This window comes from Candidatus Protochlamydia naegleriophila, from assembly GCF_001499655.1.
In the GTDB taxonomy this organism is placed as follows: domain Bacteria; phylum Chlamydiota; class Chlamydiia; order Chlamydiales; family Parachlamydiaceae; genus Protochlamydia; species Protochlamydia naegleriophila.
The window spans coordinates 1,326,443-1,384,113 of sequence record NZ_LN879502.1 but is presented as its reverse complement, the minus strand read 5'-3'; the positions used below and the strand labels follow the sequence as shown (position 1 = coordinate 1,384,113).

The 57,671-nt window shown below is 42.4% G+C and carries 55 protein-coding genes and 1 CRISPR repeat array; of the genes, 23 read left to right on the top strand and 32 right to left on the bottom strand.

The window, feature by feature from the left end:
- Positions 1 to 247 precede the first annotated feature (247 nt).
- From PNK_RS05715 to PNK_RS05695, 5 genes are all read left to right on the top strand, one after another.
- Entirely contained in the window at positions 248 to 1,294 is a 1,047-nt protein-coding gene (locus PNK_RS05715; protein ID WP_059060853.1) for a chemotaxis protein CheB, read from the top strand.
- Positions 1,295 to 1,317: 23 nt separating this feature from the next.
- Positions 1,318 to 2,385: a chemotaxis protein CheB gene (locus tag PNK_RS05710; protein ID WP_059060851.1), complete on the top strand. Its 1,068-nt coding sequence runs from the start codon at positions 1,318 to 1,320 to the stop codon at positions 2,383 to 2,385.
- Between the two features lie 233 nt (positions 2,386 to 2,618).
- A complete protein-coding gene (locus tag PNK_RS05705; protein WP_079992822.1) occupies positions 2,619 to 3,059 on the top strand; it encodes a host attachment protein in 441 nt (146 codons plus the stop codon).
- Between the two features lie 95 nt (positions 3,060 to 3,154).
- Complete coding sequence (locus PNK_RS05700) at positions 3,155 to 4,672, top strand: hypothetical protein (RefSeq protein WP_032125569.1); 1,518 nt, start codon at positions 3,155 to 3,157, stop codon at positions 4,670 to 4,672.
- Positions 4,673 to 4,677: 5 nt separating this feature from the next.
- Positions 4,678 to 5,535 carry a DUF2156 domain-containing protein gene (locus PNK_RS05695; RefSeq protein WP_158021716.1) on the top strand — a complete coding sequence of 286 codons (858 nt, stop codon included), beginning with the start codon at positions 4,678 to 4,680 and terminating at the stop codon, positions 5,533 to 5,535.
- Positions 5,536 to 5,652: 117 nt separating this feature from the next.
- Here PNK_RS05695 and PNK_RS05690 read toward each other — a convergent pair whose 3' ends face one another.
- From PNK_RS05690 to PNK_RS05680, 3 genes are all read right to left on the bottom strand, one after another.
- A complete protein-coding gene (locus PNK_RS05690; protein ID WP_059060847.1) occupies positions 5,653 to 6,105 on the bottom strand; it encodes a hypothetical protein in 453 nt (150 codons plus the stop codon).
- Positions 6,106 to 6,194: 89 nt separating this feature from the next.
- Positions 6,195 to 6,632 carry a hypothetical protein gene (locus PNK_RS05685; protein WP_059060845.1) on the bottom strand — a complete coding sequence of 146 codons (438 nt, stop codon included), beginning with the start codon at positions 6,630 to 6,632 and terminating at the stop codon, positions 6,195 to 6,197.
- Positions 6,633 to 6,657: 25 nt separating this feature from the next.
- Positions 6,658 to 7,776: a hypothetical protein gene (locus PNK_RS05680; protein WP_059060843.1), complete on the bottom strand. Its 1,119-nt coding sequence runs from the start codon at positions 7,774 to 7,776 to the stop codon at positions 6,658 to 6,660.
- A 337-nt stretch (positions 7,777 to 8,113) separates the two neighbouring features.
- On the opposite strand from PNK_RS05680, the gene PNK_RS05675 reads away from it, so the two are divergent.
- From PNK_RS05675 to PNK_RS05650, 6 genes are all read left to right on the top strand, one after another.
- Positions 8,114 to 9,475 carry a coiled-coil domain-containing protein gene (locus tag PNK_RS05675; protein ID WP_059060841.1) on the top strand — a complete coding sequence of 454 codons (1,362 nt, stop codon included), beginning with the start codon at positions 8,114 to 8,116 and terminating at the stop codon, positions 9,473 to 9,475.
- A gap of 15 nt (positions 9,476 to 9,490) precedes the next feature.
- Entirely contained in the window at positions 9,491 to 10,897 is a 1,407-nt protein-coding gene (locus tag PNK_RS05670; RefSeq protein ID WP_059060839.1) for a hypothetical protein, read from the top strand.
- 861 nt (positions 10,898 to 11,758) lie between these two features.
- Positions 11,759 to 13,651, top strand: a complete 1,893-nt coding sequence (gene speA / locus PNK_RS05665) for a biosynthetic arginine decarboxylase (protein ID WP_059060838.1) — start codon at positions 11,759 to 11,761, stop codon at positions 13,649 to 13,651.
- A gap of 14 nt (positions 13,652 to 13,665) precedes the next feature.
- A complete protein-coding gene (locus PNK_RS05660; RefSeq protein ID WP_059060836.1) occupies positions 13,666 to 14,631 on the top strand; it encodes a deoxyhypusine synthase family protein in 966 nt (321 codons plus the stop codon).
- Positions 14,632 to 14,701: 70 nt separating this feature from the next.
- A complete protein-coding gene (locus tag PNK_RS05655) occupies positions 14,702 to 15,580 on the top strand; it encodes a carbon-nitrogen hydrolase (RefSeq protein ID WP_059060834.1) in 879 nt (292 codons plus the stop codon).
- A complete protein-coding gene (locus PNK_RS05650; protein ID WP_059060832.1) occupies positions 15,577 to 16,614 on the top strand; it encodes an agmatine deiminase family protein in 1,038 nt (345 codons plus the stop codon). The genes PNK_RS05655 and PNK_RS05650 overlap by 4 nt, the downstream gene beginning before the upstream one ends.
- Before the next feature lie 40 nt (positions 16,615 to 16,654).
- Here the strand turns inward: PNK_RS05650 and PNK_RS05645 are convergent, their stop codons facing one another.
- Both PNK_RS05645 and PNK_RS05640 read right to left on the bottom strand, forming a co-directional pair.
- Entirely contained in the window at positions 16,655 to 17,953 is a 1,299-nt protein-coding gene (locus PNK_RS05645; RefSeq protein WP_032125559.1) for an APC family permease, read from the bottom strand.
- Positions 17,950 to 18,702 carry a gamma-glutamyl-gamma-aminobutyrate hydrolase family protein gene (locus PNK_RS05640; protein ID WP_032125558.1) on the bottom strand — a complete coding sequence of 251 codons (753 nt, stop codon included), beginning with the start codon at positions 18,700 to 18,702 and terminating at the stop codon, positions 17,950 to 17,952. The genes PNK_RS05645 and PNK_RS05640 overlap by 4 nt, the downstream gene beginning before the upstream one ends.
- 417 nt (positions 18,703 to 19,119) lie before the next feature.
- Here PNK_RS05640 and PNK_RS05635 point away from each other — a divergent pair, with 417 nt between their 5' ends.
- Complete coding sequence (locus PNK_RS05635; protein ID WP_032125557.1) at positions 19,120 to 19,725, top strand: GNAT family N-acetyltransferase; 606 nt, start codon at positions 19,120 to 19,122, stop codon at positions 19,723 to 19,725.
- On the top strand, positions 19,712 to 20,188 hold the full coding sequence (locus PNK_RS05630) for a YkgJ family cysteine cluster protein (RefSeq protein ID WP_059060830.1): 477 nt from the start codon (positions 19,712 to 19,714) through the stop codon (positions 20,186 to 20,188). The genes PNK_RS05635 and PNK_RS05630 overlap by 14 nt, the downstream gene beginning before the upstream one ends.
- Positions 20,189 to 20,340: 152 nt before the next feature.
- Here the strand turns inward: PNK_RS05630 and PNK_RS05625 are convergent, their stop codons facing one another.
- From PNK_RS05625 to PNK_RS05550, 17 genes are all read right to left on the bottom strand, one after another.
- Positions 20,341 to 20,931 carry an ATP-binding cassette domain-containing protein gene (locus PNK_RS05625; RefSeq protein ID WP_059060829.1) on the bottom strand — a complete coding sequence of 197 codons (591 nt, stop codon included), beginning with the start codon at positions 20,929 to 20,931 and terminating at the stop codon, positions 20,341 to 20,343.
- Positions 20,915 to 21,052 carry a hypothetical protein gene (locus PNK_RS13365; protein WP_158021715.1) on the bottom strand — a complete coding sequence of 46 codons (138 nt, stop codon included), beginning with the start codon at positions 21,050 to 21,052 and terminating at the stop codon, positions 20,915 to 20,917. The genes PNK_RS05625 and PNK_RS13365 overlap by 17 nt, the downstream gene beginning before the upstream one ends.
- The gene (locus PNK_RS05620) at positions 21,049 to 21,909 is read right to left on the bottom strand and encodes an ABC transporter permease (RefSeq protein WP_059060827.1); all 861 of its coding nucleotides are present in this window, start codon (positions 21,907 to 21,909) and stop codon (positions 21,049 to 21,051) included. The genes PNK_RS13365 and PNK_RS05620 overlap by 4 nt, the downstream gene beginning before the upstream one ends.
- Positions 21,906 to 22,904: an ABC transporter substrate-binding protein gene (locus tag PNK_RS05615; protein WP_059060825.1), complete on the bottom strand. Its 999-nt coding sequence runs from the start codon at positions 22,902 to 22,904 to the stop codon at positions 21,906 to 21,908. Before PNK_RS05615 ends, PNK_RS05620 begins: the two co-directional genes overlap by 4 nt.
- 376 nt (positions 22,905 to 23,280) lie before the next feature.
- The gene (locus PNK_RS05610; RefSeq protein WP_032125553.1) at positions 23,281 to 23,946 is read right to left on the bottom strand and encodes a carbonic anhydrase; all 666 of its coding nucleotides are present in this window, start codon (positions 23,944 to 23,946) and stop codon (positions 23,281 to 23,283) included.
- 198 nt (positions 23,947 to 24,144) lie between these two features.
- A CRISPR array of direct repeats spans positions 24,145 to 24,660; the repeat unit is 28 nt; unit sequence GGTCTATCCCCGCATACACGGGGGAAAC.
- Between the two features lie 21 nt (positions 24,661 to 24,681).
- A complete protein-coding gene (gene cas2e, locus PNK_RS05605; RefSeq protein WP_032125552.1) occupies positions 24,682 to 24,966 on the bottom strand; it encodes a type I-E CRISPR-associated endoribonuclease Cas2e in 285 nt (94 codons plus the stop codon).
- A complete protein-coding gene (gene cas1e, locus PNK_RS05600; RefSeq protein ID WP_032125551.1) occupies positions 24,963 to 25,838 on the bottom strand; it encodes a type I-E CRISPR-associated endonuclease Cas1e in 876 nt (291 codons plus the stop codon). The genes cas2e and cas1e overlap by 4 nt, the downstream gene beginning before the upstream one ends.
- A complete protein-coding gene (gene cas6e / locus PNK_RS05595) occupies positions 25,838 to 26,563 on the bottom strand; it encodes a type I-E CRISPR-associated protein Cas6/Cse3/CasE (RefSeq protein ID WP_231909308.1) in 726 nt (241 codons plus the stop codon). The genes cas1e and cas6e overlap by 1 nt, the downstream gene beginning before the upstream one ends.
- 14 nt (positions 26,564 to 26,577) lie before the next feature.
- A complete protein-coding gene (cas5e, locus tag PNK_RS05590) occupies positions 26,578 to 27,315 on the bottom strand; it encodes a type I-E CRISPR-associated protein Cas5/CasD (protein WP_269446529.1) in 738 nt (245 codons plus the stop codon).
- A complete protein-coding gene (gene cas7e / locus PNK_RS05585) occupies positions 27,315 to 28,487 on the bottom strand; it encodes a type I-E CRISPR-associated protein Cas7/Cse4/CasC (RefSeq protein WP_032125550.1) in 1,173 nt (390 codons plus the stop codon). Before cas7e ends, cas5e begins: the two co-directional genes overlap by 1 nt.
- Before the next feature lie 19 nt (positions 28,488 to 28,506).
- Positions 28,507 to 29,019, bottom strand: coding sequence for a type I-E CRISPR-associated protein Cse2/CasB (gene casB / locus PNK_RS05580; protein ID WP_051981965.1), 513 nt, complete (start codon positions 29,017 to 29,019; stop codon positions 28,507 to 28,509).
- Positions 29,009 to 30,511, bottom strand: a complete 1,503-nt coding sequence (locus tag PNK_RS05575) for a hypothetical protein (RefSeq protein ID WP_059060822.1) — start codon at positions 30,509 to 30,511, stop codon at positions 29,009 to 29,011. The genes casB and PNK_RS05575 overlap by 11 nt, the downstream gene beginning before the upstream one ends.
- A complete protein-coding gene (locus PNK_RS05570; protein WP_059060820.1) occupies positions 30,504 to 33,173 on the bottom strand; it encodes a CRISPR-associated helicase/endonuclease Cas3 in 2,670 nt (889 codons plus the stop codon). Before PNK_RS05570 ends, PNK_RS05575 begins: the two co-directional genes overlap by 8 nt.
- A gap of 218 nt (positions 33,174 to 33,391) precedes the next feature.
- Positions 33,392 to 34,414: a phosphatidylglycerol lysyltransferase domain-containing protein gene (locus PNK_RS05565; RefSeq protein ID WP_059060818.1), complete on the bottom strand. Its 1,023-nt coding sequence runs from the start codon at positions 34,412 to 34,414 to the stop codon at positions 33,392 to 33,394.
- 118 nt (positions 34,415 to 34,532) lie between these two features.
- Positions 34,533 to 35,591: a class I fructose-bisphosphate aldolase gene (locus PNK_RS05560; protein ID WP_059060816.1), complete on the bottom strand. Its 1,059-nt coding sequence runs from the start codon at positions 35,589 to 35,591 to the stop codon at positions 34,533 to 34,535.
- Between the two features lie 65 nt (positions 35,592 to 35,656).
- Positions 35,657 to 36,280, bottom strand: coding sequence for an HAD-IA family hydrolase (locus PNK_RS05555; protein WP_059060813.1), 624 nt, complete (start codon positions 36,278 to 36,280; stop codon positions 35,657 to 35,659).
- Positions 36,261 to 37,274: an ROK family protein gene (locus tag PNK_RS05550; RefSeq protein WP_059060811.1), complete on the bottom strand. Its 1,014-nt coding sequence runs from the start codon at positions 37,272 to 37,274 to the stop codon at positions 36,261 to 36,263. Before PNK_RS05550 ends, PNK_RS05555 begins: the two co-directional genes overlap by 20 nt.
- 160 nt (positions 37,275 to 37,434) lie before the next feature.
- On the opposite strand from PNK_RS05550, the gene PNK_RS05545 reads away from it, so the two are divergent.
- The 3 genes from PNK_RS05545 (at position 37,435) to PNK_RS05535 (ending at position 41,186) form a co-directional block, all read left to right on the top strand.
- Entirely contained in the window at positions 37,435 to 38,970 is a 1,536-nt protein-coding gene (locus PNK_RS05545) for a serine hydrolase (protein WP_059060809.1), read from the top strand.
- Positions 38,971 to 39,413: 443 nt separating this feature from the next.
- Positions 39,414 to 40,253: an MC/SLC25 family protein gene (locus PNK_RS05540; protein ID WP_059060806.1), complete on the top strand. Its 840-nt coding sequence runs from the start codon at positions 39,414 to 39,416 to the stop codon at positions 40,251 to 40,253.
- Between the two features lie 9 nt (positions 40,254 to 40,262).
- The gene (locus tag PNK_RS05535; RefSeq protein ID WP_059060805.1) at positions 40,263 to 41,186 is read left to right on the top strand and encodes an ABC transporter substrate-binding protein; all 924 of its coding nucleotides are present in this window, start codon (positions 40,263 to 40,265) and stop codon (positions 41,184 to 41,186) included.
- Between the two features lie 64 nt (positions 41,187 to 41,250).
- Here PNK_RS05535 and PNK_RS05530 read toward each other — a convergent pair whose 3' ends face one another.
- From PNK_RS05530 to PNK_RS05520, 3 genes are read right to left on the bottom strand one after another with little or no spacing between them, the layout of a single operon-like run.
- Positions 41,251 to 41,727, bottom strand: coding sequence for a hypothetical protein (locus PNK_RS05530; protein ID WP_059060803.1), 477 nt, complete (start codon positions 41,725 to 41,727; stop codon positions 41,251 to 41,253).
- A gap of 59 nt (positions 41,728 to 41,786) precedes the next feature.
- The gene (locus PNK_RS05525) at positions 41,787 to 42,170 is read right to left on the bottom strand and encodes an F-box protein (protein ID WP_059060802.1); all 384 of its coding nucleotides are present in this window, start codon (positions 42,168 to 42,170) and stop codon (positions 41,787 to 41,789) included.
- Positions 42,171 to 42,175: 5 nt separating this feature from the next.
- Positions 42,176 to 42,856 (bottom strand): 2-phosphosulfolactate phosphatase, encoded by a 681-nt coding sequence (locus PNK_RS05520; RefSeq protein WP_051981960.1) that lies wholly within the window; start codon positions 42,854 to 42,856, stop codon positions 42,176 to 42,178.
- Between the two features lie 95 nt (positions 42,857 to 42,951).
- On the opposite strand from PNK_RS05520, the gene PNK_RS05515 reads away from it, so the two are divergent.
- Positions 42,952 to 43,668, top strand: coding sequence for an SDR family NAD(P)-dependent oxidoreductase (locus PNK_RS05515; RefSeq protein WP_059060799.1), 717 nt, complete (start codon positions 42,952 to 42,954; stop codon positions 43,666 to 43,668).
- A gap of 93 nt (positions 43,669 to 43,761) precedes the next feature.
- On the opposite strand, the gene PNK_RS05510 is transcribed toward PNK_RS05515, so the two are convergent.
- On the bottom strand, positions 43,762 to 44,649 hold the full coding sequence (locus PNK_RS05510; RefSeq protein ID WP_032125542.1) for a class I SAM-dependent methyltransferase: 888 nt from the start codon (positions 44,647 to 44,649) through the stop codon (positions 43,762 to 43,764).
- A gap of 410 nt (positions 44,650 to 45,059) precedes the next feature.
- Between PNK_RS05510 and PNK_RS05505 the strand changes: the two genes are divergently transcribed.
- The 3 genes from PNK_RS05505 to PNK_RS05495 all read left to right on the top strand — a co-directional run bounded on the left by PNK_RS05505 (position 45,060) and on the right by PNK_RS05495 (position 47,188).
- On the top strand, positions 45,060 to 45,596 hold the full coding sequence (locus PNK_RS05505) for an HdeD family acid-resistance protein (protein WP_051981959.1): 537 nt from the start codon (positions 45,060 to 45,062) through the stop codon (positions 45,594 to 45,596).
- A 265-nt stretch (positions 45,597 to 45,861) separates the two neighbouring features.
- The gene (locus tag PNK_RS05500) at positions 45,862 to 46,302 is read left to right on the top strand and encodes an NUDIX domain-containing protein (protein ID WP_051981958.1); all 441 of its coding nucleotides are present in this window, start codon (positions 45,862 to 45,864) and stop codon (positions 46,300 to 46,302) included.
- A 61-nt stretch (positions 46,303 to 46,363) separates the two neighbouring features.
- Positions 46,364 to 47,188: a metallophosphoesterase family protein gene (locus PNK_RS05495; RefSeq protein ID WP_059060796.1), complete on the top strand. Its 825-nt coding sequence runs from the start codon at positions 46,364 to 46,366 to the stop codon at positions 47,186 to 47,188.
- 19 nt (positions 47,189 to 47,207) lie between these two features.
- On the opposite strand, the gene PNK_RS05490 is transcribed toward PNK_RS05495, so the two are convergent.
- From PNK_RS05490 to PNK_RS05480, 3 genes are all read right to left on the bottom strand, one after another.
- Positions 47,208 to 48,251 (bottom strand): hypothetical protein, encoded by a 1,044-nt coding sequence (locus PNK_RS05490; protein ID WP_059060795.1) that lies wholly within the window; start codon positions 48,249 to 48,251, stop codon positions 47,208 to 47,210.
- Between the two features lie 380 nt (positions 48,252 to 48,631).
- Positions 48,632 to 49,303: a peroxiredoxin gene (locus PNK_RS05485; RefSeq protein WP_032125538.1), complete on the bottom strand. Its 672-nt coding sequence runs from the start codon at positions 49,301 to 49,303 to the stop codon at positions 48,632 to 48,634.
- Between the two features lie 91 nt (positions 49,304 to 49,394).
- A complete protein-coding gene (locus PNK_RS05480) occupies positions 49,395 to 50,810 on the bottom strand; it encodes an MBL fold metallo-hydrolase (protein WP_059060793.1) in 1,416 nt (471 codons plus the stop codon).
- A gap of 269 nt (positions 50,811 to 51,079) precedes the next feature.
- On the opposite strand from PNK_RS05480, the gene PNK_RS05475 reads away from it, so the two are divergent.
- Positions 51,080 to 51,667 (top strand): lipocalin family protein, encoded by a 588-nt coding sequence (locus PNK_RS05475; RefSeq protein WP_051981957.1) that lies wholly within the window; start codon positions 51,080 to 51,082, stop codon positions 51,665 to 51,667.
- 78 nt (positions 51,668 to 51,745) lie between these two features.
- On the opposite strand, the gene PNK_RS05470 is transcribed toward PNK_RS05475, so the two are convergent.
- Together PNK_RS05470 and PNK_RS05465 are read right to left on the bottom strand one after the other, a co-directional pair.
- On the bottom strand, positions 51,746 to 52,468 hold the full coding sequence (locus tag PNK_RS05470; protein WP_059060791.1) for a DUF8085 domain-containing protein: 723 nt from the start codon (positions 52,466 to 52,468) through the stop codon (positions 51,746 to 51,748).
- 348 nt (positions 52,469 to 52,816) lie between these two features.
- The gene (locus tag PNK_RS05465; RefSeq protein ID WP_158021712.1) at positions 52,817 to 53,602 is read right to left on the bottom strand and encodes a hypothetical protein; all 786 of its coding nucleotides are present in this window, start codon (positions 53,600 to 53,602) and stop codon (positions 52,817 to 52,819) included.
- A gap of 366 nt (positions 53,603 to 53,968) precedes the next feature.
- Here PNK_RS05465 and PNK_RS05460 point away from each other — a divergent pair, with 366 nt between their 5' ends.
- Both PNK_RS05460 and PNK_RS05455 read left to right on the top strand, forming a co-directional pair.
- Complete coding sequence (locus PNK_RS05460) at positions 53,969 to 54,409, top strand: hypothetical protein (RefSeq protein WP_059060787.1); 441 nt, start codon at positions 53,969 to 53,971, stop codon at positions 54,407 to 54,409.
- A gap of 300 nt (positions 54,410 to 54,709) precedes the next feature.
- Positions 54,710 to 56,125: a CBS domain-containing protein gene (locus tag PNK_RS05455; RefSeq protein WP_059060785.1), complete on the top strand. Its 1,416-nt coding sequence runs from the start codon at positions 54,710 to 54,712 to the stop codon at positions 56,123 to 56,125.
- A gap of 263 nt (positions 56,126 to 56,388) precedes the next feature.
- On the opposite strand, the gene PNK_RS13020 is transcribed toward PNK_RS05455, so the two are convergent.
- Positions 56,389 to 56,952, bottom strand: a complete 564-nt coding sequence (locus PNK_RS13020) for a hypothetical protein (RefSeq protein WP_079992820.1) — start codon at positions 56,950 to 56,952, stop codon at positions 56,389 to 56,391.
- Positions 56,953 to 57,671 lie beyond the last annotated feature (719 nt).

Here is a 57,671-nt window from a genome sequence, read left to right as displayed (position 1 = left end):
TCTTAGTAGTGAAAACTCACTAGCTGTTTGAAGCCTATGAGAACGAACTTAAAAAATTTTATTGTATAAAAAAATTGTTATAAAAAAACTCATGCTCTATAACCGTAGTATCAAGCAATAGCAAGCTTGCTAAATAAGCTCCTAAGCGATTCAACCCAAGCCTTATTGTTTAGACAAGTCAACTTACTTACTATAATCCCATTCTAAAACGAGTATTTTTGCACCAGAACTAAAAGGAACCGAATCTATGAACCCCATCCAAGTCTTAATTGTTGACGATTCAGCTGTTTCAAGAGAATTACTGACCCACATCATTGAATCGGACTCTGGTTTAAAGGTCGTTGGAAAGGTTGAAAATGGAGAAGAAGCGTTAAAATTCATTAGTGAAAACAAGCCCCATATCGTCATGATGGATATTGTCATGCCTAAAATGGATGGATATGAAGCCACGAGACGAATCATGGAAAGCTTTCCTCTTCCCATTATCATCGTAAGCGGTATTTACAATGCTAAAGAAGTCAAGCAAGGATACCGCGCATTAAGCGCTGGAGCATTGGCCATTTTAAGCAAGCCGGCTGGATTGCGCGATCCCAAATATCAAGAAATCGCACAGTCACTGATTCAAGCCATTAAAGTCCTTTCGAATGTCAAAATCAAACCCCGTCCACTCTCAGTTTTTCACAGCCCCACGCAAACACAGCCTGCACCCATTTTTGCCAAAGGCACTCTATCTGTCGACGCCATAGCAATTGGCGCCTCAGTTGGGGCCACTCAAAGTCTTTCTACTATTCTCTCTCCTCTCCCCCAAGACTTTCCTGTTCCTATTTTAATTACCCAACAGTTCGGGAGCGGATTCATGGAAGGATTGGTGGATTGGCTTGCCTCTTCATGCGCTTTAAAGACCAAGCTAGCAACCGATGGAGAAGTCTTGGCGCCCAGCACTATTTACGTTTGCCCTGATAAACATCATTTGGAAGTGGGCCCTGGAAAAACCTTAAAACTCACGCCTGCGGCATCCAACCAACCTGCACCCTCCATAGACCTGTTCTTCCGCTCGATTGCAGATCAAATGGGGGCAAAAAGCATTGCCATTCTCCTGGCTGGACATGGAAATGACGGCATCGATGGATTGCTGGCGATCAAGCAAAAAGGCGGCCTGGCCCTAGTACAAGACGAAGAAAGCAGCCTGCTTGCTGAAAAGTCTCATCAGGCCATTGAAGCCGGAGCTGCAAGTCAGGTTGTCTCCTTAAATGAAATAGCCACTACTTTAGAATCTTTAGTCAAATTAAAATAGCAGTTTAAACAGATGAGTCATCGATGATCCCTTATCCTATTGAAGTGTTGATCGTCGATGACTCTCCCTCTTCTCAAGAACTTCTTTCTTTTATCATCAAATCAGACCCCGAACTTGCGCTCCAGGCTTGCGTCAAGAATGAAAAAATGGGCTTAGACTGTTTAAAACGGCTTGCCCCTGCTGTCATTGTCATCAATAGCGCTTTGGCAGCGAGAGATCGCTTTAAGGCGATTCATTATTACATGCAAACTAAGCCCACATCAATCATTGCAATTTGCGACAATCTTTTAGAAAAGACGCTCGCCAGCAATTTTCAAGCCATTTGTGCAGGTGCCATAGACGTCCTGGAAAAACCCGCCAGCTTTAAAGATCCTCACTATGCAGTTCATGCACAGGCGATTATACAAGCCATTAAAATGGCCGCTCAGGTAAAATGGCCGTCTCAACACCATGAAACATCTTTTTCGACTTTGGCTGCAGCCGCGCAGCAAGAAGCTATTGAAGAGTTCGTGAAGCTTCCTAAAATCGAGGCAATTGCTATTGGAGCATCTCTTGGAGGGCCGCAAGCCCTAGGAGCCATTTTATCCCTCATCCCCAAAAACTTTCCGATTCCTTTTTTTGTTGTTCAGCACATCTCTGCAGGCTTTACCAAAGGGCTTGTTGATTGGCTTCAAGGGATGACTTCACTCCAAGTCCAATTGACAAAAGACCGGACATTTGCCAAGCCCGGCTCTGTCTATGTTGCCCCGGAGCACTTTCACATGGAAATTCGCAAAGGTGGCCTTATTCGCCTCGTTGATTCTTTACCAGAAAAAGGCATTCGCCCCTCAGTGGGCCATCTCTTTCGCTCCATAGCCCACACCTATGGATCTAAAGGAATTGGAATTATTTTAACCGGCATGGGTAAGGATGGCGGTGAAGACCTATTGAAAATGAAGCAAACGGGAGCTTTAACCATCGCACAAGATCCTCTGACAAGTCTTCTTTTTGGAATGCCAAAAGAAGCCATTGCCATCAAGGCGGCTAAACACGTGATGTCTTTGCAGCAGATTGCAGCACTGTTAAAATTAATCGCCAAACGTCCGATTTAGAGTCTATTTCCAATCTCAGCCAGCCTTCTTTTAGAAGCTATTTTCAAAAAACTCATATAAATTTCATATCCTTTTTTTCGCCTAGCTGTTTAAATAAAATTTACTTACTCTCCGAGCTTTTGCTTGAAGGAGAGGGGCCACGGGTCTTAAGCATTGAGTGATGAATAGCTTATTTTTAAAGAGGAATTTCCCCTCATAAAAGAACGCCTGTCTCTGAATTTAACTTGGAGAATATGATGAAAAAAAACTCATGGTTGCTTGTCGCTAATTGCAGCATAGCGCGCATTTACAAAGTTGAGAAACAGAAGTCTTTAATAGAAGTTGAGACGCTTGAGCATCCTGAAAGCCGCCTCCACAACCGAGATCTTGTTTCAGACAAGCCTGGCCGCGACTTTGAAAGCGTTGGATTCGCCCGCCACAGTCTCGAACCGCATTCAACTCCTAAGCAAAATGAATTTAATTTATTTGCCAAAGAATTAGCTTCTTATTTGGAAAGCGCCCGCAATAATGGTGAATTTGACCGTCTTTACATCGCGGCAGGGCCAACATTATTAGGCTTATTGAGACAATCTCTCGATGCAGCGACGATGAAACTGGTTAGCGGCGAAGTAGATAAAGATATGACGCAAATGAAACCCGATGAAATCGTCTCTCATTTTCCCTTTATATTTTAGCGACTCTTCCACTCAGCAGACTTGAAGCGGTTGAGCACCGTTTTTCAGGCCTGTTGGGTATTTACGACTTCACAAACTCAACTATAGACAGCGAAATGATCGAAGAATTTTGGAGCGAATTATACGAGGGGGAAATCCACACGCGTGATCAGTGGCAATTCGAATTAAAATCCGAGTTCATGATCAATCCAACGCTCGATAAAAACGTCTACAAACAAGAGTTTTTCTTATTCATTCCAAGCCCCCTGCAGATTAATTCAGATACTCTATCGAAATCGCAGTTTTACGCGGCCCAAACGAATTTAATCCGCTATAAGACTCCTCGCATGCCACTGCGAGAACTGATCGATCCTTCTTACTCCCCATCCCCCCTCAATCGACTACAGCAGCTTTTTTCAGAACCCTCGTTAAATCTCACTGCAGTCCTCGACGAACTCCAACTATTTGGCAATATTTTTAAAACGTCCTTAAGAGACCGTATCGCCCGTATTTCTGAAAGCGTAGAAAAGATGCAAGGCTATGGCACCGATCTTTATACGCCTGTGATTAAGGAGCTTTGCGAGCAGATTAACGAGGTGTGCCAATTTTTCCGCCAAATGCAAACAAAACTTACCCTGGATTTTTCACCTCAAGCCATTCGCTATTTTCGCTATACCGACGAATATATTAGTCATGCCATTGATGAGTATTTTTTAATTTTGCTCGAACAATTCCGTCACCTGGAAGAAAAACGCTATGAAGAAGTTGAAAAATTGCTATGCCATCTTATCGTACAAGAAAAACTCTATCGAAAAACACATGGGCTAGAACCTCAAACTAAAAAAGGGCGCATCGCTTCTAATGAATCCATCCTCTATAGGCAAGGATTGCTAAATCGTTTCATGCTAGAAGCATTGATGCTGAAAAGCTACCGCGCTTCGCTAGAAGAAAAACATGGAAATATTCTAGGAAGTGTGGCAGCCGGAGTTGCCATGTTTGTCTACATGATCCTCTTTGTCTGGAAAGTTTCCGTATTTGTGATCAACTCCCTTCCATTCATCCTATTTGCTGTAATTTTCTATATTCTAAAGGACCGCTTGAAAGAGGGATTAAAAAAGATTTATTATAAACAAGCTTACCGCTGGTTTCCGGACTATTCCACCGAAATCTGGAGCGCCAAAGGCGATGAAATAGGCCGTCTAAACGAGAACTTCGCTTTCATCTCGCAAGACCAGCTTCCTCCCAGTTTTTTAACGATTCGCAACAATCATTTTCACGAAGAACTGCAAGCCTTAAATAGGCATGAGACTATCATTCAATACAAAAGAGAAGTCACGCTTTACCACCAACCTGGAAGAATGAAAAGCCGAAGAAGGGAGCTAACAACCATTTTCAGACTTAATATTCAAAGCTTTCTTCAAAAAGCCAGTAATGCGCTTCAGCCTAGCCTAACATTAGATCCTTATACGCTAGAGATTAGCGAGCGCCTTTTACCAAAAATTTATCATTTAAACATCATCATACGCAATACCTATCTACAACCAGACCTTAGCATTAAAAGTGAAGTCAAAACATTCCGCGTTGTTGTTGACAAGACCGGAATTAAACGAGTCGAGTTGATTAAATCACCATGAAAATTATGCAAAAAGAACGATTAAGCCTTTCTCATCAAAAGCTCCTAGAAACAAGATTTAAAGCTCTAAACTTGGATCTGTCCGAATATTCTTTCGCTAACCTCTACCTATTTAGGCATCTTCATCAATACGAACTCATTTTTGCCGATGAACTTTACATCCAAGGACTCAATAGGGAAGGCTCTTCTTTTATCATGCTTACGTCTCGCCCCCAACAAGCCAAACTCCCCCAGCTTCTTTCCCTACTCAATTCAAATAGTTTTTTATTTCCCATTCCCGATCAATGGCTAGAATTGTTTGGGCCCTACCTCAATCAAGTCAGCTTTAAAGAAGATGATAGTGATTATCTATTTCAAACCAGCAAGCTGGCTCAATTCCAGGGCCGCCACTTAAGCAAAAAAAGAAACTTAGTTAAACAGCTCTTCTCAAACCACCTGGTCGAGGTCTATCCTTTACAGGAAAAAAAAGAAGAGGCGCTTATGATTTTAAACGAATGGCAAGAAGAGCAGCTGCGGCCAGCAGCTGAAACCGATTATCTCTCATGCAAAGAGGCCATCGAACTGCATCAAATTCTTTCACTGGAAGGACGAATCTTTTATATTGATGGCTATCCAAGCGGATTGACAATCGGCGAGCGATTAAACGACCGCTGCTTCGTTATCCACTTTGCCAAGGCGCATAAACGACTCAATGGCCTCTACCAATATCTTTATCAAGAGCAAGCTCAATTCCTCGGCAGCCACTATGATTGGATTAATCTGGAACAGGATCTTGGTTCGCCGGCTCTTCGCCAAGCCAAACATTCTTACCTCCCAGATCGCATGCTTCACAAGATGCGCGTCTACTTGAAGAATCCAGGCTAGTCCAAAAGCAATGATGATTTGAAAAAAAAGATAGGAAGGAATAAAAATGAATGGGCAAGAAAAAAGCACTTAATTGCGAGAATTAAGTGCCTTTTTCTTTAATTGATCTATGACTTCTTATTCACAACAATTGGCAGCGAAAATTGCTGAAGCAATGACAGTAGCAACCATCGCAGCCGGGTGGAGCGGAAGCGCATTGTAATAACAAAAAGCACCAACACCGCCGAGCCAAGTAGATAGACTCATTCCGGCAGCTAAAGTACTTGCAATGGCAACCTGCTTCTCTGTAGCACAAGGAAGAACTTTCATAGCTAAGCGAGAAACGAGATCGCCTACAGTAAGAAAAGCGTAGCTGACAGCAAATAGCGAGCCAGCCGCAATGTATTTATTTTGTAAATAAGGGGCTGCTTGCTCCATACCAGATTTAATCACTGTCACTAAGCGCCCGCCTAAGACACCAGCCGCATCTTTCAGTTGGCTGGCTTTGTTAGAAGCTATTTCTAATCCTGTTAATAGGCCGCTTTTAATAGCTGTCCAATCAATTCCTTGATTCACAATTGCATGGGTCATAAAAATTCCTCAAATTACAGTTAACTCTCTTTTGAAATATGAAGATCTCAAAAGAATCTTATTTTTATATATCTAAAACACATTCACCACTAACGGCAACATTCTGTCTTTGTCTTTGCGAAGTAAAAAAGGACCGCAGAACACACATTAACAGCAACGAACTCCCAAGGAGTTAGCGGCATGCGTAGAGCCTTGTAAACGGCATAATTGGTTGCCGAATAAGTAAGCGCTATTATCCCGCCTAAACCAAGGGCTAAACGATTTTTTTGAGCATTTGATAAGCCCGCATACCTGCCAAAAGCGAGCTCATATACCTCACCTGCGACTCGCGCAACCCTTATAGATAGCTCGCCAGAAGCCACGCACGTTAGAGTCATAGCAACAAAGGCATACTCTCGATCTTGTACATGGCTTGATGCTTGATCGATGACCTTAACCACAAAATTTTTAAGATAGCCTACACGTACTGCAGCGCTGTTGTAGGCATTTCGAACCCCTTCGGGGATTAAATTAAAACTAATCTTCACACTTTCCTCATATGGCGATTACAACTTAAAAATTTAATACTACCGCAGGTCTCACAGGAGAAACAACTGGCTGCTTGTAGTGGGCCAAAACAAGGCGTAAAGCAATATAACTAATGCAACTCGCCACACTTGTTACGAGATAGGCTTGCGGGCTAATATTTGGCTTCAAAATGCTTGCAAAAGCCATGTTTAAGGCGACTAAGCTGCCGACTGCGCCAGTTAAGAGCGAAATTTCTTTGAATGTTTGAGCCTTCGAACCCACATTGCCATCTCTTAGTCGAGTCTTGTTTAAAAGATTGTCCACAATCCCAAAAGCCTTGAGCATGATCTCGAGGAATACAATGTTCGATGCAATCACTGCAGCGAAGGCATAGCGCGGATTTTGGAGTTGTTGAGATGTAACTTTCACAGCCTTGAGGGTGTATTCGCGAACATGCCCCCCCAATTTTACTGCCAACTTGCCTGTAGCCTGAGCCCAAGCTCCAACTTTTGCTGCAACCACTTTATAAATGGCACTTACCTTTTCAGCTCCAGATTTTGCTGCAGATCGGGTAGCAGTAGCACAAGCTTTCATCTGCGTCGCAATAAAAGTCATCGCCCGTGACGTGTAATCAGAAAGTCCGCCAGCTACTCTTGCAGCTAATCTTGCAGCTAATCTTCCGATCGCTCTAGCCGCAACTCCAATCTTTTCAGCAAGCGCTTTTAACTGCTGGGATGCAATGGCAAATCCCTTTACTACACATTCACGCACTGCACCAGCCACGCTCAAGACTAATCGTCCTACTGCATTTGCCCACTCTCCAAAAGTTGCAACAAGCGCTTTAACAACAGTACTAACCTTCGCAGCACCAGCTCTTGTTTGCGTCGCAATAAAAGTCATTCCTTTTAAAGTACAATCATAAAGTCCGCCAGCCGCTCTTGCAGCCAAGCTTCCGATCGCTCTGGCTGCGACCCCAATCTTTTCGGCAAGCACTTTTAGCTGCGCCGATGCAAAATTAAGCCCTTTTATTGTATAATCACGCGTTTCTCCGGCCAAGCTCACCACTAACCGCCCTGTCGCTTTCGCACCAGCCTCTAATTTAGAGGCGGCTGCTTGATAAATCCCATAAACTTGAGTTTGAATACTCTCCATTTGAATCTTCATGCGTATCCTAGATATTTAAGTTTTTATATTAATTAAGACTCATATTTTAAATATTAATTTAATTAAGATCAATAAAAAAAACATTGTAAAGATTCAGTGAATTGTTTAATAAATAAAACTTGTTTCTCACGAGATTAAATCGCCAACAACTTCTCAACTTCAGTCTCAAAACACAAAATATTGATTTTTAGTTTTTTGCGTATTCAACAAGGGTTTGGCTTTTTTTAAATTAAAAAAAATACTATAACGCACTTTTTGAACATTCCTCATTCCATCCCCTTTATTGCCCCTATAATAAGAGTCCTGGTTCTTTAACGATCAATAAGAGAGGGCCCTCATGTCAATGCCATCTATTCCTCCCAATTTGGAAGCACTTCAAGACGTTTGTCTATTACAAAGGCGCTACATAGAGGAACTAGAAAAAGAGAGTCAGCTTTTGCTCTCATCAAACTCAGCTTGCATAGTCGATAAGGAAAAGGCGTCTCGCACCATAAAAGATTTGATCGACCGCATCGACCAATTGACCCTGGAAAATGGAACATTTACGCAACGGGTGACCGTTTTCGAGGAGGAACAAAAAACTTTAAATAGCGAACTCCTGCGTTTAACGGAAAAAGTAAATAGTTTAGCGCATGAACGGGAGCAACTCAGGGCTTTTGCCGAGAACTTGCAAGAAGACCATCTAGTGTCAGAAAAAAAAGTATACGAACTGGAAGGAAGACTCTCTCTTCTTAAGCAGGACAATGCAGCCTTATTAACCACTTCAGAGGAGCTCCATTTAGCCCAGATCCAATCTAGCGAGAAAATACAGACACTGACTCTTCAATTAGAGCAAGTTCGGCTCAACAATCAAGCCATGCATCAGCTCATAGATTCTTCCAATCAAGAGAATGAACAACTCAAACATCTTTTCTCTGACATTAAAACGAAACTGGCGCGTGTAGAAGAAGACAAGCAGGCCATTGAACTAAATAATCAAACTCTAAAAGAAAAGATTGAAGAACTGGCGCAGCAAAAAGAGGCTATTTTAGTCGAACAACGGGCATTAGAATTGGAAGCGCAAAGGCTTAGATCTATTTTAGATGGCCTTTCGAATGATAATCAATTGCTAAAGGAGCAACAAGAACGCTTGCAAGAAAACTGTCAGCAGCTAGAAGAGCGGATCAATCGACTCGTTACCGAAAAAGAAGAGCTTGAAAGACGCAATCAAGATCTGCAGAGAGAGCAACATCAAACCAGTCAAACTCTTCAGGGGCTTTTAGAGCAAAATCAGCAGTCTCTAGCCCGCTACCACCATTTGAGCGACCAATATGACCATTTAAAAGGCATTTCTGAAACGCAAAAAATTGCCTTTCAGGAACTTAACAGAGAGTTAAGCCAGCATCGTACCAAAGAAATGCGCCAGCAGTTTGTCCATCATACAGACTCAAAAAGTCATTTTCAAGGCTATTTAAAAAATGGAGCGCTTGTTCTAGGCGGCTTGTTAACTCTACCCATTAATGGACTCCTGGCTATTGGAGGAGCTTTTTATGGGTTAACAGTGGCTCGTCATTACTTACAGACAAGCGAACTTAAGCATTACGAAGAAGATTACAAGAAAAATCACCCGCATGCACTTGCAGACGAAGCTTTTAATTACGCTAAGGCGAAATATGAATTAAAAAGAGCCAATTTAGTTTCCAGATTACTTACACTATAAAAGAGGGAACAGCAAATGACCATAAACGAATTTGCCTTGATCCCCAAAATAAATTTGGGATTGCTTCAACCTCTTCACCAATCCGCAGCAATTGAGGCTGAAATAAGCGATTACAAAGGCTCTTTACTCAAAAAAATCGAAGACGTTCAGTCGCGCATCAACACAAGCAGAGAAAGCGCTTCTTGCAGCGATATCTCTTATCAAGAGAGTCAGCATCAAGCCAACCAACGCTTGCATCAAGAGACTCTTCATAAAAAAAACGTTCTCGATCAATTGGCCTTCCTGGAGCACAATTTAAACAATCAGAAACAGGCTTTTTCAGAGTGCGGCCAGGCAGTCGCAAGCGAAGTGCAAGACTTGCTCTCTAATCTGATAAAGCTATTAACTATACAAGGCTCTCAACAACAGCTGCAGAATCAGATAGAGGGGCTCTTTTTTTATGAAGAAGAGATGCACTTGGCTCAAAAAATGACCGAGAGGCAGTTACACAATTGTGTTGCGTATCAAGCAAGCTTGCATCCAAGCATGGAAGAGCTGCAAATGGATTTATGCGAAGAAGCCTTGCATTTAGAATCGTATCGGCAGGCATTAAAAGACGCGGAAGAATCAAAGGAAGAGATTAGGCAGGAGCTGCAAAGCATCCAACCTATCACGCGGCTAGATCAACTCTATGTACAAGTCAGACAGGAACAATGGGAAAATCAAAAAAAAGTAGATTCCCTAAAGAAAGACTGGGTGGAGGTTCAAGACCGCATCTCAAAGCTTAAAATCGCTCAACAAGAAATGCAAGCGCAAGCCACAACCATTAGGTACGATCAAAACCAGACTCATGAGGCCCACATTCAAATGGAGGGGATCCTGGAAAGTCTAGAACAGCGATCTGTCCGATTGGACTATGATCTAGTAACCATAGCCTCTCACTTAAACCAACTCGAATGTAAGCAGGGAGAAATCGCTCAGCATCTCCAGCAAGCAGAGAAAGAGCAGGAAGAAAAAGAGCAGTTGCTTGATCAAATCGACCAGGTAATAGAGTGCATTATCTGGCACCAAGACCCCCAAACCAATTTGATCGATTGGGAAGAAGAGCCTCAGGTAGTCTCAAACTTTCCATCTAACCATGTAGCGCCAACGCTAGTTACCCAGGCTATTGCGCAAACGCAAGTCAGTCACGCTCATGCGCCTTTAATGCCCTCTGCTAAAGGAGCGGGGCATCCTATTTGGAAATGGGCAAAAAAATCTCTATCCTGCATTCAGACAATCGTCACAGCTCTCTTTCGCCTCCTCATTCAAGCGGCTAAATACGCCTGGGCTCAGACTGCATCACTTGCAGCCTATCAGTGGACTATCATTCAAGCTGTTTACCTTGCCGGTAAAACAGCTTATTGTGGTTTTAGAGAAAATCCAGCAAGCTTTGGAATGTAGGAACATTCTCTATTAGCAAAAGCTGCTCATCCGAGCCATTGATCGCGATTTTGGGCCTCAACCAATCTCCATAAAGTCTCTGCAGAATTCATGTGAGAGTTCAATTCCAGCGCTTTATTAAGATCTCGTATAGTCTCGTCGAATCGCCCTATCCACCGATAGCTATCGCATCGTTTAAGCAGTCCGAAGACATTGTCAGGCTTAGATGCTAAGGCTATACTTAAATCTCCTATGATGTTCTCAAACTCTCCTTAAGGAAAAAGGTTACAGACAAAAACTGCATTTGTAGTGCCAAGCTTTACATAGAGGTGCCCATGATTTTTACCTTGGGCAAATGCCTTTTAGTGCACTGAGGGTCGGTTAATTGCTTCTGAACAAATTCTAGGGACTGACAATAATGGATAGACATAATCCTGCCTTGAATATCGAAATTGGGCAAATAATACACAATATTAATGCTTAAAGGCTAATAAATGCTTATTTCAAAAAAACGACAAAAAAACTGCCTGCTCCGTGCAATCGATTAAGCCCTTGTAAATCTCGTTGTCTATAAAGTCAAACCCAATTATATAAAATTATTTTAAAAATAAAGTTGGTGAATTAAAGCCCAAAAGAAGACCCTGGATTCCATCTCAACTAGTCTAGAGTGCTCCGGTTAATTTATTTTAGGCGGACATGAAAATTTGTTAGGTTAATTCTCGATTTTTTGTTTAGATAATTCTTATTTTTTCTGGAATTCATAAAAATTCCTAAGAATGTTGTCTATGCTTTTAGAGCATCTAAAATGCATGTGTTTAAATAACTCGAGGACCGTACAAGGATTCCTGAGTTATCAATCTTTAAATAAGGAAGTGGCATGTAGTGAACGATTGGAATTTAGCTCAAAATCAACATCTCTATTGGACTCAAACGTGGGGACACCCCTATTTTAGCATCAATGAAAAAGGGCATGTCGTCGTTAAAATGCATGCTGACGGTCCCGAAGGCGATCTATTTGAATTAGTGGAATCGCTGGTACAAAGAGGGATTGAAGCGCCCATTCTCATTCGCCTGGATGGAATCGTGCGCGATCGCATTCACTATCTTCAAGCAGCTTTTGAGTCTGCCATCGAAGAATTTAACTACAAAAACACATATCGCATTGCCTATCCAATTAAGGTAAATCCCCAATTCCATGTTGTGGACTTGATTGAGCAAACAGGGCATCCTTATCAATTAGGGCTCGAAGTCGGCAGTAAACCCGAGCTGCTCGCCGTTTTAACATGCAACAACAACCTTGAATCTCTTTTGCTTTGCAATGGCTATAAAGATGCCGAATACATTGAATTAGCCTTACTGGCCCGCAAGTTGGGCAGACGTTCGATCATTATCATCGAGCAACTCTATGAACTTCCACTTGTCTTAGACATTGCCAAAAAGCTCAACGTCGAAGCCGAAATCGGTTTTCGCATGAAGCTGTCGGCAAAAGGCAGCGGACGCTGGCAAACGTCGGGCGGCGACCAGGCAAAATTTGGCCTGAGCACACACGAAATCGTTTTGTGTTTAGAACAGCTTCAAAAGGCCGGAAAATCCCACTGGTTGAAACTCCTGCACTTTCATATTGGAAGCCAGATCACAGCCATTGAATCGATCAAAAAAGCGCTCAATGAAGCCTCTCGGATGTATACCGAACTCGCACTCATTTGTCCTTCTCTCACATTTTTCGATGCTGGGGGCGGATTGGGAGTCGATTACGACGGTTCAAAAACAACCTCTGATTCTTCGATGAATTATTCGGTTGAAGAATATGCAAGAGACGTCGTGTATGCGATAGGAGAAGCCTGTGATAAGGCAGAACTCCCCCATCCGATGATCATTACTGAATCTGGACGCGCCTTGGTGGCTCATCATGCTGTCTTGATTTCAGAAGTGATTGACGTTGCTTTGACAATCAACCCTCAAGAAGGTATCCTCACACCGCCGACTGAGCATGATTTACTAACAAGCTTCTACAAGCTGTATCAAGAGTTGACTCCAGAAGGATGCCAAGAAGCCTTGCATGATGCCAATGAGCTTAAAGAGGCCATGTTGGAAAACTTTCTGCACGGCAATTTATCCTTGATCGAAAGGGCCTATGCTGAGAAAGTCTACCGCCACCTCATAGCCAAGATTCACTGGCTCACCAAGGAACTTGCCTATATTCCTGAAGACATCGAAAAGCTGGATCAGCAACTGATTGATACCTATTTTTGCAATTTCTCGGTCTTTCAATCGGTGCCAGACTCATGGGCTATCGAACAGCTATTCCCGATCATGCCCATTCATCACTTGAATGAAGAACCAAAAAGGCGCGCCATTTTGGCTGATCTAAGCTGCGATAGCGACGGTAAAATTGATCGTTTTGTCAGCCGCAAAGGCTCCAAACACTATCTTCCTCTCCATGAATTCAAAAACTCGCCTTATTATGTTGGGATCTTTTTGACTGGCGCTTATCAGGAAATTTTAGGCGGCTTGCATAATCTCTTTGGTGATGCCAATGCAGTTCACGTCGACCTGGATGAGGACGGAAAGTGGGAAATCAAGCATGTTGTCGAAGGAGATACCATCGAAGAGGTTCTCAGCTATGCCCAATACAACCCCCAGCAACTCATCAAACAACTACGCGTCTTGATAGAAAAGGGGCTCCGATCCGGACGGCTATCGCCTGAAGAATCTGCAAAACTGCAAAAGCGGTTTAAAGAATCGCTAGAAAGCTATACATACTTAGTCGTTTAATTAAAGAGGCTATCATGACTATTCGCGAATTTATGCGTCGTAATTTTAAACATTTTAATGCAGCCGTTTGCGTCGACGCAGCAGAAGCTTGGATGGCACACCTAGATAAGGGCGGCAAAATGCTAGTTACCCTGGCAGGCGCCATGAGTACGGCAGAACTTGGCATTTCTTTAGCCGAATTAATCCGACAAGATAAAGTACATGCCATTTGCTGCACAGGCGCCAATCTTGAAGAAGATGTCTTCAACCTCATCGCCCACACTCATTACGAAAGAGTTCCCCACTACCGCTCTTTAACTGTCGAAGATGAACTGGCCCTCCTCAAAAGAGGCATGAACCGCGTAACAGATACGTGTATCCCAGAAGATACTGCCATTCGGCGCATTGAAAAAGAAGTTCTGGATCTTTGGCAAAAAGCAGACAAGAGCCAGCAGCGCTATTTTCCCTATGAGTTCATGTATCAGCTGTTAGACTCTAAGCAATTAGAGAAGTCCTACGAAATTGATCCTAAGGACTCGTGGTTGCTCGCTGCCAAAGAAAAAAATCTTCCCATTTGGACGCCAGGCTGGGAAGACTCTACTCTCGGTAATATTTTCGTCTCTCACGTCATTGCGGGTGATTTAAGCAGCTTCTCGATCATGAAGTCAGGAACAGAGCAAATGGCTACGCTTGTAGAGTGGTACAAGCAGCTATGCAAAAGCTCTTCGATTGGATTTTTCCAGATCGGCGGTGGAATTGCAGGTGATTTTCCCATTTGCGTTGTTCCACTCATTCGGCAAGACTTACAAGAAAAAGTTCCTCTTTGGGGGTATTTTTGCCAAATCAGTGACAGTACGACCTCTTATGGATCCTATAGCGGAGCCGTTCCCAATGAAAAAATCACTTGGGGTAAGCTGGATGGGAAAACGCCAAGCTTTGTCATTGAATCGGATGCATCCATCGTCGCCCCTTTAATTTTTAACTACATCCTCAATCAGTAACATTCATTCTTTTGCCGCCTGGAAAGCAATACTTTGCGGGCGGTTTACATCCCCCTTACAGGAAGGTAAAATGAATACAAACGTTAAAATTGGACTTATTCAATTGGCTTGCTCCGAAGATTTAGAGCAAAACTTTACTAACGCTGTGCAAAAAATTAAAGAAGCCGCCGCCAAAGGAGCCCAAATTATTTGCCTGCCGGAGCTTTTCCGCTCGCGCTATTTTTGCCATGAAGAAAATTACGACTTCTTTCAACTGGCTGAACCCATTCCCGGCCCGACAACTGAGCGCCTAGCCCCCCTTGCCAAAGAACTCGGCGTGGTCATCATTGCCTCACTTTTCGAAAAGAGAGCGAGCGGCGTTTACCATAATACAACGGCTGTCATAGATGCCGATGGTACATATCTTGGCAAATACCGCAAAATGCACATTCCAGACGATCCGGGCTATTTCGAAAAATTTTACTTTACACCTGGAGACTTAGGCTTCAAGACTTTTTCTACTAAATTTGGAAAAGTCGGCATTCTTATTTGTTGGGATCAATGGTATCCTGAAGGGGCACGCATCACGGCGCTTATGGGGGCCGATATGCTTTTTTTCCCAACAGCCATCGGCTGGGCTTTGAGTCAGGATGATCAAACCAACCAGGATCAGTATCAGGCTTGGCAAGTAATCCAACGCTCACATGCAATTGCCAACGGTTTACCAGTCATTTCAGTCAACCGCGTCGGCATAGAAGAGGAGATGCAATTTTGGGGCGGATCTTTTGTCGCCAATCCTTTTGGAAGATTGCTCTGTCAAGCTGACCATGTAAAGGAAGAGGTTGTCGTTCAAGTAATCAGCCTCAACCAGTCAGATTATTACCGCACCCATTGGCCATTTCTTAGAGATCGGCGCATTGAATGCTACCAACCCATCACCAAACGCTTTATCGACGAGCCTGCCTCATGAAAACGCCCAAAGAATTAGGCTATTTTTTTCCGCCCGAATGGGCACCTCACCACGCCACATGGCTCAGCTGGCCGCATAAAGAGGCCTCTTGGCCGGGTAAGTTGCAAGCCATTTACCCCGTCTACGCAGAATTTGTACGCCTCTTAGCCGAGAGTGAGCTGGTTTGCATCAACGTCAATAATAAACAGATGCAAAAAGAGGCTGAATCTCATCTCATGCAAGCAGGGGCTGATCTAAGCCAGGTGCGCTTCTTTCTATTTCCAACAAACGATGCCTGGTGCCGGGACCATGGACCGGCCTTTTTGCTCCATTCTTCTCCTGATGCTCGTAAAGCAGTTGTCGATTGGAATTATAATGCCTGGGGAGGCAAATACCCGCCTTATGATCTTGATGATCAAATCCCCTTGCGGATTGCAAACTACTATCAAATTCACTGCTTCCAACCAGGCATTATCATGGAAGGTGGCTCGGTCGAATTTAACGGCAAAGGATCTCTCTTGACAACCAAATCTTGCCTGCTCAATCCCAACCGCAACCCACATTTAACGCAGTCGCAAATCGAGTCGTATCTTGTCGACTATTACGGAGTCGATCAAGTTCTATGGCTCGACAGTGGGATCGAGGGGGATGACACGGATGGACACATCGATGATTTGACCCGCTTCGTCAACGAAGATACGGTCGTGACTGTTGTCGAGTCTCAGAAAGAGAGCCCTAACTATCCTATTTTGCAAAGCAATTTAAAAGCATTAAAAGCGATGCGATTATTGAATGGCAAACAGCTCAACGTGATTGAACTCCCCATGCCAGCTCCTTACATGGAAGATGGGCAGATACTGCCTTGCAGTTATGCCAATTTTTATATCAGCAACAAAACAGTCATTGTGCCCATCTTCGAAGACCCCATGGATGAGCAAGCTCTAGAGATCTTGACCTCTTGCTTTAAAGATCGAAAGGTTGTGGGATTGAATTCCAAAGACATCATTTGGGGATTGGGAAGCTTTCACTGCTTAAGCCAGCAAGAGCCGGCTTAATGCAAGCTCTCTGAGTTCATGACTTGAACTCAGAGAGCCTCTAGTTTGCAATTTGCACAACCCGATTCTGGCGTCTTTTCTGTAACAGATAGAGCGGAATGCCAGGAATCAGCGCGCCAAGCCCCCAATAGAGTTGCGATGGGGTTGCTTGAAGAGCCATCCAAAAAAGACCAGTCAACGCAAGAAGGGGAATGACAGTCAACAATACTTTTTTGAAAGGCGTCACAGGTATTTCTCTTCGCTGATAGAGCACCATGACAGCCACACACGTCGCACCATATTGAGCAAAGCGTGAAACCACGCTAATGGCCGCCAGCTGAGCAAAGTTGCCAGACAGTGCTGCAATAGCTGTGAAACCCGTCGTGATCAAAATGGCCCAAATGGGGGCACCAGAACGATTGGTCTCTGCAATCCATTTTGGAATCATCCTATCTTCTGCCAAGGCAACACCGCTGCGCGGGATAATAAAAGAGGCCGAAATATTCACCCCTCCAATCGAAACAAGCATCGTAAGCGTCACAAGCCATCGCCCTGGCATCCCAAAAATTTGTTCTCCTGCATCGGCTAAAGGAGCAGAACTTTCACTCAAAGCCGGGCCTAAAATTCCCGTTGCGATCATCTGTATCACAAAGTAAAGTAAGGAGCAAAAACTGATGACTGTCATGACGGCGATGGGCAAATTTTTAGTTGGATTTCTCATTTCACCCGCAGCAACAACAAGGGTTTCAAACCCTCCAAAGGCATAAAAAATAATGATGGCGGCTCCCCCAAAAGAGGTCGAATCCCATTCAGACGGCACAGATTCAATAAAGTGAAGCTGCTGCATGTAAAAGACTCCTACTAAAATAAAAAATAGGAGCGGCAGCAATTTCGCAACCGTAATCACATTATTGAGATGTTTAAGGGCCCGCGTTCCGGCAATATTAAAAAGAATGAGCGCTCCAATTAAGCCCAAAATGAGTATGCTTCGAACAGGCTCCTCTAACGCTTGTGGCCAGACAGAACTCAGAGCCGTTACAAAACCTACTATCAAAGCTGCCCATCCCATGATTCCGACAATCCAGCGCATGAAGCCAATTTCAAACCCAATAAAGTTTCCAAAAGCCTCTTTAGCGTAAACATAGGCTCCGCCATTTCGATTAAAAAGAGCCGCGCACTGAGCAAAACACCAAGCGATAGCCAACACTAGAAGCGTTACAAAAATATAGACAAAGGGGCTAAAATGCCCTGCAAGCTCAAAGACTTTTCCCGGAAGCAAAAAGATCCCCGATCCAATGATTCCATTAATTCCTAACAGGACCACGCTAATGAGTCCCATTTTTTTACTGTCTGTCGTCATCGGCGCGCCGCCTTGCTAGCCTCAACAAAGCTTTTAAAAAGCTTACCGGCCTCTAGCTGCTTTTCCACCATCAATTCAGGATGCCACTGGACACCTACAATAAAAGGATGATCGACTTTTTCAATTCCTTCTACAATGCCATCTTTAGCCAAAGCATTGACTCTAAATCCAGGGGCCACCTTTTTGACTGACTGGTGGTGGAAGCTATTTGTCAAAAGCAAGTCAACCTGCATGGCATTTTTGAGCACCGTGCCCTCAACAAGCTCTACAGTATGGGCTCCCACATGAACCTGGGCATGTTGCAAATGTTGCAAAACGAATGGTGAGTGGCGAGAGACATCTTGATAGAGAGTGCCCCCGAAAGCCACATTCATGAGTTGCAACCCGCGGCAAACCCCCAAAATAGGCATTCCACTTTGATAAGCACCTTGAGTCAGCTGAATTTCGTATTGATCGCGTTCAGGATACAAGTCTTGCAAGAGAGCATCCGGCTCTTCTCCGTATAGAAGCGGATGAACGTCATATCCCCCTGAAAGCAGTAATCCATCAATCAACTCCATTTGCCTTTCAACAGCCCCCTCATCGGATACAACTGGTAAAACAACCGGGATACCTCCCGCTTGTACAATCGCCTGAATGTAATCTTGCCCCACAAAGACCCTTTCTCTTCCTTTAAAACACCCCGTCTCAATCATCAATAAACTTGCCGAAATTCCGATAATGGGTTTGTTAACCGCTGCAGCTTTCATAAAAATCCAACTATTTAGTCTAAAAAAATTATGCTTGTATTAAAAAAGGACACTCAACACTTCAAATCAAAAGTATTAAGGATTTAGCCCGCCTTACAGGCCGGTCTTTGTAACTCTTGAGAGTTAATCTCGCTATAATGATGCTAAAGAAAAAGAAAAGTTGAATCCGGGTAAACCGGACAACCGTAGGGACAACCACATTGAATGGAAGAAAATCTGTTGCCTGTAAGAGACAGAGTTAAGATTGCGTTTTCCATAGTGATCTTGAATTTTAAAAGGCTAAGACAATTTTACTCTATTAGTTATTTTTTGGCAATTACTAAAATCATTGTTTATTTGATTTTATTTAATAACCCCAATTGTTATCTTAAGAGAATATGTTGAAAGCTTTCAAACAATTTAATTGTCATTCATCTCATGAGAGAGCATTCCCATTTTTCAGATAGTTTGATTTTAAAAACGGAACGTCTTTTACTAAAGACACCGCAACTAAGTCATGCAGAAGCTTTAGTCGATTTTGAAAAGAGGAATCGGGAATTTTTGAAGCCTTACATGGCGACGACTGGAGAAGATTTATTTTCCGTATACGAGTGGGAAAAGCGGCTGGAGAAATGGCAAGTCGAGCAGCAGCATAGTCAATCCATGCGTTTACTTTTTTTCCTCAAAGGATCCGCTCATAGGGATTTAGTCATTGGATCGTGCCACTTTACTCAGTGTTTTCGAGGCGCCTTTCACGCCTGCTACTTAGGCTATAAAATAGATCAGTCTCACCAGGGTTATGGCTTTATGTTTGAAGGGCTTCAACATGCAATTAGCTATCTATTTGACGACTTAAATTTTCATCGCATCATGGCCAATTACCTTCCCACGAATCTACGTAGTGAGCAGCTCTTAAAGCGCCTAGGATTCATGGTTGAGGGGTATGCTAAAAACTATTTAATGATTGATGGACGCTGGCAAGACCATGTCTTGACATCTTTAACCAATGCACACTGGCAAGAGGAGCCTCATGAGCCAATCTAATCCATCCCTTCCATGGTATCGGGAAGGACTTCGCTTCGACTGCACGCAATGCGGTAAATGCTGTACCGGCTCGCCAGGCTTTGTTTGGGTGACAGAAGAGGAAATGGGGGCTATGGCAGCAAGTTTAGGCCTTTCACTCTCCCACTTTAAGCGGCTCTACGTCAAGCGTAGAGAAAACCGTTACTTGTTAGTCGAGAAAAAGTCTGCTGATGGCCATGACTGTATCTTTTTTCAAGACCGCAAGTGCCTCATTTATCAAGCACGGCCTCAGCAATGCCGCACCTATCCTTTCTGGCAAGAAAATCTTTTATCTCCTGCTAGCTGGGAGCATACGGCTGAATTTTGCGAAGGCATTCGCGCCGACGCACAGCTGATTTCACAAGAAGTCATCGATCAGACACTGCAATCGCAACCCAATTCTGGTGCCCATTTTGTGAGTGCATCGGAAGAAGGGATTCAATAATCCTTTATCTACGATATCACCTCAACTTCATCCTCTGCAAAGAATTGAGTTGCAAAATTCAAACTACTAACGCAGAGACGGAGAGCTTCAATGAACCAACCATCTCTTGCGCTCACCGTCTCACCACCCCTGCGCTAATCAGTAGACTCCGCTTAATAAATCGCTCTTGAGTCTGCCACTATGTTACCCTTTTGCATCACCCATTGTTTATTGCCCAATGTATTTGCCAAATGAATATCGTGGGTAATCATGATGGTTGCAACGCTCGTTGCTTTAACAAAATCTAAAGTGAGCTGCACGAGCTTGGTCGCCGATTCAGGATCTAGCGCCGCTGTCGGCTCATCTAATAGTAATAAACGTGGCTGCTTAAGAGTTGCCATCAAAAAAGTTAACAACTGCCTTTGCCCTCCCGACAAGCATCCCATGGGACGATGTAAAAGAGAATCTAGATCGACATTCACAGAGGCAAGCCTTTGAGCCAAAGAATCTTTTTCAAAACGGTCGAGCCCCTTTTTAAGAGAAGCCTTTTCTCCTTTTAACGAAGCCAACGCTAAATTCTCTTGCACCGTTAAGCTGGGAAAACATCCAAGCAAAGTATTTTGAGACATTCGGCTAATCAGTGGTGATCTTTGCTGTTCACTCCAGTTAGAGACGCATAACTCTTCAATCCAAATGCGTCCTTGTTGAGGCTCTTTGCGGCCTGTCACCAAATCAAAAAAAGAGCTTTTACCTGATCCATTCACGCCTTTCAAAATAAATGAAGTCTCCCGCTAATGCCTCACAGCAGAGTTTTTTCAAAATTGGCCTTCCTTGGATTTGAAAGCTCAGCTGTTCAATCTTTAAAGCACATTTCGAAGCTGTCATGCAAACCTCCTCTCGCTCGCAAGCAATGGAGACTGACTAAGCTGCAAAAAGGCTACAATCAAGACTCCTTTAATTAAATAATTCCACGAAGGATCGACTCCCAAAGCAATGGTCAGGGCAAAAAATGCCTGGCAAATCATGGCTCCGATGACAAGAGCCAAGCTAAAACTGGCTGTGAACATTTCAGCAATGATTAATCCCGTTAATCCCATCATCATCATTCCCATGCTTCCAGTCAGGGAATAAAACGTAGTCAACTGTACAAATAACCCGCCAGCCAACCCCGAGCAAGCCCCAGCCAAACAAAAGCCAAGGATCTTGTATTTCTGTACATTTTTGCCGAGGCTCGCAAGCAAAGCGGGATTACACCCAGACGCTCGAATCACAAATCCCACTTCTGTCTTTAAAAAATAATTGACTGCCCCAAAAATGGCTAAGACGATAGCTCCCAAGGCAAGAAATGAGCCCCATTCGCCCTTAATAGGCATCCAATCGAATACCGTTTCGATTCCCATCAAAGAAACATTGGCACCTGCCATCTTCAAATTAATGGAATAGAAGGCCGTTGTGACAACAATTCCTGCAATCAGGTGGTGTAACTTAAATTTAGTATGGAGAATCCCAGTCACAGTTCCAACACACCCTCCTGCCAAAACGGAAATGGGAAGAGTCCACATAGGGTGCATTCCCTCTAGTAGCGTAAAAGCAGCTAACGCACCCCCAAATCCAAAACTCCCCTCGACCGATAAATCATCGCAGCGAATCACGCGGGATGTCAGGTAGACACCCATGACAACCAATCCAAAAATAAGTCCTTGCAAAGCAGCCTCTTTGAGCATTTCAATTAAAACAATCATCCCTTCTTCCTTTGCTGTCTGTCTGTCACAAAAGTCACCTCTGCCATCCAACTGTCCGGAACAGTTAATTCTAGCTCATGCAAGACGTCTTGATTCACGATGACCGATGTTTTATCTGATCCAACTCCTCTTAATTCTTTGGGAAACTTGCGGCCGGAAAAAACCTCATCAGCCAAAAAAGCTGCTTTTTTACCCGATTGAAAGTAGTCAACCCCTCTAGAGGCCAAGGCTCCTTTTTCCACTAAAAGATTGTCGCTGACAATAAGGGGTTTGTAGTGAACGCGTGCAATTCTTGCAATGATTGGGAGGGTCAAGGCGACGGTATTGTCTGTTGGAGTCAGTAGCACATCGCACTTTTTAACGGCCGACGTAACAGCCAAAGCCATTTCAGACTCTTGTGAAACGCCCAGCTGGATGACCTCAACCCCTCGCTTTTCAAGCTCTTCTGCCATTTTATCTTTTATCGTGACGGCATTGATCTCTGCTGGATTAAATACAATGGCTACGCGCTTGGCATCAGGAACAAAGGCTTGCAGCATATCGATTTCGCCTTGCACATCGATCATATCGGTCGTCCCACAGAGGTTGGCTTGAGTCAATCCAGCTTTAACGGGATCGGTCACCGCCGCAAAAAAAATAGGCTTGCTTTTTTCGATCGAGGCAGCGGCTTGTGCGGCCGGTGTAGCGATTGCAAAAATGCCGTTAATTTGAGAATTGGCATGAAAAGATTGCGCGATGCTACGCGCCTGAGCAATGGAGCCTTCGGCATTTTGCACGACGAAGTGCACCTGGCCATGCGTTTTTTCCGTTAATTCCTGCATGAAACCCTCGCGCGCTCGATCGAGGGCCGGATGGGATGCCGTCTGTAGAATTCCGATTGTTAAAGCACTCGATTGTTGCTTATCTGATGAGCAGCCGATGAGCAAAGACAGGCTGAGGCCCATTGCGATGGTGAGACTCCGTCCTTTAAATTTGTGAAACCACTTTGTAAACATTTTTTCTCCTTAAAAATTTGAGCAAAAAAAAAGCCCCAGCTGACAATCAGCTGGGGCTTGAACATGAAGCCGCTACTACCTATTGCGCTAGTAGGGTCATCCCCAGCTAATCGAACATTGGCAGTAGTAATAATAAGAAACGATAGCAGACAGACAAGCAGACGCTAAAGCAGAAAAAGAAAGAGCTGTTAAGCGAGCTGTGTCCATGATGATAAAAAAATAAAAATTGAACAAATGAATGTACTTAGAATCATTCATAACAAAAAAACAAGGTAATCCGCAAGAGTTATTTTTGACAGGCTCATTCAGGCGAATGCTCGTTCGTCACTGGGATTAAATACAAAAAGCCGCTTAATAACAATTTACCATGGTCTTGTCATGCAGGATTATTCGCTCGTCCTAAGATGAGCTCAGCCTCTTTTTCATCGATCAAAATAAATTGATTGAGTTCTTGTTCATAGCAATATACATCGGCTTGAGCGATGTCAAACCACCAACCATGAATGCGCAGCTCCTTTTTTTCTAGTCGCTCGCGAACGAAAGGATACGTTTTGAGATGCTCCATTTGTTGGAGAACATTGACTTGAGAAACCTGATTTTGCTCTGACAAGGCTGGATTAATGATCAGTCCCTCTCTAACCTTTTTTACCGCTTCCTCTCCATATTTAAGCCAAGACTCGAGATGCGGGCAGCATTGAAATTCAACGCCTTCAACAAGTGCGCGCATGGCGCCGCATTCTGAGTGGCCGCAAACGATGATGTCAGAAACATTTAAAGAAAATAGAGAGAATTCAATGACTGCCGAGGCACTGCTATCTTGAGCCGAATCCGAAAGAGGAGGGATTAAATTGCCGATATTGCGTAAGACAAACAAGTCTCCTGGGTTTGTAGAAGCAAAGAGATTGGGTACAACGCGGCTGTCTGAACAGGCTATAAAAAGGGAGTCAGGTTTTTGTCCAAGTGCCAGCTTAGCAAAAAGAGTTCTACTCTCTTCGGTCAGGTTCTTTCTAAAATCGACAATTCCTTGAATGAGTTTTTTCATACTTTTGCATCATTTTAATTTTTTACTCCTCTATTTTGCATGGAATGGTTTATGAAGAAAAGGTTTTTTACCTTCTTTTAGATTTTATGCTAAGTCGTAAAGGCCAATAAAAAGCTAATAAGCCCCCTGCATCGCTTAATGAATAAGGGTACTCAATCGATCTCAGTATATTCATAACGCTCATTTGCATATTTAACAGGCCAATCCCCGCATACACGGGGGAAACATTAGCAGTATCAATATACTTTTCTAAATCAAAGGTCTATCCCCGCATACACGGTGGAAACATCATTATCAATATTGAAAGGAAGCCTATTTAAGGTCTATCCCCGCATACACGGGGGAAACACCTTAAAATCAAGTCATAAGTCTCTTTGTGTGGGTCTATCCCCGCATACACGGAGGAAACTAATACATATGGGCTTATGAATAGTGCTTAGGAGGTCTATCCCCGCATACACGGGGGAAACGGCACGTGAATTAGCAAAAGAAGTTGAAAAATAGGTCTATCCCCGCATACACGGGGGAAACATCCCCTTTAAGTACAATCCACCCGAAGAATGAGGTCTATCCCCGCATACACGGGGGAAACGGGTACATTCGATTATTATCCTACGCTGCCTACGGTCTATCCCCGCATACACGGGGGAAACAGACAATGCGAAATGAACGGCGATAGAATACAAGGTCTATCCCCGCATACACGGGGGAAACTCTTAAACATTTTTAAAAAAATTATCGCCGGGTCAAATAAATTCCATCATGAGCGACAATAGAGACGGGAGGAGTACCCAACGTTAAAATTCCTTGATAGCTAGGACTCTCAGTATCTTTCCAAGTCATTAAAATAGAACCTCCTCCTAATAAATCAAACCATTCTTCTAAAACATTCCAAACTCGATCCCTGACTCCCTTTGACATGGTTGGAGAGGTGTAGATGCCAGGCCCTATTTCAAGCATACATGAAGCCAAGAATCCACGAAAGCGGGGAGCTACATCTCGAGTAACAACAACGATCACTTTATTTCCTCTTCTTTAGCCAATAAATCCTTAATACAAGTGATCATCTGAGAAATAAGCTTTTTTTCTTTAAAAACCTTTCCTGCATGTTTTCTCACTTGACGATCAATATCGCTACCGTTACCTCTTTCGAGCTCTTTAACCGCCTCAAAGGCGATTGGAATGGTAAAATTATGGCGAAACAGATCAGCCACATCTAAAATAAATGCATTGCTAGAATCTTCATGGATAAACCCGAGTTGGGGTATTGCACCTATTGCTGCTACTGCAATAGTCGCAGCAGCTTCGACAGCCGTTGCTGCATGGTTAATCGATTGATTTGGCAGATCTGCAGCGCCAGGATTGCTGCGATCATATTTTCGTCCACACCAATTGATCTGATATTTCTTTGCCAATTGGTTATACATTTCTTTAACCCTAACTCCTTCAATCCCCCTCATCACATTGATGTTAGCATCAGGAAAGATCTCATCTAAACGCAATGCATACATTTTGCGAGCCATATAAAGCCTTGAGTCTAAATTACCCCAAAGCGTAGCTTGTCTCCTCGCATACAATGAATCGTTAGGTCCCAAAGGATGAGCGCTATACACTTTGACCCCATTTTCACCAACAGCAATTAAACCACATTGATGCCTTGCTAATAAGCGAAACGCATCATGTGAAACAGTCGTTCCAGGCCCCATTAGAAATAAGGAAATATTCTGGAAGGGAATGGCGTAATTACCAGCTTCCATGTGACTAGATTTAGCCGCTATAAAATGCAAATTCCCATCTTCAACATATAAATTACCATATTCAAGCCATAGTAACCCATACCGATCCACGTGAGGAATTCTAGCTGTCTCTAGTCCTAATCGACGAATAACCATTAACCACCTTCAATTGGATGTAAAAGTAACATTCCAAATCCAAAAGAACGATGACGGCCAACCCCTCGCTCCAACAACGAACAAAAACTTTTTCCATCTAATATTCTTAACACCCCTTTCAAGACAACATCGGGGCGCTCTAAAATGGCAACCTTTCTTTTTTGATTGCGTCTTTGAAATTTGGTAAACTGAAAGGCGTCTACTCCAACTTTTTCAACTCTCACACTATCATTTTTTTCTAATTGCTCTTTTAGCCATTCCTTATAAACATCAAACCGTGTCATTGACTGACTTGAGTCATCCCCTAAGCTCTTTGTATATTCTATATGAGCCAAATAGGCATCTTTTTCACCACCAGAGGAGTTTTTGCTAGAACGCTTGATGGGACAAACTCTGACCTTAAAGCCCAGTACCAAACCATTACCCCAATCAGAAGGCATTTGCTTCTCACTAAAATGCTCCCATTTCACAACTTCATAGCAAGAAGGATCTGCAAAAGCTTGTGCATGTTCTATAAATTTAGATTTAGAAGATGTACTGTAGGCTAGCACTGTTAAGTATCTGGATTCCCCTCCCGATACAAAGAATGGTTTTGGCGCCATCTCTCCCCAAAGTTCAGACACCAGGCTGTGAACAGCATAACCATCATCACAGGAGTTACTTAACAAGCCTCGCCTTTTGGCAAAATCGTAAAATCGCACCGTGTCTATAAGAAATCGAATCATGTACAAAGACTGTGTCATCTCATTTCCTCGCCTTGCTTTAATGTTATTGTTCCAGCTTGCATCATGCGCCTGCCACAATGAATTTGATTGCCCCAGTCCCTCTCATCCGTAATAGGAAAAACGTGTACTTTCCCTAAAAGCTCTTCTTCAATAGAACACCAAACGGGCAAACTAAGATTTGCATGCATTGAAAGGGCTTGCTTTGCCAAAGGAACAGAACTCAAAGCTTCCAATAAAGACTTAACATACATCTTTCCATAAAAAATGGGCTCTGCGGGGATGCAACACTTTCTTCCAATAAACAACGGCCTTGCAGGATATAAAAGTGCTTGTTCCAAGCAAGCTATAGTCAATCCTTCTATCAGAGGATTTAAAGTAACAGCTACAGTATAAACGGCATCAGACCAATAGTGTCGATAACGAAGGTGCGTCCCCTCACTAGAATCTCCACCTCTCTCTTCAACCTTGTGATACGTTGTCCACCCTGTCTTTTTAAGATATTCTTGCCCCAAATCAACAGTCTGGTAATCAATCAACTTTTTTCCTAGACTATCACAGCGAATGGCAATACGAAGGCTGTTTTGCAACTGCTGCAATTTAATGCTGTCTCGATGCTCATACCCAAGAGCATTTCCCAACATTCCCGTTAACATAGAAAGTGCGGGAAATTCGCGTATGAAACCTAAATTATCAACCATCGCTCCACCTAAAGCTATCATGGGAGCAGATAGACGAAGTATCAACACATCCATCATTCATGACCTCTAAGAGAGTCTACCACCCAAGTAGTCAACTCTTTAATCCCTTGAAATTCCTGTAAATTAGCTAGAGCATCTACTTGTGCCATTTCTCCCATACAAGCAACTCCTCTCCTATTTTGAGTCGCATACATGGCATCTAATTCTTTTATATGCCTCGTCAAAGCATTGTAAGTATTATTTAAAAGATCTGGTTGATCTTTAACAGGTTTTAGGAATGCATTTGCAAACGTACACGGCTGCCCGTTCCCCATCTCTGCCATCAGTAAATGAGCGTACGCATAAGGCGCTGTCGATCCTAGCTTTGCACCTGGAGAAACTCTTGCAATCAAATGAATCAGATTTTCAATGACTTTAGCGACAACGTCAAATGAATACCCTTCTAAATTAGAAAACAGCAATGGAATATCAATGACGACATAGCCATAATAAAGTCCAGTTGTTAGTTCCGTGTTATTAATATGTCCGCTACCCAATTGAACCAAATCGTCTACTACAGAGAAATAGTCATTTTCACTAGCTTCTCCATGCACTGTAAAGGCATGTGCTACATGAATGGCAGCATCTACTCTGGCCAAAAGATCCGAAGTCACCATGCGCCCAAATAAAACTCCATCAAGGCCTGCCGCTGCTTTTCCAAGCGCTTTCAAATTATTTTTGAGTTCTTTAGGAATTGCATTCTCAACATCTTTGCTTTTTTTCGGATTGTCTAACGTATTGCACAGCGTTCTAGTAAGATTAAGAAGATAGTCAATTTCTACCTTGCCCAATACGACGACAGCCTTGCACTCCAACTCGTTTTGACTGTTCCTTTCGTCTTCATTTTTTTTAGGTTTCTCACTTTTTTTCTCACTTTTTCCAAGTACAGCAGACATTAGAGCTTCCGTGATTAAACGAACTTTCTCAGGGGAAAACTCTAACAAAAGTGGCTCTACAATAAATTTTTCAAAGATCTGCCGAGAGCGGGTAGACATAGGAATACCGATGTCTTTTAAACTATACTCTCCTTCGTGCGTACGCCAATGGCGTTTTAAACACTGAGATGATATTCTCGTTCTTGAAACTCCTCCGAATACGATTCTTTTGGCAAATCCAGCTTCATCGCGATTAAGAAGCGTTCCTGGATAAGATGATAAATAATGAATTTGAAGAAAGCGATTCTCCATATGAAACTCCAATAATAAGCTATGAATGGTAAAAATAATAATCTTGGGCAATTTTGCGGCGAACCTGTAAGCCCATCGAATGATTGAAAAGAACAAGCCCTGACAATTCACAAAGATTTGTCGATATTCCTTTGGATGAAAGAAAACGAGCGAGGCACATTAGCTCTCGCTTTATTGTAATAGAATTTGCATTCAAGAGTTTAGTCAACCTAGCCTCGGAATATCCAGCCTTCTGCAACACGCTTCCAAGCGATTGACTAATGTCATGCAATCCTTTCATATGGGCAAAAGCAGCCAAAACCACCCTCCACTCATCTAGTAGCTGAGTCAAATCATAATCAGAACAAATGGTTGCAATTTTCCAAAAAACAGCTTTTGGCAATTCTAGATCGGCCGACCTGCGCAAATCAGCAAGATCTGCAGGAGAAAGGTATTTAATACTGTCGACTAATCGTAAAATTTTCTCTGAATGTGAATTCCCTTGAAAAGACGAATTGACAAAAGAATTGCATTGCTTCTCCTTATCTTGCATGATCAGATCCTCTTAATTTAGCTGATTCAATTTTAAACGTTTTTTCTGCCAAAGCCACAGCTTTATAATAGCGAACAGAAGATACAAGCATTTGTGAAACAATCTCTTGCAAAACGCTCCAAGCTTTTTCATCTAAAAGCTGCAACCATTCTGCCTTTGCAACATCTGGATCAGATTCTAAATGCTTCCAAAGGAATGGAAAGAAAACTAGATCAATGGCCGCTTCAAAGTTTTTCACGCAATGAGCAGCAATGTCTGAATGATTGCTTTTAGGTTCGGCTTGAAAGAATCTGAGAATGGAACGCCTTAAGACATCCTTGCTAAATCTGGCCGTATCATCGAGCCGTCGTTTTACAAAATCGGAAAATTTTAGACGTGCTTCCGAATTAAACAAGAGGGTGCGTGCCTTACCCGGAATAGGAAGATGTCGTTCATAAAATCCTTCCGTGATCCCTTGGCCTCGGACGAGTGCTTGCATGATGCATAGCAATTCATTGGGATCATTACTTTGAAGCTTTTGGCAAATTCCAGGCTGGTATTCACCGGAGAAGAGTAAATCAAAAACAACTTCATAGCTGAATCCCTTAGAAGAAACAGTCAAACCTTTCCCACTTTTTTTAACTGGAGTCCAGGGATCGCCCGTGTTTCCAAAAGCTTTTGTTCCTATGAGAGGACCTCCACTCGCCTTAAAATAGGCACAAATCGTTTCTTCGCTTTTTCTCAAGCGGATCCTACGGCAAATTTCGATGAAAAATGGATCTAACTGATCAAGGCTTAATCCTCTCTTCCCATCCCAAGTGTGTAGCCAAAGCAAATGCAAGCCATTATTCGAATGATAGCCATAATCTTCAGCAAGCTGGTCTCTAGCTTTACAAAGCACTTCCACATCGCGCCTAAATCTCATTCCAATCTGATGAGAAGGGGTATAAGCAATGCATGGTCTACTGCCAAACCCTCCATTCATCCTATAAATACCATAGTTCCCAATCCCGAAGAATCCTTGCATTGTTTGGAGTGTTATTAAAGCATAAATCCAATGATCAGCTTCTTGACCAACAATACGTTGTCGTTTAATGTCGTGATTTTTCGAGGTTGCTAAGATATCTAATTGATCAGGCGTTTCAATGTCGCACTTGAAGCTATCAAGACAGCCTTCTGGAATAACTGGTTGCATAAAAGCTGGCTCGGATAAGTTTTCATTGATTAAATGCCAAGCCTCTTCACCTCCAACCTCCTGAGTCAAAGCTGATAATCGATATGCCCATTCATGGGCCTGGCTTTTATCAAAATTATCATTTCCCCGAGTTATGGCTATTGCAGCAAGCTGCACGAGAAAAGCATGCCAAGCATGCGACTGATGAAGCTGAAGCGCGACAAAAGATTCAATATCACCTCCAGATAATTGAGCCAGTACTTCTGGCAACGTCATAGTTTTACGAGATTTCCCCGGAAGACAAACTCGAATGAGAGAATCTTTTAATAAATTATACATCCAAATGCCCCTCTATGTTATCCGTAGAATTTAAACGCAATCCCAAACGGTCATAAATGAATTGCTTGTTTCCAAAGCTGAAATAGACTCTATCGTTATCAAAGACAAACTCTTTAATACCTGTATCTTCCGGTATCTCCTCTATTTGCCATCCAGGGATCGTAAGGGTTGTTATCTGACCTTTGAAAGGACTGTCAAAAGGAGAAGAAAAAGAGACTTGGACATCCCCTTCTCCAAGGCGAGTTTTAATTTCGGCTATCGTCTCGGGAAATAATGAATCCGGTTCCCCAAAAAACACCTTGCGATTGATCATATTTAACTTAGCTATGCTCTTGTGCGCATATAGACGACCATGATTCAGCTTGTGATGCGCAATCCAAGGCTCTCCATATCGCAAAATTAGATTTTGTAACTTTGTAGGATGCAAGACCTCTTCAACCAAGAGCCTATTCATAGAAGGGATGCAGATATAATCTTTACTTTGTAAAACTTCCCATGTGGCCTGCAAGATTGCTAGATCTTCATAAACAGTTCCAAATCCATACTTGCCTTTAGCAACTCCACGAATATTAATCATTTGCCCCAAGTTTTCTTCGGGAATAAGCACTACTGCTTGGGCTTTTCTATACTCAAGCGGTCTCTCAGAGCCAGATCGGTCATGCCGATGCAAACGCCCAATTCTTTGTAGAAAAATATCGATGGGGCATAAATCAGTAATCATCAGATCAGCATCCAAATCCAAACTTTGCTGAACAGTCTGTGTTGCCACTGCTACACAGCCCCCTTTTTGCCTTTCTTTCCCAAAAGATAGCTCGATGGCATGATCCAATGACTCTCTATCTATTTTTGCAAAGCGCGCATGGTGCAGCGTAAGTCTATTTTCACATTGAAACAATAAAGAGTGCTGCTCGGACAATGCCATCTCTTCTAAAGCCAGCTGCGTTTGAATGGCATCTTGTACAGTATTCCGTATAATCAAAACTTTTGCACCTTTCTGAGCCGCTTCAAGAGCTAATTTAACAATCTCTTGCGGCCTATCAATTTTATCGAGAAGAGTCATTTGAACTTCTTTTTCACGCGCATTCGAATGAACTGCAATAGCCTGCGATTCTTTTCCAATTTCATGGCAAGTGACTAATGGATAAGGCGTACAGCAAGATTTTTCATAGTCTTCGCTTACCTCATGAAAGCCTGGATCACTAGTCTTGATAAAAAGTCTTTTAAATTGTAAGCGGGCCGAGCATCCAAGGGTAGCCGACATCAATAACGCATGCCCTCCAGCTTTTATATGATGGCTTAAAACATCTTCTAATAAACGATTCATATACGCATCACTCGCATGCACTTCGTCAACAACGATTAAATGTCTTAAGAGACATGCTGAACGCATATGTGCATGCTTAACCTGAAGTGTCGATAAAAGAATTTGGTCGATTGTTCCAACTATTATGGAACCTGCAAGAAAACGCTTCGGATTTTCCGAAGCCCACCCACGGAAATTCATTGTTTCTTGATCGTCATCCCATAAGACATCAAAGGTAGTCAGAATTCTCTCACCTACTTTACCATCTACATGAATGTAGCCAGGAACGGCTAAATGAACGGGAAGATATGGCTCCTCATTCACACAACTTTGCTTAATGATTTTACAAATGCGGGAATACATTTGAGTCGCAGCAGTACGAGTTGGCAAGGCAAAGTATAACCCATCAACAACCCCCGACTTAAATAAAGAAAAAAAGCGTGCTAATGCAGCTTCTGTTTTACCTGTACCAGTCTCACCTTCTAAGATGCTAATAGATCCATCTAAAGGTATGGGTAAATTTCCCATCACTTCTTGGCAAGGTCTGGGTGAGAAGCCAAAAATGTCCGAAAAACGCTCAGCATTCCAAGACATATTTTCTCTATATCTAGCAGGATTTACTCCCATTTCTTTAATAACTTTACGAGCCATTTCTCTAGCAAACGGCATTCTGTCTTCCTCATATCCATTATCAAATGGAAAAAATTTCACAGTTGATCCCATCCAATCCGCTAGCATAACAACCCCTGCAAATCCATGGTGAAATTCGCTATTAGAAGGCAGCACATCACCTTCTGCTATAAAAGCTTCTGCAAACCAAGCTTGGGTGAAATGACGCAGCATCTTTAATCCCTCAAAAGGATTAAGACCGTTAAATGGTTTCCATAGATATGTTTGAGGATTACTGGTACAAATCAAAGGCTTTCCATGATGGCATATAGTAGCTATGATCAGTCGAAGCATTGGCTCTTGATCGAAAGCCCAACTAAGCATTTTTTCTAAATCTAACGCCTCATACAACAAGCCTTCTTCTTTAACCTGACTGCCAAATAAATCAAGTATAGGCTTTTGATGCCCTTCCCATTTGGATCGCAAAGAAAGGTCGCATTTGGCTTGAAAACCACTATTGAATTTCCCTATGTCATGTAAAGCTGCAATGACACTTAATCGAGCAATGTGTTGGGATGATAAAAAAGAGAGCCCGCCTAGCTTAGCTAATCGCCTATTGAGAATGGTCGAAGTTAAAAGAACTTCTACGCAAGCAGCAACATCTGCACTATGCGCAAAGAGAGAATGCCATCCTGAAACGTCCCCGTTTGGCCCTCTACTTAGCTTTCCCCAAAACTGATTTTTAATCATGTAACTACTCTCAAGATACTGAAAATAAAGATACTATGCCTAAAAATCAATCCACGGTCAAGTTTTAACTCTCATTAAATCAAAAACTAAAAGACTTTAAAACAAAACAATACGCCTTTATTCCCTCTAATTGCAGCTCATAAATCAAGTAATAAAAAAACAAAATTATATATACAGAAACAATAAAAAAATCGATTGGGGATTTAGAATGGAATTGATCAGTGATTCTTAGAAGAAATGACATTTAAGGCGCGCATGAGCGCCCAAATATCGCGCAGCCCAATATGAGTCTGAGTGAATAGCAGATAGGAGGGATTGCTTTTGGGATCGAACTTTTCCCAAAACTTCATCTTCCCATCCAAGTGAAAAAAACTATTAATCAATCTGAATGAAAAACGAGCCACTTGTTGAGACAGAGTGCCTAACCCTACCATTTCGCCCAATTGACTCGTCGGAACGGCTCCAAAGGTGACATAATGACATCCTTCCTTTGCTAAAGTCTCCAGAACAGTCGACAAGAGGATCTCCGGCGTGCCATGAGCAGCACCAGGAATAGGCATCAAGTGATTGATTAGCCACCCCTGCTTGCTTTGAAGGTGATTGAGTACGATGACTCCAATTAATCGATCGCCCTGCTTGGCGTAAAACCAGCGCTTGCCAGCGCGATAATCGAATAAATGGACGTGCGAAATGTGAATCTGAAGCCCTTTCCTGCCTTGCAGCCACGCTTCTCCAATCTCCTCCAATTGCCTTTCAAGACCTGGATTCTCGGGTATATACTCTTCAACAACGACATGTTCTTTTTGCGCATGGCGCACTTTGCGGCGCACGAGGCTGGCATGCACGCCAGTTTTGGCTTTGGGGTCATCATGCGGATCCAAAACGAGCTCTTGACCGAACTCTACAGAAGCCGCACAACTATTTTGCATCGCCCAGTTAGCAAATTGTTCTGTCGCAATGACGTAAATGATATTTCTTATACCTCGCTCACGGCAAAACACAGCAAAGGCTTCTACTAGGCGAGGGACATCCTCCCAGTCGCATAACGGATCGCCGTAAACAATGGCGCAAGAAGACTCAACGCGATAGCCAATCAAACCATCAAGGCCTGGCACTGTAAAAATGCTGCATAAAGGATCTAAAATAGCATCTGAGCAAGAACCTCCAAAGCGGCGTACCCATTCAATAATGCGACTGCGATCCACTGTTGCCTCTTCCGAACTCTCTTGCAAACTTGCCATTTCCAATTCCTTTCATCAACCTAAACCAATGCTGTTTTACAGGGATACATGTACGATAATAGCTGAATGATCCCTTAGCAAAATGAAGCTAGATCATTCAAACATGCGGCCCTCCACTCTAAGCAACCGTAATCGAGTCGTCTAAATACACATCTTGAATGAGCTGCAATAGCTGAATTCCTTCTTTCATAGGACGCTGAAAGGCTTTTCTTCCAGAAATCAGCCCCGTTCCGCCGGCGCGCTTATTGATAATGGCGGTTTTGATTGCATCGGCCATATCATTTTTTCCTGCTTCACCGCCTGAATTAATCAATCCAGACCGCCCCATGTAGCAATTGACGACTTGGTATCGAGTTAAGTCGATGGGATGATCGGTGGTAAGTTTTTGATAAACAAGTTCACTCGTTTTACCATAGTTAGCAAGGGCCTTGAAGCCGCCATTATTGGTTGGCTGCTTTTGTTTGATGATATCGGCTTCAATTGTTACTCCAAGGTGATTCGCTTGCCCGGTCAAATCAGCACTCGTCGAATAGTCTTTATCCTGCTGCTTGAAAGCAGAGTTGCGCAAATAGCACCAAAGCACCGTTGCCATTCCTAGCTCATGAGCTCTTTGAAAAGCTTTGCTTGTTTCCTGAATTTGTCTGTGGGATTCTTCAGAGCCAAAATAGATTGTCGCCCCAATAGCCGTGGCACCCATCTCCCAAGCCTGCTCTACTTGCCCAAAATAGATCTGATCATAGCTATTAGGATAGCTTAATAGCTCATTGTGGTTCAGTTTCACAATAAAGGGAATTTTATGCGCGTAGCGGCGAGCGACTGCCCCTAAAACGCCTAAAGTAGAGGCAACGGCATTGCATCCCCCTTCGATGGCTAACTTGACGATATTTTCAGGATCAAAATAGTCTGGGTTAATGGCAAAACTTGCCCCTGCAGAGTGTTCTATCCCTTGATCGACTGGAAGAATCGAGAGATATCCTGTTCCACTCAAGCGTCCATGATTAAAAATTTGCGCCAAATTGCGCAAGACTTTTGGATTCCGGTCTGACTGACTCACGACGCGGTCGATAAAATCGGGCCCTGGAAGATATAGCTTATCTTTTGAAATCGTTTTGCATTCGTGGTCGAGTAAAGAGCGCGCCTCATTTCCCAATAAATTTACAATAGAACTGTTCGTCATAAAATCATCCTTTTCACTAAACGTGTACAAAATAGCTGAAAAATTATTTTCTGGCTGCTGTAAAGCTAAATCTGCCTTAAGGTTAATAACGACTCTAACAAGGCTTTAGTCTGTTCATAGCTGCGATGCTCAATGGCTTTCATTCCCAAATGTTGACCAAATTCTGCGAGTAAAGGACGGTCATCAATATAAATGACCTGCTCCGGTTTGACCTGAGCCAAGTCGAAAGCTAAGTAGTAAATCTCTTTGTCAGGCTTGCGCAAGCCAACAAAGGATGAAACCACAAATATATCGACAAACTCTTTCATTTTGAATTTTTCAATCCGGTTGTGCATGAGCTCGCGCCCCTCATTGCTGACAACCACCACTTGCATTTCCTTTTCCCGTTTCACTTGCCTTACCAGCTCTAACATCAGATCATAGGGCTTGGATTGCTCAAACATGAATTGCTTGAATTCTTCGATGGAAAAAGAGCGGGGCTCGTAAAATACCATCCACTTGATGTAGTCATCTAAGGAGAGCTTGCCAATTTCAAACGCATCAAAAAGCAGGCCGTGCCGTTTATTCATTTCCTCATAATCTAAATCGAACAGCTTAGAAGCCTCTTCACGCATATGTCGATCCCAGCCGTTCGTTAGTAGAACCCCTCCGACATCTAAAAATAGAGACTTAAAAGGGTGAATCTTCATGAAGCTCCTTGCCATTATCAATTTTTCTTAGCATCGCCAATACAACTGCTGCCGCACCAATCACACCCACTTCTTTTCCAAGCTTGGCCGGGATAATTTGAAGCTTTTGCGTGGATGCTTTTAATGCCAATTCACGAACACCTTTCTCTATCAGAGGAATAAACTCCGGGATACCATCAATAATCCCGCCGCCTAAAATGAGGCAGCAAGGATTGATTGCATGGATTAAATTGACGCAGCCAGCAATCAGTGCTTGCTTGACTTTTTCCAAAATCAGGAGTGCCAAAGAATCGCCATAACGATAGGCCTCAACAACGATTTTGGCATTCACATTCTCGATCTTTCCGTTTGCTTGTTGAAGCATGTAATGCCCAGCTTCTTTGTATAAAACAATGGCATCTTGAGCCTGTTTTGCAATACCCCATCCACCAGCAATAGCTTCTAAACAACCGCGGCTTCCACACGTACAAAGAGGGCCTCGAAAATCGATGCTCATGTGCCCCACTTCTCCACAAGTATTGCTGCAGCCAGTTAGCAATTTACCGCCGGATACGATTCCGCTGCCAATGCCTGTTCCAACGAATAAACAAATCAAATCTTGATATCCCTTACCAGCCCCGAAAAGCCACTCACCCCACGTAATGGCGCGTACATCATTAATGAGTTGAATCGGCAATCCGGTTATCTTCTGCAAATTGTCGCGCAAAGGAATATCTCTCCAGCCCGGCAGATTGGGTGCAAACTGAACAACTCCTGTCTGGTCATCAATTTGCCCCGCCACTCCAATTCCCACGCCTTTTATCAACATAGAAGATCTCGCATTCAGCTCTGCAATCCCTCTCAACAATTGTTCTTCAATTGCCCGAGGACCATTCTTAGAATCTGTTTCAACGCGAATGCTATCAATGACCGTACCAGAAGATGTGACTACACCCATTTCGATTTTCGTTCCGCCAAGATCGACGCCAATCGCACAGTCTGTCTCTTTTAACATAGCCCTTTCTCGTATTGTTATAAAAAAAGATATATAAAATCTGCCTGTTTTTAGCGAGCAACAAATCAATTGTAGATCGTTCCTTATCGTTTCATTTTTGAGTTGAGAAAAAATAGGCCTGTCTCTCATCGTCCTAATCGAATTCGATCAGAGGTTAGTCATGCTAAAAAAGCCGCTCTTTCTAAGTTTCATACTGGGATGTTCTCTCTTATTGGCCCCTGCAAAAGGCTATTCTCAAAAAGCGGCAAAAGAGGCCGATTCCCGCTTATCGCCCTCTTTTCTAACAAATTTTGAGTCCTACGCTGAGGGGGCAAGACTTGCCTGGCAAGTTCCTGGAATGGCCATTGGTATTGTCAAAGACAATCAAACAGTCTTTGCTAAAGGATTTGGTGTTAAAGAACTTGATGGAACAGAAGAGGTGACGCCGGCTACTCTTTTTGAAATTGGCTCAATCTCAAAGTCTTTTACAGCTACTCTCGTGGCTATGATGATAGATGAAGGCAGGCTCAATTGGGATGGGGCCGTCATCGATTATCTGCCTGATTTTATCCTATACGATCCTTGGGTAACAAAAGCCTTCCAAATACAAGATCTATTAGCGCAACGCAGCGGCTTAGCTCCCCACGCTGGGGATGGACAAGTCTACTTTGGCGCTACAAGGCAAACCCTCATCAATCATTTGCGCTTCATCAAGCCAGTCTCAAGCTTTCGCTCGCAATATGCATACCAAAATTCTTTTTTCGTGGTAGCAGGAGAAATTTTGAAGCTGGTTTCAGGCTTGTCATGGGAAGAGCTTGTAAAAGAGCGGCTGTTTATGCCTCTTGGCATGAAAGATAGCAATACCTCTTTAAAGGACTACAAAGCTTACAAAGACATTAATCAGCTGCACAAACGCATTGGAGGGCAAATAAAAAAACTCCCTGCCGATTATCCTTATCGCAGCGTTTATACAACTTTTGGACCTGCAGGAGGAATCAACTCAACCATTGTTGACATGACACAATGGCTTAAATTGCAGCTCAATAAGGGCACATTTAAAGAGGCTCCCCTCGTCACCAAAAATAATCTGCAGCGGCTACACAAGCGCTACATTCTTACCGAACAGTTTTTAGATAGCGATAATTATTATGGATTGGGCTTATGCATTCGCGACTATTCCCCCTATTCGATCGTCTGGCATGATGGAGGCACGGCAGGATTTAGCAGCATGATGGCATTTATTCCAGAAGAAAACCTAGGAATCGTCATTTTAACCAATGCAAGCAACATCAAGCTCGGTCATGCACTCGCCTTGCAGTTTTTCGATCTTTACTATCGGCATCCATCAAGAGATTGGAGCAAAGAGCTTTTAGAAAAGCAGATGCTTGCTGAACGAAAAGAAAAAGAGAAGCTGAAGCAGCCTGTGAATCCAGAGCCACCTCTTGCACTAGATAAGTACACAGGCATCTATTCCAATCCCGTTTTTGGAAAAGTCGAAGTTGACATTCACCAGCAAAAGCTGCATTTAACCATGGGAGCCAATCATACAGAATTCTTACTCGAACACTGGAACCGCGACAGCTTTGAATTGCTGTGGCCTGCGCTAGAAGAGGATGGTAAAATGTTTATTACCTTTACCATTGATACTGAAGGGCAAGCCGCCCAATTTACCATTCCTTCATTAGATGAGGGCAACAACTTATTCAAGCGGCTCTAATCCCCTTAATGCACCTTAACCCGTGCATCTTTAATCCGTGTTCAATCGCTTTAGATGCGCAGCAGATAGCTTTTTGGTGAAGGCAATGGTTGATCAATCGCTGAGCTCCCCTTGCGATTTTCACCTGTTGCCAATGGCAAACGTGAAGTTACCTGTTTATTCTCCTGCGAATTGACTTTATTGATTTCATTGCATTAAGATACTGCACCATGGCACGGGGTGCATCTGTTAGCTCAAGGAATTCAAATGATTTGAGTAAAACTTTTGCTGAAATGATACTCGCATGACCTGATCTGGGTTATACCAGCGTAGGGATGTCATCAAATCTTTCCCCCCTTTTGGGGATGCTGCAAGCAAGTCATGGGGTTTCTCATGCCTGCTGCCCCATCCTATACATATTACTTTCTTTTATTCATCCACTTCCTTTTAATAATTAGGTTGCTATGTCATTTCCTATTTTGCAAAGCCGCTTTGCAGACCTTCATGAATATCAACAAAAACAGATCGAAGGCGTTGCCCAAGGCTTAGCTGTTGGAACGATCGTTCCAATCCTCATCAATCCCCTAGAAAAAATCAACACGCGCTTGCAAGTCTCGGCTGTGAAAGAGCCTTTTTTCAAAGCCTTATTTCAAAATCCTTTTAAAGGGCTTCCGGTAGCAGTTACCAATAGTGTTTCTAAAAACATCTTTCTTTTTGGTTTGATCCCCTGCTACAGACAATTAACCGAACGCGTCATAACCGATCAATCCCACGCGAAAATCACTGCAGATGCCTTCTCAGCCTTAACACTCAGCTATCTTCTTTCCCCTTTTCAGATCATGAAGGCTAGGCTCTATACACAAGATAACAAAAATGCCGTTGAAATTTATCGAGACATTCCAAAAGGACGTAAAATCAAGACTCTTTTATCCGGCTCATCTACAACAGCCCTCAAATACACCTTTTATTACCCTTTCTTCTTTTTTACAGCGGATCGACTCGCAAAAAAACTGGAAGGGACTCCTGTACCAGCTAATGCCACTGCAGGTTCCATAGCTGGCCTTGGCTCCGCCTTTTTTACCTATCCATTGGACCTTATGGCTAAAAAGCAAAAATGCTGCACCACACCTGCCACTCTTTTCCACATCGCTTCCAATATTTATAGCGAATCTGGCTGCAGGGGCTACTTCAATGGCTTTGCTAAGGCAAGCCTTCCTCGCTTTGCTATTGCAGGAGCTGCAACCCAAACAATAATTAGCTCTATTAGCCATACACTTAACGAATGGAAAAAAACAAAAGTCTAGGAGCACCCCATGCGTATTTTTCTACTGTTTCTTTTAGCCACCTTCAAAATGTTTCTCCACTGCGAGCAAAAGCCCGCCACTCTTTTATTGGATTGGGCACATAACCCACTCCATATCCCCTTATATGTCGGACAAGAGCTCGGTTTCTTTCAATCAGCCAATACCCCCTTAACTCTTATTGAAAATGTAGATAAAGCCAATACCCTCAATGCCTTGCACAATCAGCAAGCGGATCTTGTCATCTCCTACATGCCTAACACAATTCGAGCCGCTTCTCAGATGGACCTCAAAGTTGTCGGCATTTTAGTAAACAAACCTTTAAGAGCTGTGATCTTTAAAAGAGATGCCCACATTTATTCGATTAACGATCTAAACAATAAGCGTTTAGGAGGATCGCCTGCCGCTTTGACTGCTCGCTATCTCGTCCACCTGCTTAAAAAACAGGGGATACAGCTAAAAGAAATAAGCCCTTTGCGCGGCTCTATTCAAGAAGAGCTGGAGCATGACGTCATTGATGCTGCGATTGGAGCCTTTTGGAACATCGAACCTTTGCAATTTAAGCAAGAAGGATTTCCAACCCGCTTTATTAGGTTAGCTGATTGTGGAAATCTTCCGTATGATGAACTCATCATCGTCTGCCAAACAGAGTGGATCGCCAAGCAACCTGAATGGGCAAGCCGCTTTCAAGAGGCTTTGCAAAAAAGTATTAACTTTTGCCAGAGCAATCCAGATCTGGCCTTTACCATTTACCAGCGCCTGCTATCGCCTGTCGAGACTTGGGAAAGAGCCTCATGGGAGCTGACTTTCCCCCTTTTTTCTCCGAATCAACAAGTCAATCGCTTACAATGGTCCACTTTTCAAGTATGGATGAAAGGCGAAGGTATTGTTGGGGAGGAAGAGTTGCTTGGGCCTCTAATCGAATTCTTGCCTTGAAAAAGCAGTCTTGCAACATTGAAATCCAATTGTCCTAAATCACGCATGCCAAGTTCGACACCCATCATGCGTGATTTAGAGGTGCGAGTTGGGTTGCAATCGCTTGCTTTACATAGCGATATAACGGCTCGTTCACGGTTTTTCCAGACTCAATCAAGCTTCTACTGCCGCTATTATCAATGCAAAGCCAAAAGCCTTTCTGTACATTGCGCTGAATGAGCCATAAATGGCTCTCTGTTTTTATTGTAAAGCCAAGCAGCCTCTCGCTCTCTTCTATTTTCATGACTGGGGCTAAGACGCGACCCTGCAATTCTGCATGCTCAATATGTTGGCCTTGTAGTAGAGGAAATTCTTTCCAGCGAGCTTTTCCCCCAAATAAATCGTAAATAAGCTGATCCGCAATAAAAGCCTCACATGCTTGAATCCATTCCCATTTCCATTTTTTATAGGCAGAGAAAGCTGGAGGAGTTGGAATGGGGGCGGAGATGAGGTCGTTTATTTTAGCTTGGATAATCTCTTTCATTCGATTAGCTTCATCCATTTCACGAGCCACTTTATTTGTGGAGAGGTCTGAGCAGGGCTCGAAATAAGTAAAACGGGCTAGAAATGCGTTTTTGAAGCGATAGGCAAATGATTCTTGAATCTGTTTTTTTTTATTTCCAGTTGGATGCTCCAAACGAGCAATTTAAAGTCTAAATCCCCATACTTAGCTAGCTTCTTTGATCGGCTAGCCATTAATTGATGAAGTCTTCTTTTCTCGGCAATGAAAGGAATGCGAAGTCTACGCTCTCCAGCAAGCGGCTCGGAATTGATCGCCTTGTAGAATTGTTTACAAACCATCGAAAGGTTATTCAAGTCGGTCGTTGCCAAACATTCAACTATTTGAATCTGGACTTCTAAAGGCACATCAATGCCTTGGCCAATGCGGCTGCTTTCAGAACCATGCAAATGGACATGGTTAGTAAAAAAACTGACAGATTGCATTTTGATTAGCTCATATAAACGGGTCTGCCAATGAGATTACCATCTATTTCTATGACTTCCATAGCAAAAGGAAAACGATCAATTTGAATGGCAAGTTCAAGATCTCTTGCTGCAAACCCTGGAAGGGCTGGATCTGCAAAGGCTTTTCCTTCTGGAGAACCTTTAACCCTCTCAAGAAAAGAGCTGGAACTAACCTCTTGGCCCTGAAGTCGTGCGATCAAATAGTCTGCTAAAGCCAAATCCTCATCTCCATCTTCCATGCCCGTTACGATAAATGAAACATGACTCGGAGAGAGCTGTTTAATCTGTTCTAGCGTCGCATCAGCAACCACAAAGCTTGCAACAAGCAAGTGTTCTGCATGACGACACCCAACGACTCCTTGAGTACCAGCAGAAGTGCGCTGTACCAGCCTATGCCCTTTAAGAGAAAGATCTTCAAATTCTGCAGGCGAATTTCCAAAATGAAACCCAGAGATAGGCCTGCCAAATGTTTCGCCCATTAACATCAAAGTAGGGTCATTTTCATACTTTTGAAAAGCTTCTTCTTGAGTCGAAACAAAGATAATTTCTTTAGCACCGGCAGCAAAGGCAAATGCTGCAGTTGTAAAAGCACGCAACACATCAATGATGATACATAGCCCTTTAGCTTGATGACATTCACTTCTACGATAGATTTGACACTTCATTTTTTAACCACTTCCAATTATTCTTTAAAAATGATCGCTTAAGTAATCCATCGAACCATTTTCTCATAAATTTAGCAAATCATTTGGGAATCATCATGAAAAAAGCACTCATTATTGGAGCCTCTTCAGGCATCGGCAAGCAATTGGCTATTACGCTTGCAAGGCACGGCTATGAAGTGGGATTAATGGCAAGACGCATGGAATTGCTACAGACCCTACAAGCAGAAATTCCAAGCAAAACGCACGCTGAGTATATCGATATCGGCAAGCCGTTAGAAGCAATCGGTAGAATGCAGAACATGTTACACACAATGGGCGATCTCGATCTCATGATCATCAATGCAGGTATAGGCTTTCTTAATCCCGAGCTCGACTGGAAAAAAGAGCAGCAAACGATCGATGTAAATATCAGCGGCTTTTGTGCCCTTGCTGGACAGGCTTACAAAACATTTGCCCGGCAAGGCTATGGACATCTGGTTGGCATTTCATCTATCGGCGCCCTAAAAGGTAATCATCTAGCGCCGTCCTATAATGCGTCAAAAGCCTTTATGTCCAATTACTTGGAAGGCCTGCGAAAAAAAGCTTATAGAGATAATCTTCAGATTGTTGTCACGGATATAAAGCCTGGCTTTGTCGATACAGACATGGCCAAAGGAGAGGGAAAATTCTGGATTGCTTCCCCTCAAAGAGCGGCAGAGCAAATTTATACAGCCATTCACACTAAAAAGAAGCACGCTTACATAACAAAACGCTGGAGACTCATTGGCTGGCTCTTGAAGCTCATGCCTGACTGGCTCTACTTTAAAACTTAATTAAGCTTTAAAGTTTGTTTGCCTGCAAATTGCAGGCTTAAAAAAGCTCTCATGCTAACTTTTTGATAAAAAGTGCATGAGGTTCAAAATCGGCTACGATGCATTGAGATAGTTAGTCGGTCCTTTAAGAACCTCAACCTCGATAAAATAGTCAATGTAGTGAATGCATCCATTAGCATCTACAGGGCATTTTTCTAAATAAAAATCAACGACATCCTCTAGAAATGCCTGATGCTTATCGGAAGGAAGCCTTTCTAAATGAGGAAGCCACCCTCTCATCCACTTCATAAATGCTTCTCGACTTTCATACACTTCATCATAGGTGATCATTTCCATCTTTTTTAAGAGCATATTGGCATCTTCAACGTCCTTAAGAAACTTGTGCGGCCTTGCAATTGTAAAGGGACTTGGAAAATCATGAAAATACTCACTCCACTGAGGCGAACTAATCGCGCAGCGCATTGAACGATCGAATCGGGTCCGGCCATGATCCAAAGCAAAGTAGAGAAAGGCTCTGCCTCCTGGCATAAGAGATTTTTCTATTCCTTTTAGAGTAGCTAAATGATCCGGAACCCAATGCAAACAAGAAAAAGAGAGAACTAGATCAAATTCTGACTCATAGTTTAGATCCATGGCATTTTTTGTTTCATAGGATAAATTATCCGGACCATCTTTATCCTTATTGGCATTAGCTTTAGCAATCATGGAATCAGAAAAATCCACACCAACGACGCGAGCATTGGGAAGAAATTTTGCAATGGCTGCTGTAATGCGCCCATCTCCACATCCCACATCTAAAATGCTTTTATCCCCTCGGAATTCAAACCTTTTTAAAGAAGCTATCGCCCACTTATATTGTAAAGAACAATTTTGCTCGTAAAGATCCCCATCCCAATGATTAATTTGATCTACTACTTCACCAAATAAGGCAGCATGAGCAGCTAGAACAAAAACTAAATTTTTAACTACTTTTCTTAACATTTAATTCCTTATCGTTTCATGTTTGTTAACCTTTAGAAAGGCTTATACATCTCTGTATTCAAAAACAATTTATACCTATTTCGAATGCCTTAAACACACGTAAGACCCATCCAAAACATCTCATTTCTCTTTAGCTTTTCTTTCTTGGGCGATCATCATAGGCAAGAACTATTGAAAAGGCAAGGACTTATCAAAACCATTATTTAATCTGAATAAAAAAATTTATTAAATCAAACTATAAGCAACTAAACCTCTAACTACAACATATTCGCAAAGCTATGTTTTAAAAAAAATAATTTATTGAATTAAAATGATAAAAAAAACGAATTATGTAAAAAAAGACGTCCCTTATGCCGTTTAAAGAACGCTTATTCGGCTAATTTCCACTGTAAACACACAGGAGAATAGTAGTGAGTGATTTCATCCAAAACAATCGTAATCTCTTATTGATTGAAGGAATTCTTTTTGCCATTCTTGGTTTCATAGCCATCGCCATTCCAGGCATCTCTACATTAAGTGCAGAGTTATTTATTGGATGGTTTATTCTTTTTGGAGGACTGATTCAAACTTACCGAACCTTTAAAGCGCGCAATGAATCGGGTTTTTGGGGATCGCTTATCGTCAGCCTCCTCTACATCATATTTGGTGTTTTATTATTAATATATCCCGTGGCTGGAGTCATTTCTCTCACCCTTTTAATGATGTTCTTCTTTCTCTTTGAAGGGATTGCCAAAATTATTATGGGTTTTCAGCTGCGCCCACTTAGGCGTTGGGGATGGTTTATATTAAATGGGGTCCTTTCGCTTATCATGGCAGCTATTATTTGGGCTGGATGGCCAGGAACAGCCTTTTGGGTGCTTGGATTACTCGTAGGAATCAATCTGCTCTTTTTTGGACTCTCATTAGCTTTTCTGGCTTTGGGAATCCCCAAGATCGATAAAACCTAAGAGGTTAGTACCTAGGCTGATCTGTATAATCAGCCTGGTTTATTTATTTCTTTGCTTGGCCAATAAAATCCTCAGCCTCTGCATCATCCAAACAATTCCGGCAGCTTATACCTTGCTCCATTTAGACTTATTGGCACGGTAACCATGCATTTTTTTGATTCTTCTATTCCTTCTTTATAGCCCATCCTAAGCTAATAACTTCGTGCTCAATTATTTAAATTATGTTAATCTTACTGACCAATGGAAATGAAAAAGGAGTTTTCTCATGAAACAAGTCACTCGTCTTGGCGTTTATGGCATCGCTCTCGAAGGCAACAAGATTTTACTCGTCTCTAAAGGTCCGAATGGGTGTTACAGAAATAAGCTGGATCTTCCGGGAGGCGGAATTGAATTTGGAGAATCTTCCGAAGAGACGCTAAGACGCGAATTCTTAGAGGAGACAGGAAGGGCCTTTCAAACGATGCATTTAGTCAATAATGTCTCGCATGTATTAGAAGTATTGGACTTACCCTCTCCATACCATTTCCACCACCTTGGCCAGCTTTATTTTATCTCTGGTCTAGATGCTATTCCTTCAACACCTTACGAACAGCATGATTGGTATGATTTTCAACAATTGAAACCTGAACAATTGACTCCTTTTGCTGAAATCGTGATAAAAGATCTTCAAAAGCAACTTCAAATTAAAAATGTCTTTCGTAATTAATCGGCCGTGTCGTCAAGTTGCATTATGAGTTTGACACGCCCTAAGCAAACCAGGATCTGACATGTGTAAAATTGGGTGGGTGACCGATCTGCATCTTGATTATGCCAAGTCCAGTCAACGCGAACATTTTATTGAACAATTGCTCGCCCAGCAACTTGATCTGCTTCTCATCGCAGGCGACATTGCAGAATCCGGAAATTATAAAACAGAGCTCTTGTGGCTATCAGAAAGGCTTCAAATCCCTCTTTATTTTGTCTTGGGAAATCATGACTTCTATGGAAGCCTCATAGACGACATTCGGCAAGAGGCCTCTTCTTTTTGCCAGATGCACTCCAATCTCTTTTACTTAACAACCGAGGCAAACTATCTATCCTTGACGGTTGAGTGGGCTTTAGCCGGACACGATGGCTGGTCTGACGGAAGAGCTGGCGATTATGAGGCCTCTACAATCGAGCTGCGCGATTACCGGGAAATCAGAGACTTGAAATTCCTAACCAAGCAAGAGCGCCAAAAAAAAATTCACAGATTAGCTCAAGTATCGGCATCCCAAGTCGAATTGAAGCTGATCGAAGCATTTAAGCAGCATGACAATGTTTTATTGGTCACTCATGCGCCGCCTTTTATTGAAGCCTGTTTATATGAGAATCATATAGCAGACACAGACTGGGCCCCCCATTTCGTGAATCAAACGCTTGGGGAATCCCTCTTGCGCCTTATGGGCGAGTATAAAAAAAAATCGCTGCTGGTGCTATGCGGACATACTCACCATGCAGCGACTTTTCAACCTTTGCCCAATTTAAAAGTGCTGGTTGGGCAGGCTTCATATGGCCACCCAAAAGGTCAATCGCCACTTATCATCGAAGCCGGAAAGCTTTTCATTGAATAAATGGCTCACGCGAACTCTTCTAGGCCTGATTTTTATTTTTAGTCGAATCGGGAGGCAGAGAACTCGCTTCATCTTCCAAGGATTCAACATCGCTGTATTCTTCGCTACTATTGAATAGCTGATCTGCATCCATGTCGCCAAATGCATCTTCCATTATATCTACCGACCATCCGTATTTTTCCTGATAATCGATCGCCTGAAACCCCATAAGGAAGCCAGCTAAAAGTCCGGGGCTATTCACTAAAAGCGTCCCAAACTGTTTCTTCAGATTATCTGGCAGATCGGCAAAGGCTTCGCCTTCTTTTAACCACAGAAGCTGCGCCATTGCAAAAAATGATTCTTCTGTCAAGACCTCTTCCCGTGTTTCAGAACTCTTTAGCTTACCCATGTCTTCTGCTTGTTCAGTGGTCATCACAGGAGTCGGCTCAGGCTCTGGAAGAATTGGGTGATCCACATCGACTGGGGTAGCTGTTACTACACTCTTCTCTTCAACTTTATCAAGCGCCTTCTCCATCTCTTCAGTATCGAGGTTAGCAGTGCCCTCAGTTCCATTTTCCACTAATGGAAGCACTGGCTTCGAGTCCGTTACAACAACCTCTTCCGTTTCAACTGCGCCCTTCTCCTTTTCAATCTCTGATACAGGAAGCTCTTCTTCAAAAAAGCCAAATAATTTGCTCAAATCCCCATCATCTAACACATCAGAGTCGCCAGTCAAGTCTTCTTCGTTTGAATCAACCTGTTCTTTATCCTCTGATTTAGTTAGCGGCACAAGCACCTCATCTTTTGGCGTTTGTTCAGTTAACTCATCAGTGACAGGAATCAAAATGGGACGAGCCACTTCACTAATTATATGTGCATTTTGAGGCTGCGCGGTTGTAAACGAATTAAGTAGATTAAGGCGATATTCACGATAAGAAGAAGAAATGACAGCCAAGACACGGTCGATCAAACTCGCCACTTTCCCTTCAATGAAGCTTAATCCACTACGCTTAGTTGCTTCACATCGCGAATTTTCAGCCATCAAAATGAGGTGATCAACAAAACCTAGTCTTTCAATTGCCACGTGTACACTCCAATTAAGTTATTATTTTAAAAATCCAAATTTTATTTAAATTTCAAATTTACTATAAAACATAATTATACAACAAAAACCACCGACTGTAAAATTAATTTATTGTAAATAGATCATAAATTCTATAAATCCGTTGATACAACCAAATTTATTATTTTGATTAACATTTTTTACTAGTAGAAGGCTTTATGAATGCGAAGTCGGGGAAATTCAGGCAGAGTAGGAGCGTGGGATGTCTTACGCTTGATACGTTTATCATGATAAAAATCCAGCCAGGCTGGCTTTTAGAAGACGATGCAGATTGACTTATTAAGCGTGATAAGGTCGTTTTTAGGCTCTTGCAAACGACTAGGTCTGCAAGAGCCTTGTACTTATGATTCTTGTCCAACTCCCGGCTGAGGAGTCATTCGTAAATAGGGCTTTATCTGGCGATATCCATTTGGAAACAGTTTTTTTAAGGTATTTTGATCTGTCACACTAGGCAAAATGACGCACTCATCACCCCATTTCCAATCGGCTGGCGTTGCGACGCTGTGATTATCAGTCAACTGCATGGAGTCAATCACTCTCAAAATTTCAGTAAAATTGCGGCCTGTTGAGGCAGGATAGGTCATCATCAGCCGAATTTTTTTAGAGGGATCGATAATAAAAACAGTTCTCACCGTAAAGGTGTCATTCGCTTTTGGGTGAATCATTCCGTAGAGATTGGCAATCTGCCCATTTTCGTCGCCGATCAAGGGAAAGTTCACACTTGTGTGCTGCGTTTCATTGATATCTTTGGTCCATTCGCTATGATCAACAACACTTCCCACGCTCAGAGCAATCAATTTGACCTTGCGCTTTTCAAATTGAGATTTTAAACGGGAGGCCAATCCCAGTTCTGTTGTGCAAACTGGAGTGAAATCTTTGGGATGCGAAAAGAATACGCACCAAGAATTTCCCAACCATTGATGAAAATAAAGAAGCCCATCGGTTGTTTGAGCAACAAAATCTGGCGCTACGTCTCCGATTTGCAAGCTTAGCTGCTGAGTTTGATTAGTCATATTTAATCCTCTTTTAAAGGGTATTCAAAAAACGAATCGTTTGCTGGGCAAAAACATCTAAATACTAAACATGGAGCTTCTCAGAAAAAACTCAGAGATCGGAGTCCTTGTCTGCAATAATAATGGGCAATTGTTGCTCTATCCATGCTTGCATGCCTCCTTTGATGTTAGCCACGTGATTAAACCCATATTTTTTCAATACCGAGGCGGCCGTTGAAGCTCGCATCCCACTGCGACACACAACTGCGATCAAGCGGTCTTCTGGAAGGCGGTGCATAAATTGGTACAAGTCATTTAACTCTACATGATAAGCATCCGCAATGTGCCCAGATCGCCATTCTGCATCTGTGCGCACATCTAAGATAACGACGTTTTCGTGGCTCTCTTTTAATCTTTGGGCCACGTCTTCGGCTGTCAGATAGCTAAGACAAGCCGGACGATCCAACACCTCTTCATCTTCTTCTTTTAAAGTGAGCGTGTAGAAAGGCTGATCAAATCCTATTAAACGCAGTTGATTAATGATCTCTGACATATGATTTTCACGGCCCGTAATGATGGCCAAAGGAATATTTTCCGGTATCATCCAACCCGCCCAATGGCAAAAAGAAGAAGTCACGGGAATATTAACCGACTTTTCAATGTGAAAGCGTGCAAAGGCTTCTGGATGGCGAATATCCAGTAAAAATAAGCCATCGGCATCCAAATCTTTGATATTCTTAACGGACTCTACTTTCAAGCTCTCTAATAAGGGAGGACCTTTCGCGTTTAACCTTTTCACCCGGCTAAAATAGGGCGGAACGGCTGGAAGATCTTGGCGAATCGCTTTTTTCCATTCTTCCTTTTGACTTAGAATGAGATAGGGATTACTGCTTCTTTCATATCCAATCGTTGAAGAGGAAATCCCACTCAAGGCCTTGCCACATAGAGACCCTGCGCCATGAGCCGGAAAAATTTCGGCTGAATCCGGCAAAGTGGCCAATGTTTCAAAAAGACTCTGATAAAGTCTTGATGACAAATTATCAAATTCCTTCTCACCTAATAAATCCGGACGCCCCACGCTGCCAACAAATAAGCAATCCCCCGAAAAAACAAACCAAGCAAGATCGGCATTGCGCGTTTCATCATAACAAGTCCACATGACATGCTCTGGAGTATGTCCCGGCGTATGCAATGCTTCCAACCGAAGTGATCCGATTTTCAAACTATCGCCATCTTTGACAACGTGATCTGCATAAGATGGAGTCCATTCTTCTCCTCCCATTCCCGATGCATAAATGCGGGGCCTCCCCTTCAGCTGTTGCTTTAGCTCAAGAGATCCTGAGACAAAGTCGGCATGCACATGCGTCTCTAAAATAGCAATAATAGTCAGTCCCGCGCTTTCTGCTGCCATAATGATTGGAGCTATGACCCGGGTTGGATCGATTACAACACATTCTTTAGATGCCTCATCTCCAACTAAGTAGGTATTAATTGCAAGGCCTGGAGTGTAAATTTTTTGAAAAAGCATAAAGAGAGTCGCTCTAATGGGTTAAAGTGTTGCTAACATTTCGAAGGCGCAAGGGAGTTCAAGAGTGATCTAATGCACCAGTTGTAACACAAAAAAAGATTTCATATACAATTCACTTCAAATTTCACTTCAGATAGTGTGTAGGTCATACGGTTAAGCAATTGATTAGAAAATGGCAGCGATTGCCTCGAATCGTTTTCTTTAGATCTTTTGTGTATAATCCATCGGCATGGTAAATAGTACAGTTAAAATTAAAAGATAGGTTTACCATGCGCACGCGATTCTTTCCATCCCTCCTGAGCTTTTTTTGCCTATTTGGACAGGCAAGCGAAGCAATGGACTTCCCTGAATTTCAAACAGTCTCCCATGTCGATTTAAACCGCTATATGGGGACATGGTATGAAATTGCGAGGCTGGATGAGCCCTGGGATAGAGGATGCTACCATAATCCAATTGCCATCTTCACCATGAAAAACGACGGCACTATTCACGTTCTCAATCAATGTGAAACCGATAATTTCTTTAATAGCACTCAAAAAGCAGAAGGAGTAGCAGAAGTCGTCGATAAGCAAAGCAATGCAAAGCTGAAACTCATTTTCCCCCGCTCGGAGCATTATAAAGGTTTGCCCATTGGAGATTATTGGATCATTCAATTGGCAGACGATTATAGCTATGCGGCAGTCAGCGACCCCGCTCAAAAGCATTTGTGGATTCTAAGCCGCACCCCCTCTCTTCCGCAAGACGTCTATCAAAGCATCTTAGACAAGGTCGTATTAATGATGCCGAACCTTAACGTGCTCAATGTCCTACGCACGCAACAAGACCCTTTAGATGCGCAAAAAGGGGCTAAGAAATAAAGCCTGTTAAAGAGTCGGGGAAGAAGCCCTTAAAAGAGCTTCTTCTCATCGCTTTTTCGCAAAAACTCACGTGAACCATTACATGTTATAACGATTTGGGTCGTTCTTGCGAGGAATCGTATCGATGAGGATATTGACAAGTTCCTCCCATCTCGCGCCTTGAATGGATGGCAGAATTAAAGGCAGCTGAATGCCGACCTTTTGGGCAAAATCTTTGACAAATTCAAGCTTTAGATTGTCCTTGGAAGACTCTTCTTTCATACTCGAGTTTACGCCACCCATGAATTCATCCCATATCCAGGATGTACGCCCCCTAATGGCATGAATCCCGGCTTTTAGCTCTTCATCGGTAAAAATGACCATCAAAAAATTTAAAGGATGGACTTTTTCAATGCGGTCACCAGCTTTTTTTAAAGAGGACTTAGAAGAAGCCAAGCTGACTAATGACTCTTTGGCAAGGGTAGTAACAATATAGCCGATGTCTTTTTTCTCTTGTTTAGATACACCCGCATAATAGTCGCGCGTCACACTTTTTTTCTTCACAACGATATCTTTATTGGAAAAAAAGAAATTGAGCGCCAATTCACTTTGCCCCGCACCAGAACTTGATGAAAGAGCATCTGTGCTGTAATAACTTTCTATCAACTCCATGACATCGTCAAATTTATCACATTGATCGATGTACACATTAGCTGCCTGCCCTTCTGAATCCACCAAAGTAATGCTCTTGCTTGAAACAAAAGTAGGTATGCATCCCATCATGAATGCATACAATAAAAATCTTTTAAATTGCTTACGCATATATCCTCCTTTAGCCGTATTTTCCCTCAACACCACTCTTGCATTACCCATACATACAAATAAATCGCACTGAAGGGAAATGGAAGCTATATAGGAGGAAAATGAATGTGGCAAGAAAAATTTTTCATCCACTTTTTAAGACGTTTAGCTCAATCTGCTTAGCCAAACGAAGGCTCTTGAGCCATAAAAAAGCCATAACTTGTAATCGTTGGGATTTGCGATCAGGCGGCTTAAGCAAGTTCTAGCAACCATAAATATCTTAAATCTCCGATTGCGTGCCAATCCTTAGGCGCTCATTCAATAGTTGAATGATAGATTTGCATGCAATCGAAGGGTATAATACCAACTCTAAAACAGATAGATTGCTTTTAAAGTTGCACCATACAAATTAAATTTTGTTTCTATAAAGTCAAAGGGGAAATTAACCCTCTGTCCATAATGGCGATACTCATAAAATGGAACCAGGCTAATAGCCATCTCATGGTTGCACCAGCATGAATAATAAGAAAGGGGGAGCTCTACACGATACTGAATTTTTTCATCATAGCATTGATGAATTTTTCCAAATTGGGGATCGTTAGAAACACAATTTTTGCCATCTAAAATGATGCGGGCCTTAAAATTAAGTCCTACACTAAAACAGGAAGAAACATAGATTTGAGATAAAAATCCAACTGGAATGTAAAGAAAACGGTTGTGGAAATGAAATCGTATGGGAGTTGGATGCTTATATTCATTTTTTTCCCAAAAACGGCCCACTCCAATGAAGGGGGTAAAAGAAGGACGCCATCCACACTTGGCAGCAAAGGTATATCCTATCCGTTCTTCTACATTGATATCTGTCAGGCTAGACTTTATGCGCTGATCCTCAACTTTGCCCTTAAGATCTCCATTGGCATAGAGAAAATCGAGTCCTACATAGAGTTTATAACGCTTAATCCGCTCGTAGCCAAGCCTTACGCCATAAAGATAGCCATCTTGCTCGGCCCCTGCTTTTTTTGTGCGTTTAACATAGTAAACTTCCGGCCCTATAAATAACTGATTGGCTCCATTCGAACAGCAATCCGCGTATAATGAGGGAAAAAAAGAAATTAAACAAAAGAAAATCGAAAAAGAGAATGTTTTACTTTTCATTTTAAAGCCGGTTGTTAGTCGTAGATTATTCTTGCGATCACGCTCATTATCCTCTAGAGCCATTTGGAAATTTAAATAAAATACCAAAGGTCTTTCACATAAACACCACAAAAAGATCAATTTCTTGCCTATTTCAAAAGGCTTTTTTCCAGTGCATCAACATGAAAACCCCTCAATAGAGGAGGTGTAAAAGCAGTTTTGTCAAGAGACCATTTATTGTCAATTAACTATTTTTTTGAAAGATGCTTACAATTGTGAAATACTTAGAACTAGGATTCCTATGACTAAAAAGGAACTTCTTTTACTATAACTGGCAGATTTTTTATTTTTCTAAAAGCTTTACATCATTAATTACAGGTTTTCACGATGGCCTTACCCATTCACAACCAGAGCCCATTTTTTTCTTTCGGCGATTTATCTCGCCTAATCATTCACTGGACTCCGCGCACTTGTGTGGCAGGAGTGGCCGGATTTTATAGCCTTGGAATTGCTTATGAGAAAGGCTTAATGGCAGCCATTGATCGGATAGCCATTCAAGTATTGCGCCATCATGTCGGCTACATGGGGCTCGGTGCCATCATGCCAACTTTTCAGTGGTACTCTGCCTGGGGCGTACGCCTGACCGCAGCTCTTTTGGCAGGCTTGGTCTATGACGTAACCGAACGGATTGCCTTGTACATCATTCGAAACTTTATCGCTCCAAATAATCCTCCGCCCTTTACTCCCCTTCCAAGGCCCGCTCTTTCCATCGAAAGAAAAGAGCGATCTTTGCCCCTTGATTGCGATCCTCTTAGCCAGAACTTGTAGCACCAGTAGCTCTACCCCCCAAGGAAGAGATCCCTCTTTTCCTTGGCTCTTTAATCTTGCCTCTTTTTATTAACCCGCCCTTACGCAAAGAAAGCACGCAGCGAGTGCGGCATTTAGGCTGGCCCAAAGCCGCTATGCGCGTAAGATGAGTTATTTGTTCACTTAATTCTCAAAAAAATTGCTTAAATCAACAAAGAAACAAAGAAACAAAGAAACAAAGAAACAAAGAATTTAATTAATAATTATCTGAATTATATAATAGATATAGAAGAGAATTAATTTATTAGCGTGAGGTTTTTTATGGTAGACAAAATCAGAAATAGTAATTTTATTCCTTTTTCAACTTCAGTAAAAGAAACTTCTAAAGAACAAGCACAGGAACCAAACGTCGCCCCCAGCGGGACTAATTATTTAGGTGGTCATTCGGTAAATTTACATTTAAAACCCCAGGATAGTTCGATTGGCAAGACTGTCCATGTCAAGCAGCAGGTTTTGGATGTTCCGGCTAAAAAAAGCCAGCCAGAGGCTAAATTAGCAGATCGAATCAGGGCTCCCTTCATATTTTTATTAAACGTTCTTTTTAAACTGGGTGTCTTTGACTATAAATTAAATCAGAAATCGGGTCATTTAATTGGGGACGATATTTTAAAAGAGTCCTCCATCCAAGATCTCCAAGATCTCCAAGGGGGCGTGTACTTCCAAACGGCCAAAATGCTGGTCGATGACATGGAAAAATTTGTGGATCCCGATGCCGAAGGAGAGGTATTGGAGATCGCCAAGCAGTATCTTCAGTCATGTAAAGAAAATTTTCCTGTTCTCATAGGCAACTTGGTGCGCAATCCGTTTTTAAATAAAGTCGTGGGTCTGATCTTAGGTACCAACAGTATTACGAATCAAATGGCGGCAAAATTTCAAAGACAAATTAAAGGTTTAGAGGAAGGAAAATCTCTTCTTTACCCTGTTAACTTAAAAACCCCTGGGGGTTTTCACACAATAACGGCGGCGGTGATGAGAGCTCCTGACGACGAAAAGGGGCAGCCGCGCTTTAACTTAGTCATTGGCAACGTGGGCTTGGGCCTGGAAAATCACCAATACGCCCATGTTAACAAAGAGGGAAAGCTGGACGTTTATGTCTATCCCTACATTTTAGAGGGAATGACTCTAGATCAAATAACTAATGAAGAGTTTTTACGAGGCTTCATCGCACAGTCTTCGTGTGCCGTCGATAATGATAATAAAGCTTCGCAGTTTTATGGCTTTTTGAAAGCTTACGCGCAGAATAACGACAATATCAAGCTCTTTAATCAGGAGACCGGCCATATCGATCGTGCCAAGCTAAATGAAAAGGGTAGGCATTATCAAAAATCGGGAACTTGTATCCTCAAAAGCCCCTCTTCAGCTTTAAAATTTATTCTTCCTACAGATGCCTATAAAAGGCTCATGTTCAAGTACAAACTTCACAATTGGATTGAATTGAACGAGGCTAAAAAAGGAAAGAGTAAAGGAGAGCCAACAATCGAATGGCTTCACAATCACGCCTTTAAAAAGCTGCAAGCACGCATCAAAAAACAGGCCAAGATTGAAAAGTCAACTCCCGAGGAAGTTTTTAAGAAGTACTTTAGCCCCGAGCAACAAACGACTTATTTTGCTTATTTGGCAATTGTTGAAAGAGAAAAATTGGGAGAATTTGAACAACTGGGATATCAACTATTGTAGAAAATTTATTTACTGCTAACAGGCTTCTCAGAAGTGGTTGGAGAAAAAGATAACCCTCGAACTGTTATCTACTCTTCAACCCTTTTTTTAGATTAGGGATAAGATCTGTTTAACATAGGCTGTCACTCAGGCCGAAAGAAATCACTTTTCTTCACACTCTTAGTTGAAATTGGCATGGATTTTGCTTAAGATAGAGTACGTGAGCGTTGTGAAAAAAAAGACAGGTAGAGATGGACCTCTACCTGTCGAAGAGCAAAGAAAGCTTAGTTAGCTTCTACACAAGAGTCTTGATTGCATGTTGGTTTACAAGTATGCTTGTAGTAGTACTTAGGTACATATTTGCAGCAACGCTCACAGCTATACTTTGGAACATAACGGCAGTGTTGTGTATAATAGTACTCTGGAACTTGGCGGCAGCATGTTTTGCAATAGTATTGTGGAACATAACGGCAGCATTGCTTTTCATAGTATTGTGGAACATAACGGCAGCACTTCTTCTGATAGTACTGAGGAACGTAGTTGCAGTGCCACTTGTTGTAGTAGCAAGGCTCATATTTGCAATATAGGCAATAGCAGTCACCTACTGGTTTTTCACATGGTTGAGCCTGAGCATAGTCTCCGCCAGTATCACCAACATAATTTACGTTTTGATCGGCACAGCCACCACCGCCGTATCCACCACCGGCATAGCCTCCGCCAGAATAGCCTCCGCCGCCATATCCTCCACCACCGTAATTGTAATCTCCACCTTCATAGCCTTGAGAAAAGCTATAAGAAGTCATAAAGCAACACAAAAATAGAGAAAAAAATAGAGCCACTTTTTTCATAACAACCTCCTATTTGCGGTTTGTATATCACTTTGATAATGCCTGCCAGTTCAACACTTGATAAGGTTCTGGCAGCTCTATCTCAAGGATCATATTTTCACATGTTTTGCCAAGCAAACTCATGCATGAAAAAATTACCTGTTAATCTCAATCTGTAATTTTTTTTGTAATTTTTTATACAAAAAAAATCTTTACTAGATGATCAAAAAATGTCAAAAATCTTCGCTTTTCACTAGGCATTTCAAGCTTTCAACTTTTTTCGTTTAAGGTTTAAAATTAAAGCTATTCGATTAAAAACAAAGAAAACGAAGAAAAACTCCCTTATAATCAAACTATTAGATCTATAAACCGTGCTATTTAAAGCATCTAGAGCGATATTTTTGAAGTGATCGTTAATCTAAAAACAGCCCCACACCTAAGAAAAACAATCTTTAACCCCTTATCAATAAGCCTATTATAAAAAGCGATCCTTCTAACTTTGTTTTTTGAAGGTTCACGTTCGATTTAATGTTGATTAGCCTTGAAAGGTTGCAAAATTCTTCTTACCTGGATTAATTCATTATCCTATTCTACTGGCTTTTGGGTGCTTTATCATTCACTAGGTCGTCTTAGAGTACTCTTCAATTTGATTTATCACTTAATAGGAATCTCTATAAAAGCTTAAAATCCACCTAACCCGCGAAGCGCTTATAACCTCGGTCGCAAAAGAGCTCACGAGT

What these genes read in the sequence shown, in the direction of transcription:
- PNK_RS05715 (WP_059060853.1), top strand. Translation starts at nt 248, where the DNA reads ATGAACCCCATCCAAGTCTTAATTGTTGACGATTCAGCTGTTTCAAGA.
- PNK_RS05710 (WP_059060851.1), top strand. Translation starts at nt 1,318, where the DNA reads ATGATCCCTTATCCTATTGAAGTGTTGATCGTCGATGACTCTCCCTCT.
- PNK_RS05705 (WP_079992822.1), top strand. Translation starts at nt 2,619, where the DNA reads ATGATGAAAAAAAACTCATGGTTGCTTGTCGCTAATTGCAGCATAGCG.
- PNK_RS05700 (WP_032125569.1), top strand. Translation starts at nt 3,155, where the DNA reads ATGATCGAAGAATTTTGGAGCGAATTATACGAGGGGGAAATCCACACG.
- PNK_RS05695 (WP_158021716.1), top strand. Translation starts at nt 4,678, where the DNA reads ATGCAAAAAGAACGATTAAGCCTTTCTCATCAAAAGCTCCTAGAAACA.
- PNK_RS05690 (WP_059060847.1), bottom strand. Translation starts at nt 6,105, where the DNA reads ATGACCCATGCAATTGTGAATCAAGGAATTGATTGGACAGCTATTAAA.
- PNK_RS05680 (WP_059060843.1), bottom strand. Translation starts at nt 7,776, where the DNA reads ATGAAGATTCAAATGGAGAGTATTCAAACTCAAGTTTATGGGATTTAT.
- PNK_RS05675 (WP_059060841.1), top strand. Translation starts at nt 8,114, where the DNA reads ATGTCAATGCCATCTATTCCTCCCAATTTGGAAGCACTTCAAGACGTT.
- PNK_RS05670 (WP_059060839.1), top strand. Translation starts at nt 9,491, where the DNA reads ATGACCATAAACGAATTTGCCTTGATCCCCAAAATAAATTTGGGATTG.
- PNK_RS05660 (WP_059060836.1), top strand. Translation starts at nt 13,666, where the DNA reads ATGACTATTCGCGAATTTATGCGTCGTAATTTTAAACATTTTAATGCA.
- PNK_RS05655 (WP_059060834.1), top strand. Translation starts at nt 14,702, where the DNA reads ATGAATACAAACGTTAAAATTGGACTTATTCAATTGGCTTGCTCCGAA.
- PNK_RS05650 (WP_059060832.1), top strand. Translation starts at nt 15,577, where the DNA reads ATGAAAACGCCCAAAGAATTAGGCTATTTTTTTCCGCCCGAATGGGCA.
- PNK_RS05645 (WP_032125559.1), bottom strand. Translation starts at nt 17,953, where the DNA reads ATGACGACAGACAGTAAAAAAATGGGACTCATTAGCGTGGTCCTGTTA.
- PNK_RS05640 (WP_032125558.1), bottom strand. Translation starts at nt 18,702, where the DNA reads ATGAAAGCTGCAGCGGTTAACAAACCCATTATCGGAATTTCGGCAAGT.
- PNK_RS05635 (WP_032125557.1), top strand. Translation starts at nt 19,120, where the DNA reads ATGAGAGAGCATTCCCATTTTTCAGATAGTTTGATTTTAAAAACGGAA.
- PNK_RS05630 (WP_059060830.1), top strand. Translation starts at nt 19,712, where the DNA reads ATGAGCCAATCTAATCCATCCCTTCCATGGTATCGGGAAGGACTTCGC.
- PNK_RS13365 (WP_158021715.1), bottom strand. Translation starts at nt 21,052, where the DNA reads ATGACAGCTTCGAAATGTGCTTTAAAGATTGAACAGCTGAGCTTTCAA.
- PNK_RS05620 (WP_059060827.1), bottom strand. Translation starts at nt 21,909, where the DNA reads ATGATTGTTTTAATTGAAATGCTCAAAGAGGCTGCTTTGCAAGGACTT.
- PNK_RS05615 (WP_059060825.1), bottom strand. Translation starts at nt 22,904, where the DNA reads ATGTTTACAAAGTGGTTTCACAAATTTAAAGGACGGAGTCTCACCATC.
- PNK_RS05610 (WP_032125553.1), bottom strand. Translation starts at nt 23,946, where the DNA reads ATGAAAAAACTCATTCAAGGAATTGTCGATTTTAGAAAGAACCTGACC.
- cas1e (WP_032125551.1), bottom strand. Translation starts at nt 25,838, where the DNA reads ATGGTTATTCGTCGATTAGGACTAGAGACAGCTAGAATTCCTCACGTG.
- cas6e (WP_231909308.1), bottom strand. Translation starts at nt 26,563, where the DNA reads ATGATTCGATTTCTTATAGACACGGTGCGATTTTACGATTTTGCCAAA.
- cas5e (WP_269446529.1), bottom strand. Translation starts at nt 27,315, where the DNA reads ATGGATGTGTTGATACTTCGTCTATCTGCTCCCATGATAGCTTTAGGT.
- cas7e (WP_032125550.1), bottom strand. Translation starts at nt 28,487, where the DNA reads ATGGAGAATCGCTTTCTTCAAATTCATTATTTATCATCTTATCCAGGA.
- casB (WP_051981965.1), bottom strand. Translation starts at nt 29,019, where the DNA reads ATGCAAGATAAGGAGAAGCAATGCAATTCTTTTGTCAATTCGTCTTTT.
- PNK_RS05575 (WP_059060822.1), bottom strand. Translation starts at nt 30,511, where the DNA reads ATGTATAATTTATTAAAAGATTCTCTCATTCGAGTTTGTCTTCCGGGG.
- PNK_RS05570 (WP_059060820.1), bottom strand. Translation starts at nt 33,173, where the DNA reads ATGATTAAAAATCAGTTTTGGGGAAAGCTAAGTAGAGGGCCAAACGGG.
- PNK_RS05565 (WP_059060818.1), bottom strand. Translation starts at nt 34,414, where the DNA reads ATGGCAAGTTTGCAAGAGAGTTCGGAAGAGGCAACAGTGGATCGCAGT.
- PNK_RS05560 (WP_059060816.1), bottom strand. Translation starts at nt 35,591, where the DNA reads ATGACGAACAGTTCTATTGTAAATTTATTGGGAAATGAGGCGCGCTCT.
- PNK_RS05555 (WP_059060813.1), bottom strand. Translation starts at nt 36,280, where the DNA reads ATGAAGATTCACCCTTTTAAGTCTCTATTTTTAGATGTCGGAGGGGTT.
- PNK_RS05550 (WP_059060811.1), bottom strand. Translation starts at nt 37,274, where the DNA reads ATGTTAAAAGAGACAGACTGTGCGATTGGCGTCGATCTTGGCGGAACG.
- PNK_RS05545 (WP_059060809.1), top strand. Translation starts at nt 37,435, where the DNA reads ATGCTAAAAAAGCCGCTCTTTCTAAGTTTCATACTGGGATGTTCTCTC.
- PNK_RS05540 (WP_059060806.1), top strand. Translation starts at nt 39,414, where the DNA reads ATGTCATTTCCTATTTTGCAAAGCCGCTTTGCAGACCTTCATGAATAT.
- PNK_RS05535 (WP_059060805.1), top strand. Translation starts at nt 40,263, where the DNA reads ATGCGTATTTTTCTACTGTTTCTTTTAGCCACCTTCAAAATGTTTCTC.
- PNK_RS05530 (WP_059060803.1), bottom strand. Translation starts at nt 41,727, where the DNA reads ATGGATGAAGCTAATCGAATGAAAGAGATTATCCAAGCTAAAATAAAC.
- PNK_RS05525 (WP_059060802.1), bottom strand. Translation starts at nt 42,170, where the DNA reads ATGCAATCTGTCAGTTTTTTTACTAACCATGTCCATTTGCATGGTTCT.
- PNK_RS05520 (WP_051981960.1), bottom strand. Translation starts at nt 42,856, where the DNA reads ATGAAGTGTCAAATCTATCGTAGAAGTGAATGTCATCAAGCTAAAGGG.
- PNK_RS05515 (WP_059060799.1), top strand. Translation starts at nt 42,952, where the DNA reads ATGAAAAAAGCACTCATTATTGGAGCCTCTTCAGGCATCGGCAAGCAA.
- PNK_RS05510 (WP_032125542.1), bottom strand. Translation starts at nt 44,649, where the DNA reads ATGTTAAGAAAAGTAGTTAAAAATTTAGTTTTTGTTCTAGCTGCTCAT.
- PNK_RS05500 (WP_051981958.1), top strand. Translation starts at nt 45,862, where the DNA reads ATGAAACAAGTCACTCGTCTTGGCGTTTATGGCATCGCTCTCGAAGGC.
- PNK_RS05495 (WP_059060796.1), top strand. Translation starts at nt 46,364, where the DNA reads ATGTGTAAAATTGGGTGGGTGACCGATCTGCATCTTGATTATGCCAAG.
- PNK_RS05485 (WP_032125538.1), bottom strand. Translation starts at nt 49,303, where the DNA reads ATGACTAATCAAACTCAGCAGCTAAGCTTGCAAATCGGAGACGTAGCG.
- PNK_RS05480 (WP_059060793.1), bottom strand. Translation starts at nt 50,810, where the DNA reads ATGCTTTTTCAAAAAATTTACACTCCAGGCCTTGCAATTAATACCTAC.
- PNK_RS05475 (WP_051981957.1), top strand. Translation starts at nt 51,080, where the DNA reads ATGCGCACGCGATTCTTTCCATCCCTCCTGAGCTTTTTTTGCCTATTT.
- PNK_RS05470 (WP_059060791.1), bottom strand. Translation starts at nt 52,468, where the DNA reads ATGCGTAAGCAATTTAAAAGATTTTTATTGTATGCATTCATGATGGGA.
- PNK_RS05465 (WP_158021712.1), bottom strand. Translation starts at nt 53,602, where the DNA reads ATGAAAAGTAAAACATTCTCTTTTTCGATTTTCTTTTGTTTAATTTCT.
- PNK_RS05460 (WP_059060787.1), top strand. Translation starts at nt 53,969, where the DNA reads ATGGCCTTACCCATTCACAACCAGAGCCCATTTTTTTCTTTCGGCGAT.
- PNK_RS05455 (WP_059060785.1), top strand. Translation starts at nt 54,710, where the DNA reads ATGGTAGACAAAATCAGAAATAGTAATTTTATTCCTTTTTCAACTTCA.
- PNK_RS13020 (WP_079992820.1), bottom strand. Translation starts at nt 56,952, where the DNA reads ATGAAAAAAGTGGCTCTATTTTTTTCTCTATTTTTGTGTTGCTTTATG.